General features: G+C 54.5%; 35 protein-coding genes (2 of these 35 cut by a window edge). 33 read left to right on the top strand and 2 right to left on the bottom strand.

Annotation, left to right across the window (positions count from 1 at the left end; translation table 11 throughout):
• The 14 genes from ACTJIK_RS06765 to ACTJIK_RS06830 all read left to right on the top strand — a co-directional run.
• Positions 1–2296 carry the 3' portion of a TonB-dependent receptor domain-containing protein gene (locus tag ACTJIK_RS06765; RefSeq protein WP_440645597.1) on the top strand. 1016 nt of this gene lie to the left of the window's left edge, so only the last 2296 of its 3312 coding nucleotides appear in the window; the start codon falls outside the window, past its left edge; the stop codon is at positions 2294–2296.
• A 19-nt stretch (positions 2297–2315) separates the two neighbouring features.
• Positions 2316–3122, top strand: coding sequence for a hypothetical protein (locus ACTJIK_RS06770; RefSeq protein ID WP_440645598.1), 807 nt, complete (start codon positions 2316–2318; stop codon positions 3120–3122).
• 164 nt (positions 3123–3286) lie between these two features.
• On the top strand, positions 3287–3886 hold the full coding sequence (locus ACTJIK_RS06775) for a sigma-70 family RNA polymerase sigma factor (protein ID WP_440645599.1): 600 nt from the start codon (positions 3287–3289) through the stop codon (positions 3884–3886).
• 90 nt (positions 3887–3976) lie between these two features.
• Positions 3977–4990 (top strand): FecR family protein, encoded by a 1014-nt coding sequence (locus ACTJIK_RS06780; RefSeq protein WP_440645600.1) that lies wholly within the window; start codon positions 3977–3979, stop codon positions 4988–4990.
• 328 nt (positions 4991–5318) lie between these two features.
• Positions 5319–8759, top strand: a complete 3441-nt coding sequence (locus ACTJIK_RS06785; RefSeq protein WP_440645601.1) for a TonB-dependent receptor domain-containing protein — start codon at positions 5319–5321, stop codon at positions 8757–8759.
• 14 nt (positions 8760–8773) lie between these two features.
• Positions 8774–10510 carry a DUF4397 domain-containing protein gene (locus tag ACTJIK_RS06790; protein WP_440645602.1) on the top strand — a complete coding sequence of 579 codons (1737 nt, stop codon included), beginning with the start codon at positions 8774–8776 and terminating at the stop codon, positions 10508–10510.
• Positions 10510–11697, top strand: a complete 1188-nt coding sequence (locus ACTJIK_RS06795; protein ID WP_440645603.1) for a hypothetical protein — start codon at positions 10510–10512, stop codon at positions 11695–11697. The genes ACTJIK_RS06790 and ACTJIK_RS06795 overlap by 1 nt, the downstream gene beginning before the upstream one ends.
• Positions 11698–11720: 23 nt before the next feature.
• Entirely contained in the window at positions 11721–12779 is a 1059-nt protein-coding gene (locus ACTJIK_RS06800; RefSeq protein WP_440645604.1) for a fasciclin domain-containing protein, read from the top strand.
• A 21-nt stretch (positions 12780–12800) separates the two neighbouring features.
• The gene (locus tag ACTJIK_RS06805; RefSeq protein ID WP_440645605.1) at positions 12801–14072 is read left to right on the top strand and encodes a fasciclin domain-containing protein; all 1272 of its coding nucleotides are present in this window, start codon (positions 12801–12803) and stop codon (positions 14070–14072) included.
• A gap of 18 nt (positions 14073–14090) precedes the next feature.
• Positions 14091–15077, top strand: a complete 987-nt coding sequence (locus tag ACTJIK_RS06810; protein WP_440645606.1) for a fasciclin domain-containing protein — start codon at positions 14091–14093, stop codon at positions 15075–15077.
• 22 nt (positions 15078–15099) lie between these two features.
• Complete coding sequence (locus ACTJIK_RS06815) at positions 15100–18378, top strand: TonB-dependent receptor (RefSeq protein ID WP_440645607.1); 3279 nt, start codon at positions 15100–15102, stop codon at positions 18376–18378.
• A gap of 18 nt (positions 18379–18396) precedes the next feature.
• Complete coding sequence (locus ACTJIK_RS06820) at positions 18397–20574, top strand: IPT/TIG domain-containing protein (RefSeq protein WP_440645608.1); 2178 nt, start codon at positions 18397–18399, stop codon at positions 20572–20574.
• A gap of 172 nt (positions 20575–20746) precedes the next feature.
• Positions 20747–21130, top strand: coding sequence for a rhodanese-like domain-containing protein (locus tag ACTJIK_RS06825; protein WP_440645609.1), 384 nt, complete (start codon positions 20747–20749; stop codon positions 21128–21130).
• Between the two features lie 99 nt (positions 21131–21229).
• Positions 21230–23053 carry a glycoside hydrolase family 97 catalytic domain-containing protein gene (locus ACTJIK_RS06830; RefSeq protein ID WP_440645610.1) on the top strand — a complete coding sequence of 608 codons (1824 nt, stop codon included), beginning with the start codon at positions 21230–21232 and terminating at the stop codon, positions 23051–23053.
• 192 nt (positions 23054–23245) lie between these two features.
• Here the strand turns inward: ACTJIK_RS06830 and ACTJIK_RS06835 are convergent, their stop codons facing one another.
• Complete coding sequence (locus ACTJIK_RS06835) at positions 23246–24463, bottom strand: right-handed parallel beta-helix repeat-containing protein (RefSeq protein WP_440645611.1); 1218 nt, start codon at positions 24461–24463, stop codon at positions 23246–23248.
• A gap of 3 nt (positions 24464–24466) precedes the next feature.
• Positions 24467–24829, bottom strand: coding sequence for a hypothetical protein (locus ACTJIK_RS06840; protein ID WP_440645612.1), 363 nt, complete (start codon positions 24827–24829; stop codon positions 24467–24469).
• Positions 24830–25443: 614 nt separating this feature from the next.
• On the opposite strand from ACTJIK_RS06840, the gene ACTJIK_RS06845 reads away from it, so the two are divergent.
• From ACTJIK_RS06845 to ACTJIK_RS06935, 19 genes are all read left to right on the top strand, one after another.
• Positions 25444–28734: a SusC/RagA family TonB-linked outer membrane protein gene (locus tag ACTJIK_RS06845; protein WP_440645613.1), complete on the top strand. Its 3291-nt coding sequence runs from the start codon at positions 25444–25446 to the stop codon at positions 28732–28734.
• An 11-nt stretch (positions 28735–28745) separates the two neighbouring features.
• A complete protein-coding gene (locus ACTJIK_RS06850; RefSeq protein WP_440645614.1) occupies positions 28746–30539 on the top strand; it encodes a RagB/SusD family nutrient uptake outer membrane protein in 1794 nt (597 codons plus the stop codon).
• A gap of 32 nt (positions 30540–30571) precedes the next feature.
• On the top strand, positions 30572–33607 hold the full coding sequence (locus tag ACTJIK_RS06855; protein ID WP_440645615.1) for a SusC/RagA family TonB-linked outer membrane protein: 3036 nt from the start codon (positions 30572–30574) through the stop codon (positions 33605–33607).
• A gap of 21 nt (positions 33608–33628) precedes the next feature.
• Complete coding sequence (locus tag ACTJIK_RS06860) at positions 33629–35392, top strand: RagB/SusD family nutrient uptake outer membrane protein (protein WP_440645616.1); 1764 nt, start codon at positions 33629–33631, stop codon at positions 35390–35392.
• A gap of 26 nt (positions 35393–35418) precedes the next feature.
• Positions 35419–36432, top strand: coding sequence for a DUF5627 domain-containing protein (locus tag ACTJIK_RS06865; protein WP_440645617.1), 1014 nt, complete (start codon positions 35419–35421; stop codon positions 36430–36432).
• A 128-nt stretch (positions 36433–36560) separates the two neighbouring features.
• Positions 36561–37343: a helix-turn-helix domain-containing protein gene (locus ACTJIK_RS06870; RefSeq protein ID WP_440645618.1), complete on the top strand. Its 783-nt coding sequence runs from the start codon at positions 36561–36563 to the stop codon at positions 37341–37343.
• 58 nt (positions 37344–37401) lie between these two features.
• Positions 37402–38361, top strand: a complete 960-nt coding sequence (locus ACTJIK_RS06875; RefSeq protein WP_440645619.1) for a S41 family peptidase — start codon at positions 37402–37404, stop codon at positions 38359–38361.
• Positions 38362–38427: 66 nt separating this feature from the next.
• Positions 38428–40701: a GH92 family glycosyl hydrolase gene (locus tag ACTJIK_RS06880; RefSeq protein WP_440645620.1), complete on the top strand. Its 2274-nt coding sequence runs from the start codon at positions 38428–38430 to the stop codon at positions 40699–40701.
• A gap of 82 nt (positions 40702–40783) precedes the next feature.
• Entirely contained in the window at positions 40784–41383 is a 600-nt protein-coding gene (locus tag ACTJIK_RS06885) for an RNA polymerase sigma-70 factor (protein WP_440645621.1), read from the top strand.
• A gap of 78 nt (positions 41384–41461) precedes the next feature.
• Positions 41462–42439: a FecR family protein gene (locus ACTJIK_RS06890; RefSeq protein WP_440645622.1), complete on the top strand. Its 978-nt coding sequence runs from the start codon at positions 41462–41464 to the stop codon at positions 42437–42439.
• 38 nt (positions 42440–42477) lie between these two features.
• Complete coding sequence (locus ACTJIK_RS06895; protein ID WP_440645623.1) at positions 42478–45807, top strand: TonB-dependent receptor; 3330 nt, start codon at positions 42478–42480, stop codon at positions 45805–45807.
• Positions 45808–45838: 31 nt separating this feature from the next.
• Positions 45839–47326, top strand: coding sequence for a RagB/SusD family nutrient uptake outer membrane protein (locus ACTJIK_RS06900; protein WP_440645624.1), 1488 nt, complete (start codon positions 45839–45841; stop codon positions 47324–47326).
• A 7-nt stretch (positions 47327–47333) separates the two neighbouring features.
• Complete coding sequence (locus tag ACTJIK_RS06905) at positions 47334–49841, top strand: glycoside hydrolase family 38 C-terminal domain-containing protein (RefSeq protein WP_440645625.1); 2508 nt, start codon at positions 47334–47336, stop codon at positions 49839–49841.
• The gene (locus tag ACTJIK_RS06910; RefSeq protein WP_440645626.1) at positions 49838–51214 is read left to right on the top strand and encodes an SGNH/GDSL hydrolase family protein; all 1377 of its coding nucleotides are present in this window, start codon (positions 49838–49840) and stop codon (positions 51212–51214) included. Before ACTJIK_RS06905 ends, ACTJIK_RS06910 begins: the two co-directional genes overlap by 4 nt.
• Positions 51215–51218: 4 nt before the next feature.
• Positions 51219–53525, top strand: coding sequence for a GH92 family glycosyl hydrolase (locus ACTJIK_RS06915; protein WP_440645627.1), 2307 nt, complete (start codon positions 51219–51221; stop codon positions 53523–53525).
• Positions 53526–53721: 196 nt separating this feature from the next.
• A complete protein-coding gene (locus tag ACTJIK_RS06920) occupies positions 53722–55425 on the top strand; it encodes a RagB/SusD family nutrient uptake outer membrane protein (RefSeq protein WP_440645628.1) in 1704 nt (567 codons plus the stop codon).
• Positions 55426–55437: 12 nt separating this feature from the next.
• Positions 55438–55869, top strand: a complete 432-nt coding sequence (locus tag ACTJIK_RS06925) for a DUF5004 domain-containing protein (RefSeq protein WP_440645629.1) — start codon at positions 55438–55440, stop codon at positions 55867–55869.
• 19 nt (positions 55870–55888) lie between these two features.
• Positions 55889–56851: a DUF4961 domain-containing protein gene (locus tag ACTJIK_RS06930; protein ID WP_440645630.1), complete on the top strand. Its 963-nt coding sequence runs from the start codon at positions 55889–55891 to the stop codon at positions 56849–56851.
• Positions 56852–56878: 27 nt separating this feature from the next.
• Positions 56879–57671 carry the 5' end (the start) of a SusC/RagA family TonB-linked outer membrane protein gene (locus ACTJIK_RS06935; RefSeq protein WP_440645631.1) on the top strand. 2288 nt of this gene lie beyond the right edge of the window, so 793 of the gene's 3081 nt are visible here — the first part of the coding sequence; the start codon lies at positions 56879–56881; the stop codon falls past the right edge of the window.

Here is a 57671-nt window from a genome sequence, read left to right on the forward strand (position 1 = left end):
CGTAAGCGCCGGGATCTCCATCAATACGCGTACCACCGGGAAAGATTTTTTGGGTTACCAGCGCGGCAGGTATGACTATTTAGGTTTTGATGACGGCAACAGGGACCATTTCCCTGACCAGCTGCTGAATTTAAGCGGGAAATACAACCCCAGGCGGCCCGATGATCAAAATGAGGTAACAGCCGCGCAAATAGGAGAGCAGAATAAACGCATCGGCGGTCTGGAAAGGCTGGGCACCCGTACTTACAATGCCATGCCTTCACAAAACTACCAGGTGAGCCTGGGCAGGGTTTATTCCTTAAGCAAAACCAAAGACCGCACGCTGGGTTTTGTAGGTTCCCTTACTTACCGCAACACGCAAAGCAACGATTATATCGCCAGCATGCGCAGGGGCGGCTGGAGCCGACAGCCCAGCCTGGCATGGGATACGGAAGATGTGAATACGGGAAACCTTTACGGCTTCAACACCACCTGGGGCGCGTTATTGAATGGCGGCTTCAAAACGGCGAAGCACGAGATAAACACCTACAACCTGTACACCCGCATCTTCGACGACAGGTTCAGCCGCATCACCGGCTGGACGCACGAAAACCCCAAGTATGAAGGCGTTGCTCCCATAGCTGAGGAGGACGACCGGCCCAAGTTCAGCTCCCTGCTGCAAAACAAGCTGATGGGCGCTCACCGGCTGGGGCGCTTTAAGGTGGAATGGGGCTTCAGCCGCACCCGCCTGGAGACACTGGAGCAGGACGCGGTCGCGGCCTTGCTGGTAAACAGGACATATGCGAATACCCTGCCCCTGTTTCAATACGTTCCCCAGCAGGTATCCGATCCCGGGATCGGGAATATTCACCGTGATGAGTATATCTACAAGGAAAATAATCTGTCCGCGGACCTGAGCGTGGCTTACGATCTTAAATGGGGCAAAACCTCCCATACTTTTAAAACCGGTTTCAATGTGCTGGGTAAACATGCCTGGTACGACTGGAATATCTTGCCGATCGTTACGGTAGATGTATCCCGCGATGTCTTTAACACGGTCCCGATACGCGGGTGGGGCGATTATATGAGTATGGAAGATCCGCTGAAGGACCTTTTCTACTATCCCGGTTCTTTCTCGCTGAACGCCTTTGAAGCAAAAAGTATCAGCAAAAGCGGCTTCCTGATGTTCGACAGCAAGCTGTTGCCTAACCTTCGGGTGGTAGGCGGCGTAAGGGCGGAGTATTTCAGGACGGATACCCTGAAAAATGCAGCCAGCACGCAGGAGGATCTAAACATCAAGCTGTATATGGATGATTCTGTCAGGACTTACTGGCTGCCTTCTCTGAATATTACTTATACTCCCGTTACAAATTTCAATGTGCGCGTCTCTTATGCGGAAAGCGTGATCCGTCCCGGCCTGATGGAAAATGCCCGCTTTGCCCGTTACAACCCGGGCTTCGGCACCATTTTGAGAAGCCGGGGCGTGGTGAGCACCCATATCAAGAACTACGATGCCAAGCTGGAGTGGTTTCCCGGAGCGGGAGAAATAATATCCGCCGGGTATTTTTACAAGTACTTCGACAAACCCGCAGAGTATTATGCTTATGACCCGGCGAATACCGCCAGGTATGATGTGCTCATTACCAATTCCGACTGGGCCAAGGTAAAAGGCTGGGAATTTGAGCTGCGTAAAAACCTTGGCTTTATCCATACCGGCTGGGGCTTTTTGGAGAAGCTGTACCTGAGCGGCAACCTCACCCTGCAAAAATCAGAAGTGCGCGCCAGGGAAAAGCATATTTACCTCGACGTGGAAGGAAAGGATTCCGTGACCTATACCTATCTGAAATATCCCCGTGCCCTGTACGGCCAGGTGCCGCTGCTTTATAACCTCGGCATGCAATACAGCGGCCGCCGCCTGGGCGTCAATATCGCTTACAACTACATGGGGTATAAAACATTCACTACCGGCAATGATCCCAATCTGTTGGAATACGAACGCCCGAGGGCGCAGCTGGACGGGCAGATCACCTATAAGCTCTTCAAAGGGAAAATGGAGGTAAAGCTGAATATGAGCAACCTCACGGATGCGCCCTACCGGTTCTTTATAAACGATCACAGCACATATGAAATAAAGCCGGAATCGGAAGGGAAGATGGATCTTGAATGGAATGACAGGTACCAGTATAAAGATGGATTCTCCGAGAAGTTTGACGAGGGATATGTGGATCAATCCACCGGGCAGCAGGTTGGCGACCGCAAAACCTTTACGCGTTACGTGGGGCGTACCTTCAGTTTTTCCGTATCATATAATTTTTAACCTGCTTCAAAATAGAACGATGAAAAAAATAATACACATATGCTGCTCGCTTCCCTTGTGCATCCTGCTGCTGGCAGGTTGTGAAAAGGAGGGTGAACCGATGGAAACGCCTATAAAGGAACTCAGGCCGTATACAATGGAGGGGTTTGCGCTCGCGCCCGTGGATCAGTATTTTGACGGTGTAAAGGTTGGCGAGCTGTATGCCAGGGCCAATAGTAACGCGAAGATGGCTTTTTACCAGGATGAAGTATTGATGGAATTGAAAAGGAAAAGCGACGGGAAAACTGTTTACCAGCAAAAGTTCAACATCTCCGACGATATTAACGAGGTCCCGAAATTCTATTTTGACGGCACGGACCTGCTGCCCGCATATTCCTACCCAGCCCCGGTGGGTAAAGAATATACCGCGAATTTTTATTTTGATTTCCCTAAAGATTCCGGGACAGTGGACGTCGTGATTGAAATGAGCGAATTCTATTATGATTGGGGTCTGGACGATCCCCTGGTAATGATAGGTACCACCACCATTCCGCTTGTTGAGAATATTCAGCCTGGCAAGTGGAGCAATTATATCAAATTGGATGAATTGCCGACCCCCGCGCATAGCCGGCCTGATTCCGAGTTCTGGCCCTTCGTCTGCGTAAAAAGATCCGGCAGGCCCGGTTATTATCTCAACAGCAAAATGGAGGAAAATTCCTTTCAATTGGAGTTCCCCCAATCCTGGACCACCGAAGGAAAAGTGCAAAGCATTTTTATAGGCTGGAAGCAGCGGGGGCCTGCCGTATCGTTGCAGCCGCAGCAGGACCTTGTGCAGCTTTTCCCTTGATATTTTTTCCCTATACAGCAACACTCCGGCCCCGCTTGTTTTCTGGCGGGGCTGTTTTTATTCCCGGCGTAGGCCTGATGCACTTCCTGAAAAATTAATCCATCCATAACATACAACTCTAACTTTTGCCACTATGTTTGCCGAGGAAAAAGTGGTTTTCTCATATGACGCAAACTTTACAGGAGCTGTCGGACGGTATGTTGCTGGAAGAATGCAAACGGAACAACGCAAAGGCCTACGACGTTTTGTTCGATCGTTATTCGGCCCGTCTTTATCATTATGCCCTTCAATACATCCGGGAAGAAACAGTGGCGGAAGAGACCATGATGGATCTCATGGTATGGATATGGGAAAAGCGCCATCAGCTTGATCCCGATATCCGTCTTGCTCCTTATTTGTTCCGCGCGATGAAAAACGCTGTGATCAAGGTGATCACACGGAAATCCCAGGCCACCCTGCCGCTCGATGAGAAGTTCGAGAATATTTCATCTTCCGTGCCTTACGAGGCCGACTACCTCCTCCGCTGCAACGAGCTCCAGGAAACATATGAAGAAAAGCTGGCTGAGCTTAGCCGCCAGCGCCAGCGCGTATTCAGCCTGAGCCGGCATGAAAACATGAGCCATGCCGAGATCGCGAAGGAAACCCGGCTTTCCGTATTTACCGTCAAAAACCATATCAAGGCTTCTCTCTCTCATTTCCGCCTTCACCTGAAAGATCATGTGGATACCCTCGCTATTCTCGTGGTGTGGCTGCTGCATTCCTAAATGAACAAATTGTTAACGGTTAGCTCTTCTTCCTTTTTTCGGGCCTGTATATAGTAAGCGGCCGCCGTTTGGCGATGCGCTGGTATACTCATGGCAAATTCAGTTAACAAAGCACTTATCCTCCGATTCCTTGACAAACAATGCACGGCGGAAGAGACCGCGCTGGTGGAGCAATGGCTCCGGCTGCCCGGCAGCGATGCCGTGCTGGACGAAATACTGAACGAACGCCTGCAGCAGGATATGCAGGCGGCGGAGCAGGATATGGTTCCTCCGGAAAAAGCAACCGTATGGAAGGCGGAACTGCACCGCAGGATCGGGGAGACAACAACGCCCGTCCGCAAACTACGGCCAGGCATCATTTTCAGGCATGCGGCCGTTTGGGCGGCGGTATTGTTCGGCATTGGCTATTATGCCGTTTACCAGGCCGGTCGCCAGCGTACGGCGAAGCCCGCGATGGCATTGCTGCAAAAAAAGAACCCGATGGGCCAGCGTGCTTCCATCAGGCTGACGGACGGTTCCGTAGTACTGCTGGGTGCAGGCAGCCGCCTTGTTTACCCGGAAACCTTCAACGGCAATACGAGGGAGGTAACGCTGGAAGGCGAAGCGTTCTTCGAGATCAGCGAAAACACGCAGCAGCCGTTCATTGTACACACCGGCGATGTGCAAACGAAAGTACTGGGCACTTCTTTCCGCATCAGCGCTTTTAAAGGATCGCCGGTTACCGTAGCGGTAGCAACCGGCAAGGTGCGGGTAGATCAAAAGCAGGGCGGCAGCCTGGTAGAACTGGCGGTGCTTACGCCCGGCAGGCAGGTAACGTGGAACGGCGTTCCCGGTAATACGTCCATCGCCGCGGTAAATGTGGCGGACATTGAAGGATGGAAAAGCGCCAGGCTGGTGTTCAATAACAAATCACTGAAAGAAGTAGCGGCGGAGCTGGAACGCTGGTACAATGTGAATATCACTTTCGAACGCCGGGAGAAAGCGGCGGAAACCATCACTGTTACGCTCTTTGCAGCGGGTTCCCTCGAAAGAACATTGCAGACGTTGTCGGTGGGAAGCAATTTCAGGTACAGGATCAGCGAACGGCAGATCACCATTTACTAACGCTTAAACAAACATTATGCAATAGAAGATTACAAAACAAAAAAAAGTTCCTGTCGGCCCGAACAGCCTGCAGGAACCTGTAAGCTCCATTCACTACCTGTTTTGTTTTGGACGACGGACAGGTAAGAATAGTACCGGGCATTTTATTGTCCGGCAGTCAACCGATTTCCCCGCAAAGCGGGGTTAACCAGTAACAATCAAAAGTATGAAAAAAGGATTAAACGATCCTTTCGGAAATATTGTGGGCGCCGCGCCCATTAACTTTCAACGTGCGCCCGGGACCGGAAGTGGCGCAGCCAGCCGGGCCCTGCGCTTAATCTGCTTCCTGATGAGATGTTCATGTATCATCCTCGCGGTTCAGCTTACATTTACCAGCCTGCTGTTTGCGGAGGAGGTGAAAAGCCAGGATCTCAACATCAGATTGGATCTGCAACTGGAAAAATCCGGTTTGAAAGAGAGTTTGCTGAAAATAGAACAGCAAACCGGGGTGCATTTCCTTTTGCCGGAAGAATTGCTGGCGGCGGTCAATAAAAAGATCACCCTGCAGCAAAACGGCATCCGCCTGAAAGACGCGCTGGATCAGATGCTGGCGAATACCCAGCTCGCCTATCGGCCCATGAACGGGTACGTAGTGATCGTCCGTAAACCGGTGCCCATTAAAATCACCGGCCGCGTGACCGACAGCAGGAATAAAGAACCGCTTCCCGGCGTATCCGTTCGTGTGAAAGGATCGAATACCGGCGCCGCTACGGACGAGAACGGCTTTTTCACGCTCAACGTGCCCGAAGAAGGCGGTACATTGATCTTTGCATTCCTGGGATACGAAGCGAGGGAAGTGAAGGTCAGCAAAACCTCCGGGCATCTTAATATTACGCTCACCCCTTCTTCCCGGCAGCTCGGCGAAGTGACCGTACAGGCGCGGCGCAAGACCAATACGGACATATCCGTGCTGCAGGAAAGGAAGAATTCCGCCATCGTGCAGGACGCGATCTCCGCCCAGCAGATCGAACGCACCGCCAGCATCACCACTACGCAGGCGCTGCAGCGCGTAAGCGGCGTAACGGTTACGGACGACAAGTATGTAGCGATCCGCGGCCTGGGAGACAGGAGCGTGATCGGCCAGCTGAACGGCGTGCGCCTTGCATCTTCCGATCCTGACAGGAGCGCCATTCCCCTCGATCTTGTACCCGCTTCGCTGCTGGACAATATCACCATCTATAAAACAGTAACGCCGGATAAACCGGCGGACGCCGCGGCCGGCATCGTGGAGCTCAAAACGAAGTCCGTACCGGAAAAAAGAACCCTGGAGATCATCGTGCAAACCGGCTACAACTCCAATATCGGGCCCGGCGGGCGGATGAACAGCTTTTATAACAGCGATCTCGGTTTCTTCGGCCAGAACGTCAACAAAAAAGATCTTTCTTCCGAATTCCTCGATCTCTCCCGCCAGTATCCGGGCGGTCTTTCCGAAATACAACGCCTGATCGCGGGCAGCAACGATCATCCCGCCATGATCAAAGAGGCCAACCGGATCAACCGCATCATGCATGCCTTCGACCCGGTGCTTACCACCCGTTACAAACAGGCGCCGCTGAACCAGCTGTATTCGCTGACCTACGGCAATAATTTCAGCGCCTTCAAGTCGCACCGCATCGGCGTGATTGCCGGCGCGAACTATTACCGCCGCGCCACGGACGTATATGGCGGCGCCCTGACGCAATACAGCGTGTACCAGGGCGTGATCACCGGCAACCCGCAGGTGTACAGCCCGCGCAACATCCCCAACTACATTACGCCCAACAACCTGCATATGGGCAAATACCAGACATATAAAGAGAACACCGGCACCGAAACGCTGAACTACGGCATGCTTGCAGGGCTTACCTACCAGTTCAGCCCGCGGCACGAGATCAGCCTGCAATACCTTGGCAGCTGGGGCAGCGAAACGCAGGCCGTGAACATGTACGGCCAATATCAATATACCGGCCTGCCGGGAGATGTGGCCAGCACGATCTATTCCCTGAAGCAGACCCGCCGTAACCTGAATACGTATAACCTCCAGGGTGAGCATAAATTTTTCGCCGGTGAATATTCTCCCCGCCTCAGCTACAACATGGCCACTTCAACTTCCGGCCAGAACGATCCCGATTTCCGCTTTGCCACGCTTACCGACTACACGCCCCGCGGCGGCGCCTGGTATAAGCGGCCAGTTGTGGATGCCGGCGGTACCGAGGGCGTGGAATACACTTACACCAAACACCTTTATGCGCTGAACTCAGGTTATGTGAACGGTTACGGCACCTACGGCATCATCCAGGCGGAGCCGAACGGCCGGCGCTGGCGCAGGCTGGAGGAAACGAACTATAATTATAAAGCGGACCTGGCTTTGCCTTTCCGTGCGTTGGGCCTGAAACAGGAATTCAAGACCGGGTTTAACTATCTCAACCGCGACCGCACTTTTACGGAGAACATGTTTTTCCTGCCCGGTTCCAACTTTACCTCCTATGGCGCGGCCGCGCTGTATGAAGTGGAAGGCAACCTGGACCGGCTGGTCGGGCCTTCCATTATCGGCATACGCCCGGCTTCCGGCAGCACCGGCGAAGGAGCGGGCCCGGTGGGCGGGTTCCTCTACAACAGCCAGAAATCACCCAATAACTACACCGGTTTCTTTGAAACGAACGCCTTTTACGGCATGCTGGACCTGCACCCGCTGAAAAACCTGCGCGTAGCGGGCGGCGTGCGGTTCGAACGCACGAATATCCAGTCTAAAGTAGACACCTCCAACGTATTCCTCGATCCGGCGCTGACGCAAAAAGACCAGGACGGGAACTCCGTGCCTGTGGTGCTCATCGACCCGAATACCGTATACAAAACAAAGTACAAGCCATACTACTCCGCGAACCTCACCTACACGCTGAAAGACAACATGAACTTCCGGATGGCCTACAACACCACGCTGGCAAGGCCGGAGCTGCGCGAGCTGACGAACATCTTCGAGTTCGACGCATTCCAGATGGGGCTCGTGGTAGGCAACCGCGACCTGGTGAACCAGCATACCGAGAACCTTGACTTCCGCTGGGAATGGTTTCCCGCCAATGGTGAAGTGATCTCCGCTTCGTTGTTCGGCAAACGTATCAGCAACCAGCTGGTAAAAGTGTTCAGCCTGAAAACGGACGGCCTTGCCGCGAAGTATCCCGAGTACCCCACGATCCAGTTCCAGAACGACCCGAACACCGGTACCGTATGGGGTTTGGAGCTTGAACTGGTAAAAGATCTCGGCAGGACGTGGGAGCCGTTAAAAAATTTCTACTTCGGCTCCAACCTGCTGCTGGCGCAGAGCAATATCAAAAAAACAAAAGAACGGTACGCCGCCGGCAAATCGCTGGACAGGAATACGCCTAAAAACAGCCCGCTTTTCGAACAGGCGCCTTATTCCATCAACCTCTGGCTGAATTACGGCAACAAAAAAACCGGTACCGATCTGACCGCCACTTTTAATATGGTGGGCGAGCGGCTGGTGCAGATCAACCTTACAGGCGAGCCTGATCTGTATACCCGGCCGGTTCCCGTGCTGGACCTGGTATTCAGCCAGCGTATCACCAAACGCATCCTTTTTAAGGGATACGCCAAAAATGTGCTGGACCCTGCGATCGAGACCGTATACGCCAACCCGGGCACCGGCGGCCTGTGGTATGGCGGGAGATATGTTAACAGGAGCTTCAAGCGTGGCAGTGAAATTATGATAGGCTTTACTGTAAACCTGTTCTAAAAAAAAGAATCAACATGAGATATATACCGGTATTGATCCTGCTCTTGGCGGCATTCACGGCTGCCTGTAAAAAAGAGAAGCAGGACTATGAAAAGGATAACAGGGTAATTACCGACCCTCGGGCGAACAGCAGCGTGAGGGTAGTGAACGTAACAGGATATAACCAGGTGATCGCCAACGGCGATACGCTCACCAATTACAAGGTGATCCCCAACAGTCCGGAATACAACCAATGGGAATACCCGGCCACGCCCTACTTCCCGTCTAACGGGCGGCTGGGCAGCACATGGTACCTGCCGCGCTCGCTGTTCGGTAAAAACGGCGCCGTGTCGCTCGTTATCGAGGCCAACGGCTGGCAAACCATCGCGAGAACGCTGCGGCTGGATGTGAAGGACAGTTATACCACACCGCTCGATTATTACCTGCTCACCCAAAAAGACGAGCCGTACGTGATAGATGCGCCGCCGGCGGTAGTGGCTGTTCCGCGCAGCGTGCATGCGCCTTCCCGCGCGGATCATTTCAAGATACGCATCGTGAACATGGCCGCGAAACTGAGCGATCAGTTCCAGGGTGTGGAAGACGTAGCGCAGCCGCTGACACTGGCCCTGGCGGACGGCACGCCCGTTCATACCGCTACCAGCAACATAACACCGGGCGCTTATTCAGACTATGTGGAATTGCCTTACGGCACCTACCAGTTCAAGGTGCTTACGCCGGGCGGCCACCAGGTAACGGCCGTTGCACCCCGCTCAACGGAATATGTACATAAGATAGACCCTGCCACTTCCACCATCGTAAAAGACACGCTGGGCCGCCCGCATGCGGTAAGCAGCGGCCTTACTTACGCGCCATTCAAAACGTACCAGCCCGGCGGTATTTATACCATCGTGGTAGCGCCGGCTACGTTTACCGTTCCCTATTACCTGGGCAATCCAGGTGAAGAGGTGGGTATGTTCCAGAACGGTTTCCGCGTGATCGCGGACGCCGGTGAGGCGTTGAACCACACTTACGCCAATGTGCAATGGGTGAACGCGCTGCCCGGCAGCGCCGCTGTTTCCCTTTCAGTGAACGGCCGGGAAATAGGCGAGGGGCAGGATTTCGGGACATACAGCGGTTACAGTCCCTGCATCACCGCAGAAGCGAAGATAGCCGCGAAAGATGCTTCGGGCAAAGAGCTTGCGGCCGTCACCCAACTGCTGCAGGCCGGGCAGAACTACACCGCCTGGCTGCATGCCGATGCAAACGGCAAAGCGCAGATCAGGATCGTGAGCAACGATCTCAGCGGCGTGTACACCACCATCGGCAACAACAGCCAGGACGCTACCTACGACCGCAACAAACGCACTTTCCCCATCGATTTGCGTTTCCTGAATTTCTGCGCGGACCTGCCTTATGTTTCTTTCAGGCAGAACAACGGCCAGCCCGTTCCGTCGGAAGCCGGCGTGAGCGACAACCTTCAGCCCGGCATCGTTCCTTTCAGCACTTCGCCTTACGCCCGCTATGCTGCTACGAGCAACGCTTACCAGCTGAAAGTATACCGCTCCACCCCGGCAGTGGTACCCGGCGCATGGCTGGCTGATATTCCCACGGTTCACAGCCAGGACCTGGTGGCCAGGTCCGCATTGTATACCGGCGGTACCATGCCCGTGCAGGAGCCCGGGGTATATACCATCGCGCTCATAGGACAATATAAAGCAGGCGCTCCTGCCGGGGAAAAAGCAAGGATGATCATTGTAAAACACACCAGATAATGTACAAGCAAATCATACACTGCTGTATTGCGGCCTGCGCCATGCTGATGGCGTCTTGCAGTAAAGTGGAATATACACAGATAGAGAACCCCGCGTACCTGCGGGTTTTCAACAACCTGAACTACACTGTGAAGCTGGAGAACAAGGATGAGCAGCAGCCTTTTCTCACCATGCTGATAGACCCGGTGATGGATAACGACGGCGTGCCCGTAGGAGGCGCCATCATGGGCGATTTCCTGGACCAGCGCGAAAAGTATGCGCCGCCGTATCCTTCTCACATCGGCAGCAACACTTCCGTGAATAATCCTGAATACCCGGGCAAGGAAAATGTGCTGGTAGGGCCGGTGCTCAACGGATTCGACCTGTCCAGCTGGGCGCAGGTACCTTCCGGCCGGCACCGTTTCCTTTTTCTTTACCGTCCCAAAAACGGCATTCCTTTCCCGCAGCTGGAAGCAAGGCTGAGGAACATCGTGCTGCTGGATACCGTCATGGAACTGGATGCGAAAGAAGTGTACACGATGCATGTGCTGCAGAAAAATTTCCGTACCAAGGAAAAAGGCATCATCCTGCGGCAGGAAAATTTTCATAAGCTGCCTTTATCCGATTCGCTGATCTATGTGAACTTTTACAACATGAGCTCCGAGGGCTACTGGAACGCATCCGCGACGGAAAAAGGAACCGAGCAGAACCAGATATTGATGGCTCCCGGCATCAGGGACAACATGAACATCTATTACTCTCTTTATAAAGGGACGGACGTGAACCAGGCCTTAACAGGCTACCAGGACCTCTACATTGCCAGTATACAAAGGAACACCAGCGCCGGGAACGTAGCGCCTTATCAGAGCATCCCGCTGTTTGCGGATACGGGTTCGGACGGAATTCATACGGAAGTGTGGCAGCGTTTTTCGGTGCTTTCACCTGGCCTTACGCCCAACAACAACCCGTATAACACTAACGCTCCGGACACGTATGGCAACTATGGCCTGTTCGTCTGTTACGCCAACGGAACCGCCGAAGATTACCGGATGGTGCAGGGCGCGATCGTGGTGCCGAATATGATCGTGAACATTCATTCCGGCATACACAACCCGCGCTCTTTTGCCACGGTGAACACCGTGGAGATCGTAAATGGAATGGTTTATCTCACCACGATCCAGCGGAAATACGCTCCGCCGGTGTATTGATCAATTCCGACAAAATCATCAACATGAGAAAAAATTACAATTACCTGTACAAGCTGCTGCTTTTCATAATTCCCTTTACCGTTTCATGCCAGCACGACCAGCTGGAAGTGTATGAGGAAAATATCAATTACCGGCCGGCGGGAGATTTTATCAGGAATAACTACGACCTGTCCATGTTTGCCGCCGCGCTGGAAAAAACGGGCCTCATGCAGGAGCTGAACGGTCCGGGCCCCTTTACAGTGCTGGCGCCGGCCAACTCTGCCTTTTACGAGCTGGGGCTGCAGCGCCCTTCCGACCTGGACCGGCTGAACACGGACAGCCTGCGCATCATGATGCGTTACCACGTGCTGAGCCGGAAGCTTACCACCGCGGAAATTCCTGCGAAAGTGGTGGACGCCCGTTATAAAACACTGGCGGACGGAAAGGAGTTATTCGTGTCTAACCGTACCACGAACGGCAACGTCAGCCTTTCTTATTTCAACGGGGCCACGGCATCGCCGGTGGATGTGGTGGTGACGAACGGAACGATCCATGTGCTGAACAAAGTGATGAAATATAACGAAGGCACGGTGCGGGACTGGCTGGCGCACAGGCCGGAATACAGTGTGCTTTCCGCCGGGTTTGAGAAATTCGGCTTGTGGGATATGCTGGCGGAGAAAGGCCCTTTCACCGTGTTCGCCCCGGATAATGCTGCCTTTGAAGCTGCGGGTATAGATGCGGATTCCATCGCGAGAATGGACACGTCGATGTTCTACGGCCATCGTTTGTTCGGCGCTTATATCCAGCGGAACCGCAATTTTTTTATTTCGGACTTTATAGTGTTCCGTGCCAACAGCAACCAGTACTTCCTGGAAACAGCTATCTACGGCGATCCTTACATCCTGGTGGTGTCTCCCGAGGAACAATATGGAACGGCCGCGCTGAAGTACACTTTCTGGCTGAGGTCCGCGAAAGACTTCCCGTACATCTCATTGCAGCAGGTGCAGGGCGCGCCTTCCGCCATGCAGGACAATCTTACCGACAACGGGATCATTCAGCCGCTCACAGCGCTTGGCGTAACGCCGGCCGATGCGCTCAAATAAAAACGATATAAAATTTTCATCATGAAGATTATAAAAAATATAGGGTGGATGTGGCTGATGGTGATCGTATGCGCTTCAGCCTGCAGGAAAGAAGAATTTATGCCCGAGCCGCAGGGAGAAAAAGTGCCCTATACCGGGGCGGACAGCACGTTGCAGCAAATGCTGGCAGGGCCGGGATACGGCCTGTTCGCCAAAGCCTGGCAGAAGAGCAACATGAATGCCGTTCTGGCCAGCTGGGGCAGCAACACGATGTACACGGTGCTGGTACCCGGCGACGACGCCATGCGTGCCGCTGGGCTGGACGATGCCGGCATCGGCAGCGCCTCAAAAGAGACGCTGGACAGCATGCTCATGTTCCACACCGTGATTGGGGCCATTGACAACAGGTCGTTCACCAGTCTTCCCGCCAGCGTTGGCGTGCGCACGATGCTGGTAAACCCGGTGTTCAGCGAACCGCTGAACCCACCGGGCAGCGCAGTGAAATATGACAGCGTTTACCGCTATCATCAATACCTTGCCGTAAAAGACCAGCAGCTGCTGGTGAGCGGCCGGGTAGCGGGTAATGCCGCGCCGGTTTACGCGAAGAACGGGACCATTTGGAAGATCAGCCGCGTATTAAAACCTGCGCGGAAAAACATGCGCCAGCTGCTGGAAGGCGATCCGCGTTTTACGCTTTACGTAGCTGCGTTGCAGCTGGCGGAAAAAACCTACGAAACGATCGACGGACTGGATGCACTTAGCCAGCCCCCGTTTATGTTTTACAATACAACATTGAATACATCGAAGGCTGAAATAGACTGGGACTGTTATTGTAACGCCTTGCCGTTTGGATTAACGGAGCGCAATTCAATATTCGCGCCCACCAACGAAGCATTTGAAAAGGTTGGACTGCGTACGGTGGATGATATCCGTGCGCTGAACGACCGCTACAAGCCGGTGTTTGATTTTGATATCAGCATCCTGAAGGGGCGCAGCCCGCTGGATTCGCTGCTGTATATGAACACCTGGGGCCGCCAGCGGAGCTTCTATGTGTTACACATACCGCCGGTGTTCTATAACAACGACCTTATTCCTGAGATCATGAACGGCTTCGGGCTGAAGCCGCTGGACTATTACGCTCCGCCGGTACCCTCGCCGCTGGAATTTTCGAAAGACGCGAACGGCCGCATACAGGTGCAATGGAAAGGCAGCGGCGCTGAAAAAGCCACGATCATAGAGGCGGACATTGAAACCATCCAGGGCCCGGTTCATGTGATAGACCGGCTGATCGTTCCGCCAGGCTTTCATTTTTAAACATCAAACGAAATTTTTATGCGCATCATACATTTTTATGCCTTGATCCTGCTGGCTGCTTTGATGCAGGGCTGCTCGAAGGACGACAATGTTCGTGTGAGGGACAACAATATCCTGCCGTCTGTGATCACGGACAACTTTAACCTGAAGACCTTCCGTGCAGCGCTGGACCGGAGCAATCTTACCGATGCCGTATCCGCCGACGGCCCCTTCACCGTGCTGGTACCGTCCGACGCGGCTTTCGCCGCGGGCGGCTACGACGGCCCTGCCGCTATTATCTCCGCCAGCCAGCCCGCGGTAAAAAAGCTCACGGCCTATCACATCCTCGAAGGATTGTACCAGCTGGAGCGCATGCCGTTCCTGTTCAACCAGGAGATCGCTTCTTACGGCGGCGGAAAATTATATTTCACCCGCTGGATCAAAGACAATGATACGGTCATGACCGTGAATGGCAGCCGAATCACGCCGCAGGCCGTAAAGGCATCCAACGGCCTCGTGCAGGTGATAGACCGCCTGCTGCAGCCATACAGCTTCGGGCACCTGGCGGACGCTATCGCGGCAGACAATGAGCTTACGCTGTTTTACCAGGCACTGCGGCATGCCGGCATGGAAGAACTGTTGCGCGGTGAAGGCCCGTTTACAGTATACGCCCCCAACAACGATGCAATGACGGCATACGGCCTTGTTTCACTGGAAAAGATCAATGGTACGGACCCGCTGGTATTGCAGGCTTTGCTGCGGTATCACATCGTGGCGGACAGGCGTTTCCTCAACGATTACGTGCTGAGCACCGGTGCTTCGGCCGTGAGCACACAGGCCATGCTGGACAATAACACCGTAAAGATCACGCTCGTGCCCAACAGTTCCGTTCAGGGCGGCTACGACGGCATCACGCTGCAGGGCGCCGGCAATGTAAATACGGAGATCAACGTAACCCGCCGGGACATCGTTACGGGCAACGGCATCCTGCACATTACAGACCAGGTATTACGGATCAATCAATGATAATACCCCTAACCACAACATCATGAAAATACAATTACAAAAGATATGCACGATGCTGTTGTTTTGCTTGCTGACATTGCCTTTCAGCGGCATGGCGCAAGAAACGAGCGGCGGCATCGCGGGAAAAGTGACAGATGAAAAAGGCGCCCCGCTGGAAGGAGCGGACGTTATCGCCGTACATATCCCTTCCGGTACACCTTATCCTGTTTCGTCCGCGAAAGACGGCCGCTACCGCATTCCGGGCATGCGCCCGGGCGGGCCTTACACCATTACCGTATCCAAACCCGGTATGGCGGAAATGCAGTTCGATAACGTGTCCATCAAGCTGGGAGAGCCATTGCTGCTGAACATCGTCATGAAAGCAGGCGTTGCCCAGCTGAAGCAAGTGGAGATCACCAGCGGCCGCCGCCGCGCAGCCGGCGCCAACACCTATGGCGCGGGGCAGAACATCGGCCGCGACCGCATCCGCAACATGCCCACTATCAGCAGAAGCCTGCAGGATATGACGCGGCTGGTGCCACAGGGAAGCAAGGACAACAGTTTCGGCGGCACCAATTTCCGCTACAACAACGTAACGATCGACGGCGCGGTGAACAACGACGCGATCGGCTTCAGTCCTTCCCTCGGCGGGCAAAGCGGCACCTCCGGCCAGCCCGGCAGCAGCACCCGCACCAATCCCGTTTCGCTCGACGCTATAGAAGACATCCAGGTGTATCTTGCGCCGTATGATGTGAAGATCGGGAACTTCACCGGCGGCAGCGTGAACGCGGTTACGCGGAGCGGCACCAACAAATGGAGCGGTTCCATTTACGGTTTTGGCCGCAACAATTCGCTCATTGCAAAAGACAAAAAAGGTTCTTCCGGCAAAATGCCCGGGAGCTTTGAAGATTACCAGGCGGGCTTCCGTCTTGGTTTCCCCATCATAAAGAACAAGCTTTTCTTTTTCACGAATATGGAGCTGACGCGCCGCACCGATCCCGTGCTGCTGAAAGCAGGCATGCCCGAAACCGCGGCCATCCTCAGCGAAAAAGACGCCGCCGCTATCATCGACGCCACCAGGAGCCGGTATAGCGCCTTCGATCCCGGCACGGCGGGAGCGTTCAACGCTACCTCGCGGTCGGAGAAGTTCTTTAGCCGGGCAGACTGGAACATCAACGCCAAACATCAGCTCTCCCTCCGCAACAACACCATTTTTTCCAAAGCAGTGCATATGGACCGCGACCAGCAGGATTTCCGGTTCACCAGCATGGCCTTTGAGCAGGCGAACGACCAGAACAGCACCGTGGCGGAACTGAAAAGCCGTTTTTCTTCCAGGACTTCCAACAGCCTGGTGGTAGGATATACTTCCGTAAAAGACCGGCGCGACCCGTTGAGCAACCCAAACCTGCCGCAGGTGCAGATCATGGGCCGCGCGCCGGGCACCACGATCTATATCGGTACAGACCGCGAAGCGTCCATCTTCAATATGCGGCAGCGCACGCTGGAGATCAGCGACAACTTTACCTGGAGCAAAGGGAAACATACTTTCCTGTTCGGCACGCACAACGAATTCTACCACATCAATTACGGTTTTGTGAACAGCTGGAACGGCCGCGTGGATTACCTGAGCATCGAGGATTATATCGGCAACCGGCCTTACCGCGTGCGCGGCAGCTACAATTATGTCAACAACACCAGGGATTACATCCTTGCCAATCCCGCAGCGGTATTTGATGTGAACCTGTACAGCCTTTACGCGCAGGACGAGATACAGCTGACCGATAAGATCAAGATCACCCCGGGCCTCCGTGCGGACTATACCCATCTGCCCACCCGTCCTGAACTGACGGATAAAGTAAAGAACGCGCCGGACGATCCTTATTTCGGTACATCTTATTATTACACGCCATTGAGCAGGCTTACCGGCCGTTATTTTAACCGTGTGCAGATCTCTCCCCGCATCGGCGTCCGTTACGATATCCGCGGCGATCAATCCCTCGTATTGCGGGGCGGAGCGGGCATTTTCACCGGCAGGGTGCCGTTTGCCTGGCTGGCGTACGCCTTCTACAACAATGGCCGCACCTATGGTTCTTTCGACCAGCGCGCGGAAAACAAACCGTTTACGCCGGGCTCCGATGCAAATAAACCGGGCAACAACGGCATCGCGGATTTTGTGGAGCAGAACGGCGTTGTGATCAATAATCCGAATGCGGGTAAAACACAGGTAGACCTGATCGACAACGATTTTACCATGCCCAAGGTGCTGCGCGCAAGCCTTGCGCTGGACTATACCGCTGCCGGCCAGTGGAAACTCGGGCTGGAGGGGCTGGTCACCAAAACATTGAAGGACGTATTCTTCCAGCAGGTGAACATCACGGACAATCCCGCATATCACTACTACGACAAAGACAAACAACAACCGATATATTCCGGTACTATTTATCCCGCCTTTTCAAACGCTTACCTGCTAAGCAATACCAGCAAAGGATTCCGCTACAGCATTACCGCCACGGTGAGCAAGACCATCGTTCCGGGCCTGAACGCTTCGGGCGCCTACACCTACGGCGAAAGCAAGGACGCATTCAACGGCGTCCGCAACTCGATGGAATCCAACTGGCAGCTGAACCAGGCGCTGAGCCCCAACAATGCAGGGCTGGCACGGTCCAATTTCGACATCCGCCACCGGATGGTATTCAATGTAGATTACCGGAAGGCATGGAATGAAAAATGGATCAGCTCCCTGAACCTCTTCGTGAGCGCACAGTCCGGCAGCCCCTTTACGTATGGCATCGTGAACAACAGCATCCAGGGGCTGCCGCAGCAGGTGAGCCTGGCGTACATTCCGCAGGCGAACGAAGCAGTGGATTTTTTCGCGGATTATGTGGACGCGGCCGGTACTGCTATTACGGCGGCTCAGCAGGCTGCGGCGTTTAACAGCTACGTGGACGGCAACAGCTATCTCCGCAGCCGCCGCGGGAAATTCACGGAAAGGAACGCAGGCAGAACGCCTTGGAACGTGCAGGCGGACCTGCATTTTGCACAAGAGTTCCACTTCGCGGGCAAGCCGGATAACTTCCTCAGTTTTACGGTAGACGTGATCAATCTTACGAATCTCGTCAATGCCAGCTGGGGCATTCAATATTTCTCGCCCAATACGTTCAACTCTACCGCCAGTACAGGTTTGGTGCCCACCCTGTATCCGCCGCAGCAAAATGCGGAGCATGGCCCCGTGTACCGTTTCAGCGATCCCGGCCAGCCTTACGCGGTCGATTATTTCGGTTCCCGCTGCCAGGTGCAGCTGGGCTTACGTTACACTTTTTAATATCCAAAACAGCGCATCATGAAAAAACATATCAGTTATATCATCCTTGGCTGCCTGTTCGCCTTTACGATCGTAATGCAGGCTTGCAAAAGGGAAAAGAATGTTGAGCCGGAGCCTTTGGCCGTGGAACGTTTTTATCCGAACAGCGGTAAAGGCGGTACGATTGTTACCATCGAAGGCGCCGGGTTTACCGGCCGCAAGCAGATGGGCATATCGTTCGCAGGGAAGGAAGCCGCACTGGTAAGCGTGCAGCAGAACAGGATCGTGGTACAGGCGCCGGCGGAAGGCCTTACCGGCACCATCACGCTTACAGACGGCGCACGAACCGTGGATGTGGGCAATTACACTTACCAGGCGCTGAGCCTCCGGCAGGTTTCACCGGCAAACGGTCCCGCGGGTTCGCACATTCGCATTACCGGCGAAGGATTTGGCAGCACTGAATCGCCGGCCGTTGTGAAGATCAACGACAAAGTAGCGAACGTGGTAAGCGCCAGCGATACCCTGCTGGTAGCCGAAGTGCCGGCAGACGCAGGCAGCGGCGCCGTATCGGTGGAAGTGGACGGGAAGTCCTCAACAGGACCTGTTTTCCGTTACCAGGCCATTACCGCCGTAAAACCGCTCACCGGCGGCGCGGGCACAAGAGTGGTGATCAAAGGGATAGGTTTTGAGGCTGTTGCGGCTAACAACCAGGTCGATTTTAACGGTCTTGCCGCTACCGTACTGGAAGCCACCGCAGAGCAGCTGGTAGTGACGGCTCCCGCCGGTCTCAAAACAGGCCCGCTTTCCGTGAGCATCAACGGGCAGAAAATTTCCGGTCCCGCGTTTACCGTAGTGCCCTTCCCGGAAATCAGCACAGTGACGCCGCTCAGCGGCCCCGCAGGGCAGGTGATGACGATCGAAGGGGTTAATTTCAGCATTATTGCAGATGAAAACGTGGTAACGATCAACGGGAAACCGGTTCCTGTTTCCGCTGCAACCGCCAATACATTAACGCTCACGATCCCGGGCAACACGGGAGACGGCGCAGTGAAGCTCGCGGTGAACGATCAGGCCGTAACCGGGCCGGTGTTCAAAGATCAAACGCTGGGGATCACGAAAATGACGCCGGACAATGGTTTGGCAGGAACTTCCGTGACCATCACAGGCACCGGTTTCAGTGCGCAGCCGGCGGAAAATATCGTCCTGTTCAACGGCCAGCCCGGTATTATTACCGCGGTGAATGCCGAAGGAACAGCGCTGACCGTGACAGCGCCCGCCGCGTTAACCACCGGTAAAATAAAAGTATCGCGCGGCACGTTGACTGCCGAAAGCCCTTCCACCTTCAGGCGGGCCGGTATGCTTACGCTGATCGGCGGGCCGGGAAGCGCTGCGCTGCCTTCCAACATCAATAGCATTGTAGCGGATTCCAAAGGCAACGTCTTCGCGGCGGTAGCCTTCGGTTACATCCTGAAAATAACCCCGGACGGCGTTTCTACTGTATTCGCCGGCAAGGTAGGCGAAACAGGTTCCGCCAACGGCACGGGTACCGAAGCCCGGTTCTCTTACCCCTCCGGCATTACCATCGATGCGCAGGATAACCTGTACGTAGGCGATGGGTTCGACGTGCGCAAGATCACGCCGGCTGCGGTGGTGACCACGCTGGTTACATTAAGCAACCGTATCGGCAATGTGGCAATAGACAGGAATAATAACATTTACGCCACCCAGAGCTATAACGGGATAACACGCATATACCCCTCCGGCGCGCAGGAACGCGCCACAGCCCTGGGGATCAATGACCCCTGCCGCCCGGCCATAGACGCGAACGGCGCTATTTACTTCACTTTCGATGAATATGACCCTACCACTATCCGCCTGAATAAAGACAATACGCAGACAAGGATGTTCAGGATATCGGGCTACGAGGACGGGCCGATCAATTCCGCGCAGGTGAGCTACGGCGCTTCAGCGTTCTACTTCGACGCACAGGGCCGGATGCTGATCATGGACAAATACAACTTTGCGATCCGCCGGGTGGATTTCAGCAGCGGGCAGGTAAGCAGCCCCATGCGCCTGGAACCTTTGTCCGGATTTGCAGACGGCAGTTTTATGGAAGCAAGAATGTCTGTCATCAAAGATATTACGATGGACAGGCAGGGAAATATTTACCTGCTGGACCCGAACAACAAAGCGATCCGTAAAGTATTTCTCGAATAACGATGTAGCAAAAACCACTTAAATAAATCAAAACAACACCCCTGCCTGTTTTCAGGCGGGGGATTTTTTTGGACAGGACCGGCGCCAGGCAACAATTTACCGGGCCGGTTTGCAGGATATTTCGTTAAATTACAAACACACCCCGATCATTAAACCTCAAAAACGTACGCTTATGACTCCGAAATCAGCGGCTGATATGGTCAAAGAAGCCAAACAGCAGATCGAAAACCTCACGCCTGAGCAGGTAAAGGACGAATTGTCCAAAGGCAACGCCACGCTTATCGACATCCGCGAAAGCGAAGAGCTGAAACAGAACGGCATGATACCCGGTGCTATACACGCACCGCGGGGCATGCTGGAATTTTACGCAGATGCCTCCCTTCCTTATCACAAACCCGAATTCGACAAGGAAAAGAGGATCATCCTGCACTGCGCCTCCGGCGGCCGCTCCGCGCTGGCCGCTCAAACGCTGAAACAGATGGGATATGAGAATGTAGCGCATCTCGATGGCGGCATCAAAGCCTGGAAAGAAGCCTCGCTGCCTGTGGAGGAATAGTATTGTATTTTGGGAACATTCCCGTAAAAAGGGAAGGTTCCCAAAATATTTATTGATGCGGGGCAGGACCATGTGCAAACCCGCGTGATAAATTTGAGCATGGGCTATAAATTCCACCTTATTGCGCAGCTGCTGGTGCTGCAGATCATCGCATTAAAAGCTTATCCGCAAAGTACCCTTCACTTCCAGGACCCATCCCGTAAAATATCCGCGCAGCTGTCCGTGCACAAAGGCCAGTTGACCTGGTCCGCCGCTGCCGGGGGCAAAACGCTCATCGAACCTTCCGCCGCGGGAATAGCACTGCAAGACGCCGAACTGGGACGTGCAGTGAGCAGCATCTCCATTTCCAGGCAAACCATTATAAACAACAGCCGCATTTATGAAGTGACTGTAAAAGGCGCGCAGTACACATTCGGGATGGAATTCCGCCTGTTCAGCGACGGCTGCGCTTTCCGGTACAAGCTTCCCGGCGAAGGAATAAAAAAGATCAGGAGAGAATACACTTCGTTCGCAATTCCCGCCGCTTCCCGCGTATGGTTCTTTGAACGCAACAGCGCCTGGAAATTAAAATCATATGCGGGATGGTGGACGAGTACTTCCATCGACAGCCTGCCGGTTATTTCTTCATCCGGCCCTGTGCAGGGAAAGCCCTTAGTGATGCAGCTGCGGGACAAAAGTTATATCGTCGTTACCGAAGCGGCGTTGTACGGCTACAGCGGCATGCGGCTGGAAGCTACCGGCAACCGTACCGTGCAGGTGAATTTCACGGAAGGGGAGCAGGGCTTTGAAGCACAGGGAGGGCAGTTCTCGCCCTGGCGCGTGGTGATGTATGCCCCTGATCTGAACAGCCTGGTGAACAACCGGATGATTGCTGCGTTGAACCCCCGCCCTGACAGATCCCTCTACAACGACGTTTCTTATATACAACCCGGCAAGGCCGTCTGGAGCTGGATCACCAGGAAAGAAAATTACATGCAGCCGGATGAGGAAAAACGTTTCATCGATGCTGCGGCCGCATTGAAGTTTAACTACACCCTGCTGGATGAAGGCTGGGAAACCGTTTGGCCAGACAAATGGGAGCAGCTGAAAGAGATCTGTGCTTATGCCGCCGATAGGCAGGTGAAGGTTTGGGTGTGGCGGGATTCAAAATGGCTTCGCGAGCCGAAACAACGCGACGCGTTCCTGGACAGCCTGGCGCTTTACGGCATTGCCGGCGTTAAAACGGATTTCATGAACAGCGAAGCGAAAGCGCTGGTGGATTTCGAGATAGGTTTTCTTAAAGCCACCGCCGCACGCAGGCTGATGGTGAATTTCCACGGATGCCACGCCCCGACCGGCGAAAGCGTGACCTACCCCAATGAAATGACGAGGGAAGGCATCCGGGGATTGGAATTGAACACGATGAACGAGCCGATACCGGCCTGGCACAACGCCGCGCTACCCTTCACACGTTTTCTCTGCGGGCACGGGGATTATACGCCCGGCTTTTTCACTAACAAAGGTCCTACCACTTATACACACCAGCTGGCGCTGATGTACCTCTTCAATTCCCCTTTCCAGTGCATGGCGGAAAACCCCGTGACGATCGTGAATGACCCGCTATATGCGCCGGTCATTCCTTTACTGCAAACCCTGCCGGTGACCTGGGATGAAACATGGGTGCTGGAAGGAAGCGAGATCGGGAAGCTGGCGGCGCTGGCGAAAAGGAACGCTAACGAATGGTATGTGGCCGTGATCAATGGAACGGAACTTCCGCAGGAGTTTACACTACGGCCCGGTTTCCTGGGGCGTAAGAATTATAAAGCCCTTATCGTAAGCGACGGGGAAGGGTTTGCAGTACAGCAGAAAAATATTAAGCGTTCCGATACCCTGAAGTTTACCATACCGGCAACGGGCGGGCTGGTGATACGCATCACGAACTGAGCCGTATCTTTCCATTCCAAAGGCCGCACAGGCAAAGCCCGCTTCACACGGCCCAGCTATCCACTTCCAGGATAGCAGCGGCAAAGGCCTCCGGCGCTTCCTGCGGCAGGTTATGCCCGATCCCGCCGATGATAACCTTGTGTTTGTATTTCCCCGTATATTTTTTTGCATATGCGCTTGATGGGGAACAGATCAATCCGCTTCAAAAGCGCCCATCGCTCTTTCCTTCCGGAACGGCTTGCCGGCATGGTCTTTCTCCGGATGTTGCAGTGGGAATCCCGCAAGGGCGGCGGGACTATTAACCGCAATACCAAAATCCTCCTTATCCGCATTCCTGAACAGCGGATCTTTACCGGTCAGCCCGTTCATTTCGGGCGCCGGTAATTGCGGGCCCGGCCAGGAGCCGTTGCCGGTATGGAACCACAGGTTATTGGAGAAGGTGAAGCTTTCCGGCGCTGTGCCCGAGCCTGTGCTGCAGGCGGTTCGCAGCTGGCCGTCGATGCAGATGATATTATTGCGGAAGATATTGTTGGCGCATTTTACAAAACGGGCGGTGTCTTTGTTTTCCTGCAGGATGCGGATGACCCACCTTTGCGGTTTATAGATGGTATTGTTCACCACTTCGGACCGTACGCAGCCCACGAATGCTACGGGTACTTCCGACCCGATAAATACATTGCTGTACACCTTCAGGTCAGCCGCTTCCCAGGCGGCGTTGGCCGGCCTGAAAAAAGCCTGGCCCGTGCTGCCGCCAAGATTGATGGCCCTGCTGCCTGCATTTTTAAATACACAGGCTTCCACGCGGATATGGCTGCTGCCGCCTTTCATTTGCAGGGCATTGGCGCCAGTGTTCTCAAAGCGGCACTGCAGGATGAGGCTGTTATGGCAACCTACCATATCAATGCCGCTGCCGCCGGGCGAGCCGTTCAGGAAGGTGCATTGCCGGATGGTAAGGTCATCCACGCCGGACAGCTTCAGCAGGTCGTTGTTGCCGGTGGCCGCCATATCACGGAAAACGCAGTGCCGGAATACGATATGATGCGCCGGGGACGCATAGCTGCCGCCATCGTCTACATTGAGGCCATTGCCCGTTTGCCCTGAAAACACGACCCCTTCGATGTGCAGGTAGGCAATATCGCTGCCCCTCCAGGCGGAGGTTCCGCCCTTAAACAGCACAGCCCCGTTCTTCTCCGCGATGATGCATATCCATTTGCCGGGCTTGCCCTGCAGGCCTTGTAATGACTGGTCGCCGGCATAGGTGCCGCTGTGCAGTAAGATGGTATCGCCCGGGAGTGCGGCTTTCGCCGCGGCGGTAATGTCCGGAAAGCGCTGCCCGTGGCCGGTGTGCAACACTTTGGCCGATAAAGGGCCATAAAGGCAGGCAAGAAGCAGGATGACGGGCAGGCGCATAGGTTATGATCTTGAAAGGAAATTGCCTGGCAGGCGCAGCCCGCGTTCGTCGGCCAGCACCTTCTCCATGGCTTTCTGCAAACCTTTGGGGATAACCGTCTTTTCCTCCGGCGTCAGTTGCTGCAGCAGTTCATGGAAATCATCTTCCTCATCGTAATACCCGAAATAGAGGAAATATTTATCGATGCCGTATACCCTCAGGGAGATCTCATTGTCGTCTTCGACAGTGTGGATGCTGATCACCGACCATTGTTCGGTATCGTTGTAGTCGTGCCGGATATCGAATGCGTCTTTGCTGAGCGTTTCCTCCAGCAGTTTTTCGATCATTTGCCCGGCATGGTTCTTTACAAAATCTTCGTAATTCATATTCAGGTTTCTTCTGGGCCGAAGATAAGGTAAATCGCCACAAGGCGCATCCCGCGAATAAATGGCATAAAAAGAAGTGATCCCCGCGGATCGTCAAAAGCAGGAAAATATTATGAAGTATTCAAATAGTATTATGATGTGGTAAAATAGTATCATAATAAGCTAAATTATTTAAGAAATTTACCAGACATTTCAATCGTTTGCAGTTTTCAAGGGGTATTAGATAAACCAAGATCTGACGAGGCTCCCGCGCCACCAGGGAAGCCCGTAACTGAAGAGTAAACCATGGTCCACGTCAATAATTCACTGTGTATGTTGTAGTATCCTGGCAAATTTTCCCTGTCGTTTAATCGTTTACATGCCCCTGTAACGGCACATTACATGCAAACGTTTGCAAATGAGGTCCTGCCACCGCCGGCCCGTTGTGAGCTAATACGAAAATGCTATTTAACCTTTAGTTATGAAAAGTTCCACGATCCTGCTACCCTGTAGCGCAAGCACTGCTACCAACAGAAAAATCCCCGAGGCTGACAGCATACAGGCAGCAATACGGTCCCCGTACCGCCTGCTTTGCATGGCATTATCAACCAAATAAGCTGAAAAATTCCGATTCCATGTTATATTCTACTCGCCTTGCAGGCACAGCCCTGCTATTCCTGTTCATGCAGCCGTCTGCCGCCAGTACATTGGCGGACGCCGGCAAGCCGTCCAGCCCGGAAGGGTGGACAACTCCCCCGGCTTCCCGCGCCGCGGTGATTCCCTTAGCGCCATTCCAGGCGGAACGGAAAATTACAGGCGTCGTCACGGACGATACCGGGTCGCCCATTCCCGGGGTAAGCATACACATCAAGGGCACCACTAAAGGCGTGCAATCCGCCCCTGACGGAAAGTTCAGCATTACCGTGCCCGACGACAAAGCCATACTGGTCTTCTCCTTCATCGGCACTGTAACAAGAGAGATCGCCGTTGGCAAACAAACAGCGCTCAAGGTAGTGCTCAGCCAGAGCAGCACCCAGCTCAGCGAAGTAGTGGCGGTAGGGTATGGTTCGCAGAAAAAGGAAAGCGTGGTGGGCGCCATCTCGCAGGTTTCCAATAAAGAACTGAAACGCACGGGCAATGTGCCCGACCTCCGCGAAGCGCTGATAGGCCAGGTGCCCGGCCTGGTAGGTCTTACTTCGTCCGGCGAGCCGGGAGGCATCCTCTCCGGGGAAAGCGCCACCAATCTCTATATCCGCGGCCAGACCACCTGGAATGGCGCCCAGCCATTGGTACTGGTAGACGGCATCAAACGCAATATGAATGATATTGACGTGAACGATGTAGCCACCATCTCCGTACTGAAAGATGCATCCGCCACGGCGGTGTTCGGTGTGGAAGGCGCCAACGGCGTTATCCTCATCACCACCAAACGCGGCAAGGCCGGTAAAACCACGCTCAACTTTAATTATGTGGGCACGGCCAAAATGAATTCAAAGCAACCGGCCACGCTGGACTCCTACGCAGCGCTGAAGGCCCGGAACGAGATCATTGAACGGGAGGGCGTGCTGAATGAATCTTCCTGGAACGACTACATGCCTTTCGACATCGTAAAGCGGTACCAGAAACCGCAAACGGAAGAATACGCCCTGATCTATGCCAACGTGGACTGGGAAGACGCCATGTACGACGACGTCGGTTATTCCCACAAGGCCACCCTCAGCGCCAGCGGCGGCAGCAAAACCATCCAGTACTTCGGTTCCCTTACCTACCTGCATGAAGGGGACATGTTCAAACACTACGACAACGGCAAGGGCTACGAACCCAACTACAACTTCAACCGTTTTAATTTCCGCAGCAACATAGACATCAACCTTACTAAAACAACCGTGTTCAGGCTCGGCCTCTCCGGTTTCTACAGCCAGAAAAACACGAACTTCAATAACGAAGGCAGCACCAGCCGCGCGGACGCCTGGATGTGGCGCGCCACCTATGGCCTGGCGCCGGACCTGTTCCTGCCCATGTATCCCAACGGCAAATGGGGCGCCAACCAGGAAGGCGGAAACAATACGGTGAACCCTGTCGCGGCGGTGTACAACATCGGCATCCGCGAAACACGCACTACCCAGCTCCTTTCCGATTTTACAATAGAGCAGAACCTGGAATTCATTACGAAAGGCCTTACGGCAAGGGCCCTGCTGTCTTCAGATAACAACTTCCGTTCGCAGGGCGGCATTTATGATGTGGCGAATTCCATCCGCCCGGCGGAGGCCGCTACGAATGTGGCCTTCCAGCAGATATACCCTTTGCTGTACGAAGGCCCGCACCAGGATCCCTCGGAATATACGGTGCAGCTGCCCGTTGGCATCGAAGAGTATGACTGGATCGTGCGGCCCTGGAACATCCGGCAGGAAGACATTATCGCCGCAAACTGGAACAGCTCCATACCCATCGACCGCAGGCTCACTTACCAGGGTCAGCTGAACTACAACCGCAAGTTCGGGAAGGCGCACGATGTGTCTGCCATGGGCCTTTTCAAGCGGGAAGAATATGCGCGTGGAAGTATGTTCAAGACCTACCGCGAAGACTGGGCATTCCGCGCCACGTATAATTATAAGCTCCGGTATTTCCTGGAAGGCAACGGCGCGTATAACGGCTCTGAACAGTTCGGCCCCGGTTACCGCTTCCATTTCTTCCCCTCCGTTGCCGTAGGCTGGTACATTTCCAACGAAAAGTTCTTCAAGGTTAAATGGATCGATAAATTAAAGCTGCGCGCCACCACAGGTACAATAGGAAATGACGATATCAGCGGCGGCAGATGGCTCTATAATTCCTCCTTCGCCACCAGCGGAAGGGCCCGCCTCACGGTAAATACCGACGGCCAGAGCCCCTATAATCTTTACAGGACGGCCGTGGTGGGCAACCCGGACATTCACTGGGAAACCGCCCAGAAATCCAATTACGGCCTTGAGCTGGAAGTGTTCCGGCAACTGGTGTCCGTCAATTTTGATTATTACACGCAGGACAGGACAGACATTCTCCTGAACGGCGACTCCCGCAGCATTCCTCCTTTCTTCGGCATGACGCCGCCCAGCGCCAACCTGGGACGTGTGAAGTCCAACGGCTATGAGATCGAAGTAAAGATCAATAAACAGCTGGATAAGAACTGGGGCGTATGGGCTCAGGTGTTCTATTCACATAACGAGAACACCGTTCTTTTCAAAGACGATCCCCCGCTTCAATACGATTACCTGAAAGCAGCCGGCTACCCCATCGGGCAGCAGCGCAGCCTGGTGAAAACCAATATCTACCAGAACTGGGATGATGTATATGCCAGCGTGCCGACGGAGAATAATGATATGGACAAGCTGCCGGGTTATTATGATCTCGTTGACATGAACGCGGACGGTATTATCAAAAGCAGCGACGACGTGGTGCCGGTAGGGTTTTCCGAAACGCCGCAGAACACGGCAACGCTCACGCTCGGTATGAACTGGAAAGACCTCAGCTTTATGGTATCTTTTTTTGGCGCCAACAACGCCAGCCGTCTCATCAATTTCCCCAACTTCCAGAATTTTACCAATATCCTTTATGGCGACGGGAACTACTGGTCTAAAGACAATCCCAACGCCACGGCCTTTTTACCGCGCTGGAGAACGCAGGCTGAGAACATCGGAGACTACTACCTCTACGACGCCTCCTATCTGCGGCTTAGAACAGTGGAACTGGCGTACGACTTCAACAGCCGGTATTCCTGGATAAAACGCGCGGGCATCAATGCCATGCGGCTTTTTATTAACGGCAACAACCTGTTCTTCTGGTCGAAGCTCCCTGACGACCGCCAGGGCAGCTACTCCGGCGGCAGCGCCACGGAAGGCGCATACCCCACCGTGAAAAGGATCAACCTGGGTATTGAACTCAACTTTTAAAAAAACGGATCATGAAGCGTATAAAATTTTATATCGTTTTTTTCACCGCTATCCTGTTTGCCAGCTCTTGTGAAAAGTACCTGGACAAATCGCCGGAAGCGGATATCACCCAAAGGGACGTGTTTGGCAACTTCGTCAGTTTCCAGGGCTTTGTGGAGGAAATGTACAATTGTATTATGGACCCCAATAAAGGAGGCGCCTGGAATCAATATCTCTTTGCGGACGAAACACTCAACAACAGCCCGTATAATTTCGATAACGGCAACTACTGGGGCGCTGAAGCCCTCTTCTACGGCCAGGATGTGAATACCACGGACAATAATCCCCGTACCAAAAGGATATGGGAATACGCCTGGTATGCCATTGCACAGGCCAACCTGGCCCTCGCTAAAATAGAGGAAGAAGGTTTGTTCCAGGGCACGGAAGAAGAAAGGAATATCATCAAGGGGCAGGCGCTCTTCTTCAGGGCATGGTTCTATTTCCAGATCTCCCAGTACTGGGGCGGTATGCCTTATATCACGCGGGTGCTGGACTCGAACGAACCGCTCACTACGGAAGAGTTTAAGCGGCTCAATTTCCAGCAAACGGCCAGGAAGATGGCGGACGATTTCCGCGCGGCGGCAGACCTGCTGCCGGCCAACTGGGACGATGTGCCCACCGGCCAGCCTACGCTGGGCCAGAACCGCACCAGGGTGAATAAATATTTTGCGCTCGGTTACCTGGGTAAAGCCCTGTTGTTTGCGGGCAGCCCGATGATAAACGAAGAAGCAGGCAGCGGCAATACATTTAACCCGGATCTGTGCCAGGAAGCGGCGGAAGCGTTTGGCGAACTGCTGACGCTGGCGGACCAGACGGGCGATTACAAATTACAGTCATGGAGCGCCTGGACGGATAATTTCTGGCGCTGGAACAATGAGCGGACGGGCGGCACCGAAGTGATCATGGCGCCTACTATTTACGACAGGTCCCGCGTGAGATGGTCTACCGTAGGCGGTACCGTGCCGTCTTCCATTGGCCTGAACAGCGGTTCATCCGCAGATGTGCCCACGCATAATTTTGTGAAGAACTATGCCATGGCCAACGGCCTGCCCATCACAGACCCTGCTTCCGGTTACGATCCGAACGATCCCTGGACAGGACGTGAGCCCCGGTTCTACAAAGATATCCTGAAGGATGGTGACAGGATCATGAGCTGCTCCTGCCCGGACGCATCCGCGCAGCTGTACAATGGCGGCCGACACCGGTCCCAGATACAGCCGCCGAGCGTAACAGGCTATTATGCAAAAAGATATTCTCCCATGGACGCTTCCTTCACCGTATCCAAAGCAGGCGGGCTGCAGGCTTATGTGCCTTACCTGCGGATGGCGGACATCTACCTGATGTATGCGGAAGCCGTATTATTCAGCAAAAACGGCGGCACTCCACAGAGCACTTCCGGCAACTACGCGCTCACCGCGGAAGGCGCAATGAACGTGATCCGCAACAGGGCACAGCTGCCCAACCTCGACGCTAAGTTTACCGCCAACCCGCAGGTTTTTTTCGAAGAGATCGTGAGGGAACGGGCTGTGGAACTGGCTTTCGAAGGAGCCCGCTTCCTGGATCTCCGCCGCTGGAACCGCAACGGCGACGCCCGCTATCTCGATAAGACCGCCATCGACTTCGACCGCGGCCCGGATGGCAAACCCGTCAATCTCCAGGAAAGGCTCATCATCAGGAGAGTGGTGCAAAAGAAACATAACTGGTTGCCTTTGCAGGTCAAATTCATTAATCTCTACGAAGGCTTCCCGCAGAACCCGGGATGGTAATTCTTTCTGCATTCGATCTAAAAACATGACAAATGAAATGTAAACACGCTATTATATTATCATGCCTGGGCGCTCTGCTGCTCTGCATGCATCCTGGCGCCTATGCCCAGGAGAAGCCGGCGAAGATCCAGTCTGCGGTTGTAGACGAAGGAGGCAAGCCCATTAAAGATGCGGAGGTGTACAGCGGCGGCGCTTACACCAAAACCAATGCGGAAGGAAAGTTCTCGATAGCGGTTGAAACCGGTGCGAACCTGGTGATCATTGCAAAGGGATATGAAAGGACCTCCCTTGAATCCGCCGATGCGCTTGAACGGTCCCGCATCACCATGAAAAAAGCCAGGCTGATGTACAGCGAAGAAGACAAGGTGAATCTTGCCTTCAGGAAATCGTACCAGGGAGACGTTGTAGGCTCGGTAACCAAGCTGGACGTCGGCGAGATACAGAAATACGATCACACCCTCCGGCTGATAGACGTTATTGCCGGCCGCTCGCTGGGCATGCTGGGAAGCGACCGCATCAGGGGCCTGGGCCGCGGCATCACGATCGAAGATATTACAGGCAGCGGCTCCGGCAGAGCCGTGTTTATCGTGGACGGGCTGCCCCGTGATATAGACAATATGCGGCTCACCGAAGTGGAAAGCGTTACCATCCTCAAGGATGTGAACAGTGCCATCCTGTATGGAACAGACGCAGTGAACGGCGTGGTATTGATCACCACCAAAAGGGGAGAGGCTTTCAAAAAACGGTCAGACTTCAGTCTCAACTATGGTATTTCCGCTCCCAGGGCTATGCCCAAATATCTCAACTCGGCGGATTATATGACTTATTTTAACCAGGCCCGCGCCAACGACGGGTTAGGCGCCCAGTACACCGACGAGACCATTGAAAATTTCCGGAGCGGCAATAAATACCGTTACCCGGATGTGGATTATTATTCAGACGCCTACCTCCGCTCCTACAAAAATTATTATGACCTGAACGGTGAATTTTCAGGCGGCAACAATGTAGCCCAATACTATACCAATCTCGGCTGGAACACAGCCGGCAGCCTGCTGAACTTCGGGGAAGGCGCAAAAGGCAGGAACAACCGGTTCAACGTACGAGGGAATGTAGACCTGAAGGTGAACGACTGGATCAAGACCGCCGTGGATGTATCCGGTGTATTCATCGTCAACAAGGGGCCGCGTGGCAACTTTTGGTCCGATGCCGCCACCATCCGGCCTTATGAATTTGCGCCGCTGTTGCCCATCAGCCTCATCGATCCCTCTAACCCGCTGCTGCTGGGCCGTAAAAATGATTTGAATGGGGAATACCTGATGGGTGGCGCTTCCAACCGCCTTACCTCGGCAATCGGCAATGGTTATTCCGGCGGTACCAATGAAGTTATTTCCCGCAACTTCGCCTTCAACAACCGGGTGGATGTGCAGCTGGACAAACTGACACAGGGCCTTTCTTTCCATACCAACGTGAGCTTCGATTATTTTGTTACCTACAACCAGACGGTGACCAACGAATACTCCGTTTACGAACCGGTATGGAGCCCTACGGCGGATAGCATTATTAGCCTTAAACAATACGGGAAAGACTCCCGCCCCGGTACCCAGACGCTGAGCAGTTCCACTTTCCGCAGAAGGTTTGGCGCATACGGCATGTTTGGTTACGACAGGGAATTTAACCAACGGCATCATTTCACCGGCTCCCTGCTGGGTTTCCTCGGTAATTATAAAGTAGAAGGAGATTTCCAGGGCATTAAGCTGGCGCATGCCGGCTTCCGCCTCGGGTATGCTTATGACAAACGTTACCTGCTGGATTTCAGCAGCGCTTATGTGAGTTCCGTTAAGCTGGCGGAAGGGAACCGCGGGCAGTTCTCGCCTTCACTGGGCGTGGCCTGGGTGATCTCCGAGGAGGACTTTATGCCCAAATCCGAAAACATCAATTACCTGAAGCTCCGCGCATCCGCGGGGATATTGAATTCTGATTTCCCCATCGATAATTTCTTTTTATACGAAAACAGGTATGTGGGCTCCGGCAGCTATAACTGGTTTGAAGGTGGCAGAAGCCGTTCTGGCGTTGCTTCCAGCTGGGGCAGCAATCCGGACCTGGGCTATGCCCGGCGCAAGGAAATAACCCTCGGCGTGGAAGGCCTTTTCTTTAACAAGGTGCTCGGTGTGAATGCCAATGTGTTCTACAATGTGTTCGACAACCTGGTGACCAGGCGCATGGCGGCGTACCCTGCATTTTATACGGACTTCGTTCCTTATGAGAACTACGGCGCCAACATGTACAAAGGCGTGGAACTCGGGGTGGACTTCACCAAATCATTCGGTGACTGGACGGTTTTCGCGGGCGTGAACCTGATGTATAACACCTCCGAGGTAAGAAAAATAGACGAGCTGTATAACAATGATTACCAGTACAGGAAAGGCCACCCGGCAGACGCGCGTTTCGGGCTGGAGGCACTTGGCCTGTTCCAGGATGAAGCGGAAATAGCCGCCAGCCCAGAACAGGTGTTTGGTACAGTGCGGCCGGGAGATATCAAGTATAAAGACCAGAACGGGGACGGTGTAGTGGACGATAACGATCAGAGATACCTGGGCCGCTACCAGCAACCGTTTTCGGGAGGTCTGCAGATCAGGGTATCTTACCGGAACTTCACCTTCTTTGCCCTCGGTGAAGCCAGCTATGGCGCCGATGAATTGTTGAGCGACAACAATTATTACTGGGTAGACGGGAACGATAAATACTCCGAAGTGGTGCTGAACAGCTGGACGCCCGATAACAAAGCCACCGCCACGCATCCCCGCCTCAGCTCACAAGCCAACAGCAACAACCACCGCCCTTCCACTTACTGGGAATATGACAACGATTTTTTCCAGATACGCAGGGTGCAGCTGAGCTACGACATGCCTGCTTCCGTGAGCAAATTGCTGCTGATGAGGGCCCTCAATGTTTTCGTGGACGGCAGTAACGTTTACCAGTTCAGCAAAAGCCGCAGGATAAGGGATCTGGCCATTGGCGGTGAGCCTAATTACCGCGTTTTTTCCATTGGCCTGAATGCCAGCTTTTAAGATCATTAAAAAGAGACTATTATGAAAATACTCAAAATACCAGTGATCGTGCTTTCCACATGCCTGCTGTGCTCCTGTGAAAAGCTGTTCAATCCGAATAATGATAATCCCAGCACATACGACAGGATACTGATCGATCCCGCATTTGCGGAAGGGCTGCTGATAAGGGCATATACCTATATCCCTACCAACGATTACCAGTTCAACGAAGTGGCGACGGACGATGCCGCCACTACCGAAAAGGGAAGTGGTTTTCTACGGATGGCCACCGGCGGCTGGACCTCGCTGACCAACCCTGAAAACCTCTGGGATAACAGCAACAGGGCCATCATGTATATCAACCATTTCCTGGATGTGGTGCAGATCGTTCCCTGGAAACCTTCGGACGCACAGCTGAACGCCCTGTACATCCGCCGCTTGAAAGGAGAAGCATTAGCCCTGCGCGGCATGTTCAAATATTACCTGCTCCGCAACCATGGCGGTTATGGGGACAATGGTGAATTACTGGGGTTCCAGATATTAAATAAGTTCACTGCCAAAGCGGAAGATTTTTCAGTGCCGCGCAGCAGCTTTGCCGATTGCCTGAAGAGCACTTATGACGACCTGGACAGCGCGCTGGCCCTGCTGTCTCCCAACTACGGCGACGTGAACGACCCTATCGACCTGCCGCCCGGTTTTACGGATATCACGGACATCGATAAATACAATACCGTATTTGGCGAGGTTACGCAGCAGCGCGTCAGCGGGCGCATCGCGCTGGCCATTAAGTCGCGCGCAGCCATGCTGGCAGCCAGCCCGGCTTTTAACGCCGCCGGCACTGCGCAACTCTGGGAAAACGCCGCGAAGCTGACCGGCGATGTGCTGGCCGGTATCAACGGCGTGGCGGGCATTGATCCGAAAGGAAATATTTTTTATCTCAAGGCCCAGGTAGACAATGCGGACCTCACCAGCGGCGATAAAAAAGACATCCCTGAAATACTCTGGCGCCGGCCCGTATATACCAACCGCGTACGCGAGCAGGAAAATTTTCCGCCCAGCCTGTATGGAAGGGCCGAAGTGAATCCTTCCCAGAACCTGGTGGACGCATTTCCCATGGCCAACGGCTACCCGATCACAGACGGAGACTCCGGCTTCGATCCCCTCAATCCGTATGCAAACAGGGATCCCCGGCTGAGCCTGTATATCGTGTACAACGGCAGCAAGCTGCGCAACACGACCATCAAAACAGAAGTAGGCGCAGGGGACGATGGCCTGGACGCGCTCCAGACCTCCACGCGCACCGGTTATTACCTGAAAAAGCTGCTGCGTGAAGATGTGAACGTCAACCCCGTTTCCACCTCCGATCAAAAGCACTTCAATACGCACATCCGGTACACGGAATTATTCCTGAACTATGCCGAGGCGGCTAACGAAGCCTGGGGCCCCGATGGAACGGGAACGCTGGGCTATTCCGCAAGGGATGTAATTGCCGCTATCCGCAAGCGCGCGGGCATCACGCAGCCGGACGCATACCTGCAGTCCGTAAGCAGCAAAGACGCCATGCGCGAGCTGATACGCAACGAAAGAAGGCTGGAGCTTTGTTTTGAAGGCTTCCGCTTCTGGGACCTGCGCCGCTGGAAAGCAGCGCTCGCAGAGCCGCTGAAAGGTGTGAGGATCGCAAACGGTACTTATGAATACTTTACCGTGGAGCAGCGCGCGTATAACAACAGCTATATGCATTACGGGCCAATCCCGAACAGCGAGGTCTTTAAATTCCATCTCGTTCAGAACAAGGGCTGGCAGTAACCATTATTAATTTTAAAGCTAGAAGCATGAAACAGATATTGATGGCATTCGCATTGCTTGCATCCGGGTTATACGCCTGCAAAAATTCAGAGATCGTTCACCCGGACTTTAAATACACCTCGGGTTTCTTTCCGTACCAGTTCCCTGTGAGAACGCTCATACTCGGTGACTATATTTTCGATAATACGAACGACAACAATCACCGGTTCGTTATATCCGCCCACCTGGGCGGCCTGTACGAGAATGATAAGGACAGGAGCTTTGACATTGAAGTGGACAACAGCCTGGCCAACCGCCTGCTGTTCACCGCCAACGGCGATACCGTGCGGGCGCTGCCGGCAAAGTACTATTCGCTGGGCGCAAGTAAAATTATGATACCGAAAGGCGCCATGCACGCCGGGGTGGTGGTGCAGCTCACCGACGAGTTTTTCACAGACCCGCGGGCCATCGGGCTGAACTATGTGATACCGGTGAGGTTGAAAGGTTCTGCTGATGTGGATACCATCCTGTCCGGGAAGTCGGACAACCCGAGTGCGGACCCCCGCATCCCGGCCCAGTGGCTTGCCGCGCCCAAGAACTTTACGATGTTCGGCATAAAATTCATGAACGAATTTCATGCCGCGTATTTCCATTACGGGCAGAGCCAGGTAAAGGATGGGGCTAACACGGTGCTGGAAGACACTGTGTATTCCCACAAATTCTTAACCAGCAATCCCGTTACCCGCCTTGCCACAACGGGCCGGCAACAGGTCGCGGGCACCATCTTCCTCCGCTCCGCCGTAATGACCGGTGAAGTGAACATGCTGCTGACCTTCAACGGCAACAACTGCACAATATCCGCACCCGCAGGCGCGGGTTATACCATCACCGGTACCGGTGAGTTTAAAAAAGAAGCCTACGAATGGGGCGATAAAAAGCGGAACGGCATTGTGCTGAACTATGTAGTAACACGCGGCGGGCAGACCTATACCGCCAGCGATGTACTGGTAGTGCGGGATAGGGAAGTGGTGATGGAAACCTACCAGCCGGTGGTGTATTGATAATGTTTGAATATAGCGATTATAAAAAAAGGGAACTGCCTGTTCAGGCGGTTCCTTTTTTTGTTTACACGTGCCTGCTGCCGTCATTTCCCGTGATTATTCGTATTTTCATACCTGATCACAAACCCATGCGCCATCTAAAAACCGGTAAATACCTTGGGCAGGTTCAAAGAACCTGGAACGCAGGCGGCATCCTCATCAGCGAGGCCGCTTACCCCACCCGTGTTTTCGAAGGCTGGCATTACCACGAGAATCATCACATCAGCTTTATCGTGCAGGGAGGCAACCGCGAGCAGCGCAAAGGCCGCGAGGCGGAGGTGCTGCCCGGGGAGATCATCAGCTACAGGAGCGGCGAGCTGCACCGGAACTCAAATACCCACGTGCAATCCCGGAACATCAACCTGGAAATTGAAAACAGCTTTTTTGCGCAATACGGCCTGGAGGAAGACGCTTTCGGCAACGTTCACTTAAACCAGGGGGACGCAAAGTTTGCAGTATTAAAAATATACAGGGAATGCCTCTCCGGTAATAGCACTGCAATACATAGCCTCCTGCTGGGCCTGCTGGATGCGAAAGAACCGGCGCCCGGGAATACGCCGCCCTGGGTAATAACCCTGCGCGAGGTGCTGCACGGCCGCTGGAATGAAAATATGACGCTCCGGGAACTGGCTCTCCTGCTGCAGGTGCATCCCGTAACGATCTCGAAGTTCTTCCCCCGCTATTTCCATTGCACGCTGGGCGAATACACCCGCAAGATCCGCGTGGAAAAAGCGATCGGCCTTGTGGCATCCGGCCTCCCGCTCACCGCCATCGCCCACGAATGCGGCTTCTACGACCAAAGCCATTTTATCAGGGCATTTAAGGAAATGACCGGTTTCCTGCCCGGCGGGTATAAAAAAATGGCAGGCTAACCTGGTACAATTCCCCCTCACCTTCCGGGCTTACATTTGCCGTAAATATGAATTCGCCATGAAGCCTGTTATCTTATTTTTTTGCCTTTTGATTTCTTCAGCCTGTTTTGCCCAGCGCCTCGATCCGAAAGAATTGCAGGAAGCGGTATCCGGCATTGCCAAACTTATTGAGGACAATTACGTATACCCTGCAAAAGGAAAGCAGATATCCAATTACCTGCTGGGGGAATATAAAAAAGGAACCTTCGCGAAATGCAGCAGCTGGAAAATGTTCGATTCGCTGGCCACGCAACACCTGAAAACATTCAGCCACGACGGTCACCTGTACGTCCGGGACGATCCTGAAACGGCGGGGAACCTGCTGAATAAAAAACCGGATACCACCGAAGCATTCAGCTATGATCTTTTTTATTACGGCCAGAAAGCCATTGACAATAATTTCGGTTTCAGGGAAGTGAAGGTCCTGGACGGTAATACCGGCTATATTAAAATTTCAGAGATCAATATTTCATCCAAAAGCCTTCCCGTTTTATTCGCGGCGATGCGTTTCGTGGCCAATACAAAAGCGCTGATCATAGACCTTCGGGGCAATGGTGGCGGAGGCAGCGACGTGGGCGCGGTATTCGAAAGTTTTTTTCTCGCCAAAAATGTTCCGCTGCTGGAATTTAAAAGCAGGCACGGCGAAAGCACGCTGGAAAAAACAGTGGCCTGGCTGACCGAGCCCAAATATGAACGCCCGCTGTATATTCTTATTGACGGCGGAACTGCTTCTGCCGCTGAAGCACTCGCTTATGCCCTGCAAATGCACAAACGGGCGGTGATCGTAGGCCAGCCTTCGGCCGGAGGGGCGCACATGAACACCTGGTACCCGGTGAATGAGCATTTGTACGTATCGGTGTCCACCGCGGCCCCCGCCAAACCCGGCACGGAGGAATCATGGGAGCAGAAAGGCGTGCAGCCGGACCACCGGGCGGAAAAGGGGAAGGAAATAGCAACTCTTCTCGGGTTGTTGAAATAAATACGGCTCTCCCGATAGCGGTACCTGCTCCCTGGAGTGTCTAATCACAAAGACACTTTCAAAAACATGCAATTACCACGTCTGTTCATCACGGCCCTGCTGTGTGCCGCTTCCTTCGTTACGTCCGCGCAGCAAAAAGATATCGTAGCCTATGCCAATACCTTACAGGGCACTAATTCTGAATTTGCGCTCAGCCATGGTAACACGCATCCCTCCACCGCACTGCCTTTCGGCATGCACGCATGGTCTGCCCAAACAGGCAGGAACGGCGACGGCTGGAAATATCAGTATAAAGTCAATACCATCCGCGGCTTCCAGCAAACGCACCAGTGCAGCCCCTGGGTGGGCGACTACGCAGTCTTCAGCCTGATGCCGGTTTCCGGCGAACTGAAGGTGAACGAGGACCAGCGGGCGGCGGAATTCAGTCATGCCGATGAAGTGGCCAGGCCGGATTATTACAAAGTGACTTTCCAAAACAAGGTGACCGCGGAATTATCTCCCACCGAAAGAGGCGCGCACCTGCGTTTTTCCTTCCCCGCCAAAAGCCCGGCCTACATTGTGCTGGACGGCTATAATGCGCTGAGCGGCGTGAAGATCTTTCCTGCCGAACGGAAAATAACCGGTTATGTGACCAATGGCCGCTTCATCCCGAAAGGTTTCAGGAATTATTTCGTGATGGTGTTCGACCAGCCCTTCGAGGCCAGCGGCACCTGGGAGAATGTAAATAACAAGGTGTCCGAAGGCAGCCTGTCTGCCGAAGGTATGGGCGCGGGTGCATTTATCCGCTTCCGCAGCGGCGCGAAAGTGCAGGTCCGGGTGGCCTCTTCCTACATCAGTCCCGAACAGGCGGAGATCACCTGGCAGCGGGAATTGGGCAGCTTCGCAAAACTGGAACAAACACGGGCCGCCGCGAACAAAACCTGGAGCACGCTTTTTAACCGCGTGCTGGTGGAAGGCGGTACGGAGAAAGATAAAGCGACATTTTATTCCTGCCTCTTCAGGGCCAACCTTTTCTCGCACCAGTTCTTCGAATTCAACAGCCAGGGAGAACCGTATTATTACAGTCCCTACGACGGCAAAGTGCACAACGGCTACATGTATACGGACAACGGTTTCTGGGATACCTTCCGCGCGCAGTTCCCGCTCAATACCATCCTGCACCCCACCATGGAAGGCCGTTACATGCAGGCCCTGCTGGATGCGCAGCAGCAATGCGGCTGGTTCCCCGCCTGGTCCTTTCCCGGCGAAACCGGCGGCATGCTGGGCAATCACGCCATTTCCCTGCTGGCGGACGCCTGGGTGAAGGGCATCCGCACCTTCGATCCCAAACAGGCGCTGGACGCTTATTTCCACGAAGCCATGAACAAAGGCCCCTGGGGCGGCGCCAACGGCCGCGCGGGCTGGAAGGAATATTACCAGCTCGGCTACGTCAGTTTCCCTGAATCGCACGGCAGCACTTCACAAACGCTGGAGTATGCGTACGACGACTTCTGCGGCTACCAGCTGGCGAAAATGACCGGCAACGGGTTCTATCAAAATATCTTCAGCCGCAGCATGTACAACTACAAAAACCAGTACGACAGCATCACCGGTTTTATGCGCGGCCGTAAGCTGAACGGGGAATGGCTCGAAAACTTCGATCCCTACGAATGGGGCGGCCCCTATACCGAAGGCAATGCCTGGCATTGGCAATGGTCCGTTTTTCACGATACGCAGGGCCTCATCCACCTGATGGGAGGCAACGCCCGCTTTACCGAAAAGCTGGATTCCGTTTTCAGCGCGCCCAACAAGGTGAACGTAGGCCATTACAAACAAACCATTCATGAAATGACGGAAATGGTGAATGCCAACATGGGGCAGTACGCCCACGGCAACCAGCCCGTTCAGCATATGATCTACCTCTACAACTACGCCGGCCAGCCCTGGAAGGCGCAGGCGCATGCCCGGAACGTAATGGCCCGCCTGTACGACGCCACGGAAAATGGTTACCCGGGAGATGAGGACCAGGGCCAGATGTCGTCGTGGTATGTGATGAGCGCGCTGGGATTTTACAGCGTTTGCCCGGGCACGGACCAGTACGTGATCGGCAGCCCGCTGTTCCCGAAAGCGACGGTTACCATGGAAAACGGGAAGAAATTCGTGGTGGAAGCCCGCAACAACAGCCCGGAGAACGTTTACATCCAATCCGCCACCCTCAACGGCAAACCCTGGCCGCACAACTGGCTGCGGCACGCGGATATTGTGAATGGCGGTGTATTGCAGCTGCAAATGGGCAATCAACCCGCCACTGGCAGGGGCATTGCTGAGGCAGACAAACCCTTTTCGCTGAGCAGGCCCTGATTTGGCGGGCGGCGATAATTTCGGACGGGGACTGAAAAATAATGCTAAAACGTTTAAATTAGCTCTCAGTTCGAATTCCGCCATGCGTAAAGATTTTTCCACGTATACCGATGAGGAGGTGTTCCTGCTGGTAAAGCAGGGGCACAAAGAGGCGTTTGAGGAGATCTACAAACGCTTCTGGCAGGAGCTGCTCGATGCCGCCTACCGGCGTGTAAAAGTGCAGGAAACGGCGATGGAACTGGTGCAAAGCCTGCTGGTAAACCTTTACCTGAAGCGGGAAACGATCACCCTCACTAATTCGCTGCGCAACTACCTGCATATTTCATTAAAAAATAAGGTGCTGAACACGGTGCGCTCCGAGCTGGTGCGTAACACTTACCAGCAGCATATGCTCAAAGGCGGCGAGCCTTACCAGGCAGACGCGGTGAGCAGCCTGCAGCTGAAGGAACTGCAGCAGCGGATAGACGAGTCCTGCGCCAGCATGCCGGAAAAATGCCGGGAAGTATTTTACCTGAGCCGGCGCGAGCATTTGTCGTACCAGCATATTGCCGAACAGCTGGGCATTTCCGTCAGCACCGTCGAAAAACATATGGTGAAAGCGCTCAAAATACTGCGCTCCCGCCTGAAGGAATACAACTTTACCGTATTCTGGTTCCTGTCCGCCTGGTGGCTTTTATGTTGAAGAAAATGCAAACTTATTTTTGAAACACAGTGGAGGTAGGCCGTTTTTCAGGTGTCTAATGTTAGAGAGACTATTAAGATGAACAACACCCGGTTAAAAGAACTATTGAATAAATACCTGGATGGAACTGCTACGGCAGCCGAAATCCGGGAGGTAGACGATTGGTACCAGTCTTTCGACCGCGATAAGGGACTAACGGAACAATTGAATGATGAGCAGCTGGCCGCCCTGGAACAATTGTTTTTCCTGCGGGTGAGCAGGGAAATAGAGCAGGCCGAACCGCGCACGAGGGTGATCAGGGCGTTCCGCTACTGGTGGGCCGCTGCAAGTGTGGCGGTGTTGCTGGCAGCCGGCGGTATCTATTTCGCCCGCGAACGCACAGCACAGCCGCAAACAGCGGTGGTAACGCTCACCGAACAAACAGGCAGAAGCAGCATCAAAAAGATCGCGTTGCCTGACGGCACCACGGTTTGGCTGAACTTCGACAGTAAGATACGTTATGCCGGGCAGCAGGGCCGCGAGGTCTGGCTCGAAGGCGAAGGATATTTTGAAGTCTCGCAGCAGGGGGGCAAAGCGTTTTTAGTACACGCCGGCCCGCTGGATGTGAATGTGCTGGGCACCAGCTTCAACATAGACGCCTATACGCCGGGGAAGATGGTAACAGTAACCGTGGCCAGCGGCAAAGTGGCGGTAGGCAATGATAAAGCCGCCCGCGCTACGCTTGCCGCCAACCAGCAGGCTGTATACGATGCCGCGGCCAATAAAATAGCAACCAGCGAGATCATGGCGGCAGATTTCAGCGCCTGGAGGCAGGGGCAGCTGGTGTTCAAAAAAGCCATGTTCAGCGATATCGCCCGGAAGCTGGAACGCCGCTACAACGTGCGCATCCGCTTTGCCGGCGAGCATATTGCCAACGCGCTGCTCACCGCCCGGTTCGATGAAAATGTGCCTTTGAAAGACGTGCTGGATATGTTATGCGATATCTACGGCTTCAGCTACCGCCAGGAGCCGGGAAAAGATGAGTATCTTGTATACGACGGTCAACCAAATAAATAAAACCGGATATGGTCCGTGTGGAGCGATAATTTCAAGTTATGAACGAGATAAGAGCGGAACGCCTGCATATCAGGCCCGGGTGGCTCGTCTGCCTGGTGCTGGCATGTTATTGCCTGTGCATGCAGCGCGCAGCCGCGCAGTCCGGAACGAATGATGAATTGCGGCGCACGATGGTCACCATACAGGTCGCCAACCAAACGCTGGACAAAGTGTTCGAGCAGGTGGAAGCGGCCACCCGGTTCAGGTTTGTGTATAATCCTTCGGAAATAACAGGCAGCGGCAAAGTGACGGTTTCGAAAAAGAATATTTCCGTTGAGCAGGTATTGAAACTTCTGCCGCCCGGCCTGCAATATGAACTGAGAGGCAGGAACATTCTCATCACCCGCAAAGAAACGCCGCCTCCCGAACCGGCCGCGCCAACGCTGGCAGGCAGGGTAACGGATACAAAAGGTAATCCGCTGGCGGGCGTGAGCATAACGGCAAAAGGTTCGCTGGCGCGCATCGCGACAGACCAGGCCGGGGCATTCAGCATCCGCGCGGGGCCGGGAGACACGCTCCGTTTCAGCCTGCTCGGTTTCTGGGAACAGGAAGTGCCGGTGGAACAGGCGGAGCTGCTCTACATTTCGCTGCTGGCGAAACATGCCTCCCTCAAAGAAGTGGTGGTGATCGGCTACGGCACTTCCAGCAAAGAAAATCTCACCACCGCCGTAGGCACCGTGAAAGGGGACGAGCTGAAAGAACGCGCCACCACCATGAACGTGATGCAGGGGCTGGCCGGCAAAGTAGCCGGGGTGAGCGTGATGATGAACTCAGGCAAACCAGGGGGAAATCCCATCGTAAAGATCAGGGGCACCGGCTCCATCAATGCATACAACGGACCTTTATACGTGATCGACGGAATTGTAGGGGCAGACCCGATGAACATCGATCCTAATATAGTTGCCGCGGTAGACGTGCTGAAAGATGCCGCTGCCTCGGCAATTTACGGTTCAAGGGGTTCCAACGGCGTGATCGTGATCACCACCAAAAAAGGAACAAAGGGCAGCCCGGCCGTTTCGTTCAGGAACACGCTCAGCTTCGGTTCCCTCGCCCGGAAGGTGGATCTGATGGATGCGGATGAAGCGCTGGAGATGTTCAAACGCGAATACGGATACCTGCCCGGCCGCACCGCGCCGCACCTCGATCCTGCAAGGCAGTTCCCCCGGAAAGACGAGCTGTTCAATGCGGACGGAACGCCTAAATACAATACCGACTGGCAGGCCGAAGCAAGCCGCATCGCCGTATCGCACGAACATTCGCTGTCGCTGTCCGCCGGTAAAGACGGGATCACCGCGCTGGTGAACCTTTCCTACAACGACCAGCAGGGAATTCTCATCAACAGCTATTCCCGCCAGGTGAACGGTTTCATCAACCTCGGCTGGGATGCAAAAAAATGGCTGCATGTGCAGGCGGTGATCAACAGCGGCGCTTTCAGGCAGAATAATGTGGACATCAATACTTTCGGGCTGAATGCCGTGCGGCAGATCTACGAGTTCCTGCCCTTCCTCCCGGTGCAGTATGCAGACGGCACTTATACGCGGAAAGGCGATTACCCGGGCGCGGAAGATTCCGAAAACCCGGTGAGGCTGATGCGGGAAGTGAAATCCGTAGCCGGGCGCACCTATACGATGGGCAACCTGCTGGCTACCGTCCGTTTCAGTGACAAGCTGCACTTTACGGCAGGCCTCAGCGGGCAGACGGGCGCCAGCTACAACCTGTATTACTCCGGCCGCGACATCCGCGGGTATTCCGATACGCAGCAGGGCGTGGCCACCCGTACCCACGGCAATTCCGGCTCCTGGACCTCCGAAGATTACCTGACCTGGAACGACCAGTTCGGTAAACATAAGATCACCGGCGTGGCAGGCGCCAGCTGGTATTATTTCGCGAACATGAGCACCCAGGCGGGCAGCGAAGGATTTTTCGATGACTTTTTTTCTTATAACAGCCTGCAAACCGGGCTGGTGCCGCAGCGGCCGCAATCGGGGAACAGCAACACCGCGATGAACTCGTACTACATGCGTTTCCATTACGATTACGACAGCCGTTACCTGCTCGGTTTTTCATTCCGCGCGGATGGTTCTTCGCGCTTCGGCGCCAACAACCGGTACGGGTATTTTCCCAGCTTCTCCGCCGCCTGGCGTTTATCGTCGGAGCCCTTCATGCGCGGTATACGCAGCATCACCGACCTGAAGCTGCGCGGCAGCTACGGCATCGTAGGCAATGCGGACATCGGGGATTATGTAACGCAGGACAGGATCCGCAGCGGGCAGACCGTATTCGACGGACAGCTGGAACCCTCCGCCACACTGGAAGCGCTGGGCAACAGGAACCTGAAATGGGAAAAGGCGCACCAGCTGAATTTCGGTATCGACGCGTCGCTGCTGGACGGCAGGGTGCAATTCACCGGCGATGTGTATAACCGGGTAACGAAAGACCTGCTGTATTACAAACTATTGCCGGCCACCACGGGTTACGAAGGCGTGTATGACAACATCGGTTCTATCCGCAACAGGGGTATAGAATTGTCGCTGGTAACGAGCAACATCCGCCGCGGGCACTTTTCATGGAACACTTCGCTGATCTGGTCCATGAACCGCTCCCGCGTACTGGAGCTGAACGGCGATATCATGTATCCCTGGGGAGGCCGCATCATGGAAGGCCGCCCGCTGAATGAATTTTATGGTTATCTCCGGCTGGGCACCTGGGGCACCGATGAGGCGGCGGAAGCAGCCGTCTTCGGTAAAAAGCCCGGCGACCTGAAATACGCCGACCTGAATAACAACAAGGTGAAGGACGCGAACGACAGAACAGTGCTGGGCAACGGCATGCCCGATTTCGAGGCCAGCATGGCCAACACCGTGACGTACAGGAATTTTTCACTGGCAGTGGACCTGCAGGCGATCTACGGTCACAGCCTCGCCAATTTCACCCGGCTGATCATGGAAAACGCCGCGCCTTCCACCAACAGCTACTCCAGCCTGCTGAACGCCTGGACGCCGCAACGGCAGGGAGTGATGGGCGCAGCGCTGCGTTTGCCCGGCGACGGCTTCGACAGTGAAATGGACAGCTACAACATTGAAAAGGGAACGTTCCTGCGCGTGCGCAACATCGCCCTCGGCTACCGCCTGCGTGAAAGCTGGCTGAAGCGGTACCGCCTGAAGTCGGCCATGTTCAGCATCAACATGGAAAATTATTTCCTGTTCACAAAATATAGAGGCTACGACCCGGAAGCTTCGTCGTTCGACGGCGATTTTAACCAGGGCGTGGACCTGTACCAATACCCGAAAGCAAAAACGCTGGCGTTCACCTTAAACGTTACGTTCTGAATAAAAGGAGGCACATATGCAACCAGGCGCGATGATGAAAAGAATGTTGATGTTGCTGCTGCTGGCGGCTGTTACATCCTGCAACAAATTCCTGGAGGAGGAGCCCTCCGGCTCACTGAACCTGTCGCATTTCTACAAAACGGCGGAGCAGGTGAAAGCCGCGGTGAACGGCACTTACGACGGGCTCGGTCTTCCTTTCACGGTGAACATCGGCATATCCGTGAGCCCGGTGTATTCGCTGGAATACATCACCGGTTACAGCCGGAGGCCGAGGCCGTCAGGGTTTGAGGACGACCAGTTCCTGCGGCTGGACAGGCTGGATGATGCGAACTCCCGGTTGCAGGGCTGGTGGAATGCGACGTATTACCCGATGGAGAACTGCAACAGCGTGATAGAGCACGTTAGCGTGACCACGCTGGTAGATGAAGGGACCAAACAACGTTACCTCGGCCAGGCGTATTTCCTGCGGGCATGGTACTACTTCCAGGCGGTGCGGCTTTTTGGGGACGTTCCCCTGAAATTAACCACCACAAAGGATCTGAACAATGTGCGGATACGCCGTTCGCCGAAAGAGGCGGTGTACGAGCAGATCATCAAAGACCTTACGGCAGCCGAAAACAGCGGCCTGCCCTGGGCGGACCCCAGCGGCCGCGTGAGCCTGGGAGCGGTGAAATCGTTGCTGGCAAAGGTATACATCACCATGGCCGGATATCCTTTGCAGAAAGGGATACCTTATTACCAGAAGGCATACGACAAAGCAAAGGAAGTGATTGCCAGCGGCCAGTTCTCTTTGTTTGAACAATACAGCGATCTGCGCAACCCCGCCGTGCAAAATACGCGGGAGCACATCTTCATGTTGCAGCGCCATCCGACTGTGGCGGTCAGCAACATACACGGCGCATACCTGCCTTACCCGGATCAGCCTGTTTCCATACAACCCGCTTACGGCGGGGCGATGGCGCCGGTGCAGGCATTTTACGATTCTTACGCGAACGGCGACGGGCGCAAGCGGGAGCGGGCCTTTTTTTATACGAAATACCCGCGCTACGGCAACCCAGCCGATACGATCGTTTTTCCCGCGCCTTATATTTTTAAGTTCTGGGATGATGAGGCCGAAAGATCGGGCCGCTCAGGCGCCAACTTCCCTTTGATCCGCTACGCCGATGTGCTGCTGCTGTGCGCCGAAGCGAAGAGTATGATCGATGGGGGCCTTACATCCGATGCGGCGGCTATCGATGCGTATTACGCGGTGCGCCGCAGGGCGTTCCCGGCGGAAGCGAAACCCGTCAGCTTGTCTACAGACGCGATACTGAAAGAAAGGCACTGGGAGCTTTGTTTTGAATTCCAGGCCTGGTACGACATGCTGCGCACACGAAAGGCTTTTGACGTGGAGCGCGGCGTGATGACAAGCCTGCCGGGCTACAAAGCGCCCAATCACCTGCGGGCGTTCGAGAGCAGCGACCTTCAATTTCCGTTACCATTAGCTGAAGTTCAGAAAAACCCGGACTTGGCACTTTAACAATAACATGAAACTAAAACGTTTTTGCCTGGCGGTGATGCTCACCGCCGCGGCACAGGAATCTTTTGCCCAGCGGCATTACTTTATCGACGGCTACCACGGCGGCGTATACGGGCATTACCCGGTATGGTACACGCAGTTTATGACAGGCCAGCTGGAGGCCAATCCCGGCTGGAAGATCAATCTTGAAATTGAACCGGAAACCTGGGACGCCGTGAAGGTGCGGGAGCCGGAGGCCTATGCGGCTTTCAAAAAAATATTTGCCGACCAGTCGGATGCCGGCCGTATTGAGTATGTAAGCCCTGCATATGGGCAGAGTTATCTCTATACCGGCTCCGGCGAAAGCATGATCAGGCAGTTCAGTTACGGTATGCGGAAAGTAAGGGAACATTTCCCCGAAGCGGTGTTCACCACGTATTCCAGCGAGGAGCCTTGTTTTACCAGCGCGTTGCCGCAGGTTTTGCTTTCTTTTGGTTTTAAATATGCTTCGCTGAAAAATCCTAATACCTGCTGGGGCGGCTACACGCGTGCCTTTGGCGGCGAGCTGGTGCAATGGCAGGGCCCGGATGGCAGCAGGGTGCTTACGGTGCCGCGGTATGGTTCCGAAGCGCTGGTGGCCAATTCCACCTGGCAAACCACTGCCTGGAACAATGGACGTGAATACATTCAATCCGCGCTCGCGGCGGGGATAAAAAATCCCATCGGCATGTGCCTGCAGGATGCGGGCTGGCGAAACGGGCCCTGGTTGAAAGATAAAGCGCGTTATGAGACCTGGCGCAATTATATCGGGCATATTGCGGATAAACAAAATGCGGAAGTATGGAAGTTCAGCCAGGAAGATATCCAGGTAAGCCTGGTATGGGGCGCCCAGGCGCTGCAACGTATTGCGCAGCAGGTGAGGAGCGCGGAGAACAAACTGGCGGCCGCCGAAAAATATGCGGCCATCAGCGCGTTGTACGACCATTCGCCCTGGCCTCAGCAGGCGCTCGACACCGCCTGGAAATCCTTGCTGCTGGCCCAGCACCACGACTGCTGGATCGTTCCCTACAACGGCAGCAAAGGCGATACCTGGATCGATAAGGTGAGGCGCTGGACGGATGTGACCCTGGCTGTAAGCGACAGCATCCTTCATCAAGGCAGCGAAGCAGAAAAATATGTGCGCGTATTGAATACCGCCGCGATGCCCCGAGAGGAATGGGTAGTATTGCCGCACCATAAAGGCAGCATGCTGAAGGTGACGGACGCCAGTGGAAAACAGGCGGCTGTATACCGGCAGGGCGATAGTTCGCTGGTATTCCAAGCCCGCGTACCCGCGATGGGGTTCAGTGTTTACCGCCTGGAGGAAACAAGGGAAACTCCCGCGCCTCTGAAACCAGCGGCGCGTTTGCGCAATGGCCGGTACAGGGTGGAAACAGACCTGTATCAAATGGAGATCGATCCTTCCCGGGGCGGCGTGATCACCAGCCTGGTGGCCAAAGGAATGGGAAAAAAAGAAATGGTGGATGCAAAAAATGCCCGCGGCTTCAACGAGCTGAGAGGATATTTTTATGATGAATCTGCCTGGCGCTCCAGCATGGATACGGCGGCGGCTGTGCGTATCACGGAAGATAACAACGCGCGTGTGGCAGTTGAGATCAAAGGGTCCATTGCCGGGCATCCCTTCACGCAGCTGGTTACCCTTACGCATGGCCAGCACAGGATAGATATGCAGGTGAAGATCAATTGGCGGGGCAATCCGGGTATCGGGGCTTATTCGCAGGCCGCGAACTACCGTGCAGAGGCTTACCGTAAAGCATTTTACAACGACAGCTTCAAATTGCAGGTACTGTTCCCGCTTAACCTGCCACAGCAACAACTCAGCAAAAATGCGCCGTACGATGTAACGGAAAGCCGTTTGGACAATACATTCTTCAACAGCTGGGACAGCATCAAGAACAACGTCATCCTCCACTGGGCGGACGTAACCGGCGGAAAAGCAGGTCTCGCCCTGCTCACGGACCATACCACCAGCTATCTGCACGGCAAAGATTATCCGCTTGGCTTTACGTTGCAGTACATCGGGAAAGCTTTGTGGGGAAGGGATTACAAGACCGGCGGCCCCACTGAAGTAAAATATGCTATTGTGCCGCACAGCGGGAAATGGGACGCAGGCGGCGTTACAAAAGAAGAAACAAAATGGTGCGAGCCGCTTACCGTGATGCCTTCTACCGGCGGAAACGATTTTTCTTTACTCCAATTGCAGGACGAACGCTGGCAAATACCGGCGCTGATGATGGACGGCAACGACCTGCTGGTAAGGTTCTACAATGCCGCCGGCGACAACCGTGCGCAGGATATCTATTTCAATGGTAAAGCTGAAGAAGCCGTGCTGGAGCGGCTGGACGGGCAGGCACTGGAAATCCTGCCAACCCGGCAGGTGGCCGGAAAGACCGTTATCCGTTTATCCATGCCACGGTTCGGCATCCGCACCATCAGGCTCAAAAATGTAACAGTTAATATTAAAAACACGATATGAAGAAGTTATTCTATTCCTTCGGGCTAAGCCTTGCATCCCTGTGCGCACAGGCGCAGGTAAAGCCTTTCCAGCAGAACGACCGCGTGATATTTGTCGGCAACAGCATCACCGAAGCCGGCGCGTATGTGTCCTACATCTATCTCTATTACATGACCCATTTCCCCGGCAGGAAGCTCGTGATCATGAACGGCGGCATCGGCGGCGATAAAGCGTCCGACATTTACAGGCGGCTGGATTACGATATCCTCGCCAAAAAACCGAATGTGCTGGTGCTGACTTTTGGCATGAACGACACGGGTTATTTCGAATTCAATAACAGCGATGCAGATAAAACCGCTACTGAACGCATAGAAGCTTCCAGGAAAAATTATGTGCTGGTGGAACAGCGCCTGCAAAAACTGCCGGCCATACAGAAAATACTGATGTCGTCCCCACCCTACGACGAAACCGCGAAGATCGGCGGCAACGTGTTCCGCGGCAAACAGAAAGCCATGCTGGAAGTGGTGAAGTTCCAGGAAGCGGCTGCAAAACGGAATAGCTGGCCCTTTGCAGACCTGTTCCGCCCCATGACGGCATTAAATGCACAGCTTCAGCAAAAAGATTCAACCTTCACCCTCATCGGGCCCGACCGCGTACACCCCGGCAATGCAGGTCATTTGGTAATGGCTTCGCTGTTCCTGAAAAACCAGGGCCTGGACGGCAAGCCGGTGGCCGATGTGCGCATCAACGCCGCCGAGGGGAAATTGCAGCAGGCGGTGAATTGCAATATCAGTAACCTTTCCGCTTCCACCGGTAAAGTGAGCTTCGGTTACCTCGCCCAATCGCTGCCTTTCCCGGTAGATACCGTGGCGCGCATGTGGGGCAACAACCAGAAACAATCCGATGCCCTGCAATGGATCCCGTTTACAGAGGACTTTAACCGTGAAATGCTGCAGGTACAAGACTTGCAGGCCGGTGAATACAACCTGCTGATAGACGGTCATTCCGTAGGAAAATGGGATGCAGCCGCATTTGCCAAAGGCATTAACCTGGCCACCGTGCCGGAAACCCCGCAATACAAACAAGCCACTTCCATCATGCAGCTCAACCTCCGCCGCGCGGAAGTGGAAGCCCGCCTGCGCCGGTATTACTGGATACAGGGAAATTTCTTCGACAAAAGGAACATGCGCCTGCAGGACAATGCCGCCGCGCTTGACAGCGTTCGCAAATACGCAAAAAACGACGGCATGCTCCGCTACCACGAAGAGAACTATGAAACGGCCATGTATAAAGAACTACGAACGCTCTGGCAGCAGGAGATCGATACGATCGTTGGCCTGATCTATACCCTGAATAAACCTGTTCTTCATAAAATTGAGATCGTTAAAATTTAAAGACGTGAAAACCACCGCTACGATATTTTTTCTCGCAACGTTGTCCATTTCCGCCAACGCGCAGGGCCCCGCCGCTTATGTGAATCCGTTTATCGGCGCCAGCACCAGCGAAGGCGCGGCCGGTATTTATCACGGCCTGGGTAAAACCTTTCCGGGCGCGGCTACTCCCTTCGGCATGGTGCAGCTCAGCCCCAATACCATTACCGGGGGCGACAACGGTTCCGGTTACAGTTATGAGCACAAGACCATCGAGGGTTTTGCTTTTACGCAAATGAGCGGCATCGGCTGGTTCGGCGACCTGGGGAATTTCCTGGTAATGCCCGCCACCGGTCCTCTACAGACTTCCGCCGGCAACCCGCAACGCCCGGAAGAAGGCTACCGCTCCGCGTATTCCAAGCAGGATGAAAAAGCGGCAGCCGGTTATTACTGCGTGAAGCTTACGGAACATGACATTAAAGCCGAAATGACGGCCGCGCCGCACAGCGGAATTATGCGGTTCACTTTTCCCGCGCACCAGCAATCGCGCATACAGATCGACCTGGCGCGCAGGGTGGGCGGCACTTCCACCTGGCAGGAAGTGAAGGTGATCGACGATCGTACGATCGCCGGGTACATGCGCTGCACGCCCGATGGCGGCGGCTGGGGCAATGGCGACGGCAAAGGCAATTACACCGTATATTTTTATGCACAGTTCAGCAAACCGCTTAAAAAATACGGAACCTGGAGCGCGGACATCCCGGATGGATGGACGCGCAAACGCGAAGACATTGAAAGCGCGCGATACCAGCAGCAGATCGCCCAGGCGGAGGTACTGCCCGGCACCAAAGAAGGATCCGGCAAACATATAGGCTTCTACACCGAGTTCGAAACCACCCCCGGGGAAACAGTGCTCATGAAAGCGGGCATTTCCTTCGTCAGCATCGAAGGCGCCAAAGCCAACCTGCAAGCGGAAATAAAGGACTGGAACTTTGACCTGGTACGCCACCGCGCCACAGACCTCTGGAACAAAGCGCTGGGAAAGATGACCGTGGCCGGTGGTACCGAAGAAGAGAAGTCCGTTTTCTACACCGCGCTGTATCACACCATGATAGACCCGCGCACTTTTTCGGATGTAGACGGCAAGTACATCGGCGGAGATGGGAAAGTGCATGTGGTAAAGGATTTCAGCAAACGGACCATTTTCAGCGGATGGGACGTGTTCCGCAGCCAGATGCCCCTTCAGACCATCATCAACCCCCGTGTGGTGAACGACATGATCAATTCGCTGGTAACCCTGGCGGATGAAAGCGGCAACCGCTACCTCGAACGCTGGGAATTCCTGAATGCCTACAGCGGCTGTATGATCGGCAACCCCGCTGTGTCTGTTATTGCGGACGCCTGGCTGAAAGGGATACGCGGCTTTGATGTGCAGAAGGCTTATTCCTTCGCTAAAAATTCCGTGGAGAAATTCGGCAACGGCGGCAAAGGTTATTCCACCGGCGGCCTGAGCGTGTCGCTCACGCTGGAGTACGCCTACTTCGACTGGTGCCTGGGCAAGCTGGCCGGTGCATTGGGGAAGAAGGAAGACGAAAAAATATACCTCGCGCGCGGCGGCAATTACAGGAATGTGTTCGATACAGGCAAAGCCTGGTTCCGCCCGCGCAACGACGACGGCAGCTGGCAGCCATGGCCCGAAGAAGGCCGCATGCGCCAGGGATACGGCACCATCGAAAGCAGTCCCTACCAGCAGGGCTGGTTCGTGCCCCAGGATGTGCCAGGCATGGCGGCCCTCATGGGCGGCCACGAAAAAGTACTGGCGGACCTGACGGCTTTCTTCGACAAAGTGCCGGAAAACATGATGTGGAATGATTATTACAACCACGCCAACGAACCCGTTCACCATGTTCCTTTCCTGTTCAACCGCCTGGGCGCTCCCTGGCTTACCCAGAAATGGACGCGGGAGATCTGCGCAAGGGCTTACCATAACTCCGTGGAGGGATTGGTGGGAAATGAAGACGTAGGCCAGATGTCTGCCTGGTACGTACTTGCCGCCAGCGGCCTGCACCCGGTTTGCCCCGGCAGCACCCGTTACGAGATCACCAGTCCCGTATTCAACACTATTACCATTGCCCTCGATCCGGCCTATGCCAAAGGCAAACGGTTCACCGTGAGCACCCGCAACAATTCCCCGGCCAACCGCTACATCCGGCGGGCCTGGCTGAACGGCAAGCCGTACCAGCACAGTTATATCGATCATGCCAGCATCGCCGCGGGGGGGACGCTTCTGCTGGAAATGGGGAATGAGCCCAATAAGAACTGGGGGAATCAATAAAAAATTTATGCCGCCGATGGCGGTACCGTCTTTTTAAGGTGTCATTACAGGTAGGACAATAGTAACTGGTTCAAAAAGAATACTGCGTTACGGGCCAGGTTTCGTACAAGGAAACTTTGCGGACCGGCCCCGTAATGCGCTGTTAGCAAATTTTATCACCGAAAGCTGAACGCTTCCACGTATTAACGTTATGACAATGAAATTCACGTTCGCTGCTCCTGCATGCCTGTGCCTGGGAATGTTTATCCTGTCTTCCTGCGGAAAAAAGAATTTCCTGGACCAGACCGAAACTACCAACCTGAACGAGCAGACTGTATTTACGGATAGCGCCCGTACGGTGGCTTTCCTTACCAACATTTACATCGACATCGGTTTTGCCGAAAGCGCCACCCGCTTTGGCAACGGCGGCCTGGACGCGGCCAGCGACGAGGCGGAGGCCCAGAAGTCGGCCAACGTCACCACGTCTATCCAGTTTGCGACCGGCACCGTAAACCCGACCATCATCAGCAACGACGCCTGGAACCTGCCCTATACCAATATCCGCAGGGTGAACCAGCTGCTGAAACATTTGCCCGGGGCGCCCATTCCACCGCATATCCGGAACGTGATGGCAGCGGAAGCGCGGTTCCTGCGGGCCTGGTATTATGCCATCCTGCTGAAACATTACGGCGGCATCCCGCTGCTGGGCGATTCCGTGTATGCCGTGACCGATAAGATCCCGTCCGTGCGCAATACCTACCAGGAATGCGTGGACTACATCGTTTCCGAATGTAACGCCGTGGCCGCATCGTTGCCACTGGTGCGGATACGCGAGGACTATGGCCGGGCCAGCGGTGGAGCTGCCCTGGCGCTGAAAGCCCGGGTGCTGCTGTTTGCCGCCAGCCCGTTGTTCAACGGGGGCGGCATAGAACCGGGGAATAATGTTACCGGATATGCAGTCGCTGATCCCGAACGCTGGAAGCTGGCTGCAGATGCTGCTTTGGCGGTGATGAACACTGCCGCCTATTCGCTCAATGAAGACAATACCACCGCGCCGGGCTATGGCTTTTACAAGCTATTTACCCTTCGCGTGAACACCGAATATATCCTGGCCAAAATGCAGGGTGGCAACCGCGAGCTGGAATCGGCCTGGCAGCCGCCGTCGCGCAACGGCGCGAAGGGCGGGTTCCCCTACCAGGAATTCGTGGACGCTTTTAACATGGCCAACGGCCTGCCCATCACCGATCCGGCATCCGGCTACGATCCCAACGATCCTTACAGGAACCGCGACCCGCGCCTGGCCTATTCCGTGATCCGCGACCAGATGCCGCTGATACAGAACACCGGCCTGAAAGAGCCGGTAAACATCTACCTCGGCCCGGACGGCAAAGGCGTAAGCCAGGATGCCGTACACGCGGGCACGCCTACCGGTTATTACACGAATAAGATGCTGGATGAGAACATCGCCGCCAACTTCATCCACGGCAGCAACCGGTGCTTCCCGTTGATGCGCTATGCAGAAGTGCTGCTCAATTACGCGGAGGCTTCCAACGAATACGCCGGCCCCACGCAGGAAGTGTACAACGCAGTTGAACTCGTGCGCAAACGTGCCGGGCTGCAGCCATACCAGCTCGCCGCAGGGCTCACCAAAGACCAGATGCGCGAAGCCATCCGCGCCGAACGCCGGGTGGAACTTGCCTTTGAAGGCCACCGCTTCTGGGATGTGAGAAGGTGGAAGATCGCGGAACAAACGGAAAACAAACAAATGAACGGCATGGAGATCAGGCGCAACGGCAGCAACGTCACCTATACCATCTTCCCTGTGCGCAAGCATAATTTCCGGAAAGCCATGTACCTGTGGGCGATCCCGCAGGGTGAAACCGCGAAGTCGCCCGAACTGAAACAAAATCCTTCCTGGTAAAAAAGCAACAACATGAAATTCACGCTCCCGATATGTTTGCTGATGACGCTTTCGCTGGTCATCGCCTCCTGCAAACGCAAAGAAATACTGGTGCCTGAGCAGGCGAAAGACATCGCCGGCGAATGGCGCATCACCAAAGCCATGCGCAATGGGATAGACATCACTACGCTGACTGACTTCACGCAGTTCAGGATCCGTTTCAACGCAGACCAGCAATACACCATCGAAAACCCGCTGCCGTTCATCGTCAGCAAAAACGGCAGCTATGCGATAGACGACCCGAAGTACCCGTTCCGCATCACTTTCAGCCAAACGGGCGGAACCGCCGTGAGCAGCAGCTTTACCTACCCGGTGGTGAACGGTAAACGCAATATGAATTTTTCTTTCAGTCCCGGCTGTGCCGCCAACACTTACCTGTACACGCTCGAAAGAGTGAATCCCTGATCCAACACAAAAACAAGACATGAAAAAACATTTATACGGCATTTGCCTGATCCTGTTGATGCTGGCGGGCTGCGTGTTCCTCGAAGGCGTAGACCAACCCACGTCCGCCAAAGCCGGGGAGGAAATGACCATCACCATGCATAACCGCATAGACGTGGCAGACGGCGGGCGCAGCAACGTGCGGCTGATCATCGGTTTCCTGGCGCCTAAGAGCTGGGCCGCCGCCGCTAATTCCAACATCACCTATACCACCAATTCATACGGCAACGGCAAAATGGTGCTGGTGCCTTCGAACGTGATAGCCGCCAACGGGAAGAACTGGCCCGAATCGCTGAAGGAACGTTTCGGCATGGGCGGCAATTATATGACGGACCAGCTGGAGTGGGTCGTATTCTGGACGGAGCAGACCTATAATGTGCCGCAGGGCGTAAAAGAAAATATCGATGTAAAGATCGTGCTGAAAGCCGGGCCGGAGAACATGCAGTTCAAAACCGGTTATTTCCTCGGTACCAGCAGCGACGGCCTCAGCGATGTGTTTGGTTCCAATAACGTGTACAAAAGCCAGTTCAAAGACTGCTTTATGATCACCGACGGCACCGGCGACCTGATCGACTTCTGCAACCCGGCGATTGCCGCCGTTACGCCCGGCATGGCTACAGACAACGATTTCCTGACGCTGAGCTTTGACCCGGATGTAGTGGAGACGGCGCTGAACGGTGTGGGCAATATTTATCTGTGCGCTAAAGGATATACCACCAACGGGCAGGTGCTGGATGTATGCGCACAAACCGATGCCACGAAGCTGAAAAAATACACCGGCAACAAATCCGCCATCACGTTCTGGCCGCGCGCTTTTTTCAATATGCAGGACGGGCAGGCGCTGGAAAAAATAGAATATTTCTTTACGGACGCAACCGGCACTATCAAAGTGGGATACAGCAACACGGCCAATCCCTTCGTGTATACATTCAAATGCCAATAACCACCATCGTTCCATAAAACTGATACAATGGCTCACAGCTACTTCAAACAATATATTTCAGCCCTTGCCTGTTTTATGCTCGCGTTTTGCGGGAGCGTACAGGCGCAGCAGCCCGGTGCGATGACCGGTTATGTGGCGGATAACTACGGCCAGCCGGTTGCAGGCGCCGCCGTTTTCGTGAAAGGCACGGCGGACAGTACCCGCAGCGATGCCGCGGGCAATTTTACGATAAAGGCCGCAGTAAATAATACACTCATCATTCAATATCCAGGTTACTACACCATCGAGCATAAAGTGCGGGATGCAAAACCAATTGCCCTGCGGCTGGAGGAATTATACATTCCTTCACCCCGGCGCATTCCTGTATTGTACGGAGAAGCATCGCCGAAGAGCCTTGTAGGTTCGGTAGCTACGGTGTATACCAACCAGCTGGCCACCACTCCGGCCACCCTGTACGCTTATGCGCTACCCGGCCGCCTGGCGGGCCTGTACACGCAGCAGGTGAGCGGTTTCCGTAACCCCGCTACCGGCGATAATTTTGATATAGACATATTTGTAGGCAACATTCCAAGGCCCGGCGCGCCGGAGCCGAGCGACAATACCGAGATCGGGCTGTCACTGCGCGGGCAGACGCCGGTAACGATCGTGGACGGTGTGCAGCGGGATATATTTTCCATCGATCCCGAAAACATCGAATCCATTTCTGTGCTGAAAGACGGGCTGTCTACCATTATGCTTGGCCAGCGCAGCTCGCGCGGCATATTGCTGGTAACCACCAAACGCGCCCGCGCAGGCAAGCCCCGCGTGTCGTTCACCGCGC

The organism is Chitinophaga sp. 22620 (assembly GCF_052044405.1).
GTDB lineage: Bacteria > Bacteroidota > Bacteroidia > Chitinophagales > Chitinophagaceae > Chitinophaga.

Coding starts and splice junctions, on each gene's coding strand:
- ACTJIK_RS06770 (WP_440645598.1), top strand. CDS start 2,316: ATGAAAAAAATAATACACATATGCTGCTCGCTTCCCTTGTGCATCCTG.
- ACTJIK_RS06775 (WP_440645599.1), top strand. CDS start 3,287: ATGACGCAAACTTTACAGGAGCTGTCGGACGGTATGTTGCTGGAAGAA.
- ACTJIK_RS06780 (WP_440645600.1), top strand. CDS start 3,977: ATGGCAAATTCAGTTAACAAAGCACTTATCCTCCGATTCCTTGACAAA.
- ACTJIK_RS06785 (WP_440645601.1), top strand. CDS start 5,319: ATGAGATGTTCATGTATCATCCTCGCGGTTCAGCTTACATTTACCAGC.
- ACTJIK_RS06790 (WP_440645602.1), top strand. CDS start 8,774: ATGAGATATATACCGGTATTGATCCTGCTCTTGGCGGCATTCACGGCT.
- ACTJIK_RS06795 (WP_440645603.1), top strand. CDS start 10,510: ATGTACAAGCAAATCATACACTGCTGTATTGCGGCCTGCGCCATGCTG.
- ACTJIK_RS06800 (WP_440645604.1), top strand. CDS start 11,721: ATGAGAAAAAATTACAATTACCTGTACAAGCTGCTGCTTTTCATAATT.
- ACTJIK_RS06805 (WP_440645605.1), top strand. CDS start 12,801: ATGAAGATTATAAAAAATATAGGGTGGATGTGGCTGATGGTGATCGTA.
- ACTJIK_RS06810 (WP_440645606.1), top strand. CDS start 14,091: ATGCGCATCATACATTTTTATGCCTTGATCCTGCTGGCTGCTTTGATG.
- ACTJIK_RS06815 (WP_440645607.1), top strand. CDS start 15,100: ATGAAAATACAATTACAAAAGATATGCACGATGCTGTTGTTTTGCTTG.
- ACTJIK_RS06820 (WP_440645608.1), top strand. CDS start 18,397: ATGAAAAAACATATCAGTTATATCATCCTTGGCTGCCTGTTCGCCTTT.
- ACTJIK_RS06825 (WP_440645609.1), top strand. CDS start 20,747: ATGACTCCGAAATCAGCGGCTGATATGGTCAAAGAAGCCAAACAGCAG.
- ACTJIK_RS06830 (WP_440645610.1), top strand. CDS start 21,230: ATGGGCTATAAATTCCACCTTATTGCGCAGCTGCTGGTGCTGCAGATC.
- ACTJIK_RS06835 (WP_440645611.1), bottom strand. CDS start 24,463: ATGCGCCTGCCCGTCATCCTGCTTCTTGCCTGCCTTTATGGCCCTTTA.
- ACTJIK_RS06840 (WP_440645612.1), bottom strand. CDS start 24,829: ATGAATTACGAAGATTTTGTAAAGAACCATGCCGGGCAAATGATCGAA.
- ACTJIK_RS06845 (WP_440645613.1), top strand. CDS start 25,444: ATGTTATATTCTACTCGCCTTGCAGGCACAGCCCTGCTATTCCTGTTC.
- ACTJIK_RS06850 (WP_440645614.1), top strand. CDS start 28,746: ATGAAGCGTATAAAATTTTATATCGTTTTTTTCACCGCTATCCTGTTT.
- ACTJIK_RS06855 (WP_440645615.1), top strand. CDS start 30,572: ATGAAATGTAAACACGCTATTATATTATCATGCCTGGGCGCTCTGCTG.
- ACTJIK_RS06860 (WP_440645616.1), top strand. CDS start 33,629: ATGAAAATACTCAAAATACCAGTGATCGTGCTTTCCACATGCCTGCTG.
- ACTJIK_RS06865 (WP_440645617.1), top strand. CDS start 35,419: ATGAAACAGATATTGATGGCATTCGCATTGCTTGCATCCGGGTTATAC.
- ACTJIK_RS06870 (WP_440645618.1), top strand. CDS start 36,561: ATGCGCCATCTAAAAACCGGTAAATACCTTGGGCAGGTTCAAAGAACC.
- ACTJIK_RS06875 (WP_440645619.1), top strand. CDS start 37,402: ATGAAGCCTGTTATCTTATTTTTTTGCCTTTTGATTTCTTCAGCCTGT.
- ACTJIK_RS06880 (WP_440645620.1), top strand. CDS start 38,428: ATGCAATTACCACGTCTGTTCATCACGGCCCTGCTGTGTGCCGCTTCC.
- ACTJIK_RS06885 (WP_440645621.1), top strand. CDS start 40,784: ATGCGTAAAGATTTTTCCACGTATACCGATGAGGAGGTGTTCCTGCTG.
- ACTJIK_RS06890 (WP_440645622.1), top strand. CDS start 41,462: ATGAACAACACCCGGTTAAAAGAACTATTGAATAAATACCTGGATGGA.
- ACTJIK_RS06895 (WP_440645623.1), top strand. CDS start 42,478: ATGAACGAGATAAGAGCGGAACGCCTGCATATCAGGCCCGGGTGGCTC.
- ACTJIK_RS06900 (WP_440645624.1), top strand. CDS start 45,839: ATGATGAAAAGAATGTTGATGTTGCTGCTGCTGGCGGCTGTTACATCC.
- ACTJIK_RS06905 (WP_440645625.1), top strand. CDS start 47,334: ATGAAACTAAAACGTTTTTGCCTGGCGGTGATGCTCACCGCCGCGGCA.
- ACTJIK_RS06910 (WP_440645626.1), top strand. CDS start 49,838: ATGAAGAAGTTATTCTATTCCTTCGGGCTAAGCCTTGCATCCCTGTGC.
- ACTJIK_RS06920 (WP_440645628.1), top strand. CDS start 53,722: ATGAAATTCACGTTCGCTGCTCCTGCATGCCTGTGCCTGGGAATGTTT.
- ACTJIK_RS06925 (WP_440645629.1), top strand. CDS start 55,438: ATGAAATTCACGCTCCCGATATGTTTGCTGATGACGCTTTCGCTGGTC.
- ACTJIK_RS06930 (WP_440645630.1), top strand. CDS start 55,889: ATGAAAAAACATTTATACGGCATTTGCCTGATCCTGTTGATGCTGGCG.